The sequence below is a fragment of the Allobosea sp. NPDC003192 genome, assembly GCF_050275675.1.
Classification (GTDB): Bacteria; Pseudomonadota; Alphaproteobacteria; order Rhizobiales; family Beijerinckiaceae; genus Allobosea.
This window is the reverse complement of sequence record NZ_JBNNPK010000017.1, coordinates 56,908-114,578: the sequence shown is the minus strand read 5'-3', so window position 1 is coordinate 114,578 and position 57,671 is coordinate 56,908. Positions and strand designations below refer to the sequence as shown.

Genomic DNA, 57,671 nt, shown 5'->3' with positions numbered 1-57,671 from the left:
GCCTCCATGCCGACGACAATGTCGTCATCGCGCGTACGGCGTTGCTGGTTGGTACGCCCGTTGCCGAGGGGGCTGTGACCTCCGTTCGCATTCCTGCAGGGCACAAGGTTGCTATCCGACCAATTGCCCGCGGTGAGCCTGTGCGCCGCTATAACCAAATCATTGGCTTCGCGACCACCGACATTGCCCCAGGGGAACACGTTCATGTTCACAATCTGGGGATGGGCGACTTTGCGAAGGACTATGCCTACGGCAACGACGCAAAGCCTACCGACTACGTCGAAGTTCCCGCCACATTCGAGGGCATTCGCCGTCCCGACGGGCGAGTCGCCACCCGCAACTATATCGGCATCCTCACCTCGGTGAATTGCAGCGCCCATGTGGCGGGCCTCGTAGCCGACGCCTACAAGCGGCATCCACTGATGGGAATCGAGCCCCTCGCTGACTATCCGAACGTCGATGGCGTTGTAGCGCTCACGCACAAGACCGGCTGCGGCATGGCGGATGGAGAGCCTCTTCAACTCTTGCGGCGCACGCTTGCAGGTTACGCGCGGCACCCGAATTTCTCCCACATCGTCGTTCTGGGACTGGGTTGCGAGGTGAATCAGATCAGCGCGATGCTGAAGGAGCACAATCTGACCGACCGTATCCGCAACATGGACATTCAGGCCATGGGCGGCACCCGTAAGACGGTGGAGGCAGGCATGGATTTTGTGCGCGAGGTTTTGACGGACGCGAACCGTGTGCGGCGAGAGACAGTTCCGGCTTGCGAGTTGAAGGTCGCACTGCAGTGCGGCGGCTCGGACGGTTACTCAGGCGTCTCGGCCAATCCTGCTCTCGGCGTCGCAAGCGACCTCGTCGTGCGCAATGGCGGCACGGTGATTCTGTCGGAAACGACGGAAACATACGGCGCCGAGCATCTCTTCACACGACGAGCGGTCAGCCAGGAAGTTGGCGAGAAGCTGGTGAACCTCATGACCTGGTGGGAAGAGTATACCCGCAAGCATGGCGCGGAGATCAACGCGAACCCGTCTCCCGGCAATAAGGCTGGCGGCCTGACGACAATTCTCGAAAAGTCGCTCGGCGCGATGGCCAAGGCTGGCAGCACCAACCTCGTAGACGTGATCAAGTACGCTGAGCCCGTGACCGCGAAGGGATTCGTGTTCATGGACACCCCGGGCTTCGATCCGGTTGCAGCGACCGGGCAGGTTGCCGGTGGCGCAAACGTGGTGTGCTTCACCACCGGGCGAGGCAGCGTATTTGGCTGCAAGCCCGCGCCGTCGATCAAAATCGCCACCAACACTCCTCTCTACAGACGCATGGAGGAGGACATGGACGTAAACTGCGGCACAATCCTTGACGGTGAGGAGAGCGTTGCAGAGTCCGGACAGCGGATATTCGAGCGCATCCTAAAGGTCGCTTCCGGCGAGCGCACGAAAAGCGAGCTCTTCGATTTTGGATCGGCCGAGTTCGCTCCGTGGCCGCTCGGCGTCACTGTCTGACTGGCAGCATCATAGATGTCGAAAGAGATCGCCATGACGCAATCGGGACCCTGCGCCCAACGCCAGAAACCTGGGACCGAATGGCTTCGCGGCTACGAAATCTAATTCCAACAGGAGGGACAATCCGATGAGAGCCTTGGTAAGCGGCGGAAGCCGCGGGATCGGAGCGGCGGTCTGCTTGCGTATAGCTGAAGCCGCGCTTGCGAGAGGCGAGCGCCCGAAGATCGTAGTCTGCGGTCGAGAAGATTCTGAACCGCAGGAGGAAGTTGCCCGTGCGGTGCGGGAGATGGGGGGCGAAGCTATCGCCTTGTCCGGGGACATCAGCAACGTCGACGTAGCAGCCCAGCTTGTGGATGCAACTGTGGCGGCATTCGGAGGCCTCGACGCTCTCGTTTGCAATGCCGGCGTCGCTAGCCCCGGCAAAATTTGCGATCTGTCGGTTGCCGAATGGGACGCGATGTTCGACATCAACCTTCGGGGCGCCTGGCTGCTCGCCAAGAATGCCTACCCTCACCTCAAGGAAAGTCGTGGCGCAGCTTGCTTCACGTCTTCGATGTCGGGACAAATCCCGCACGCGGGATCGGGCGCGTATAGTCCTACGAAAGCCGCGCTTAGGATGCTTGCACAAACACTTGCCTTGGAGTGGGCACCAGACGGAATTCGCTCCAACATCGTCTCTCCGGGCATGACGCACACTCCGATGTCCGCGAAGATGTACGCTGATCCGGAGATTAAAAAAGCGAGAGAAGCGCTGATCCCTCTTTCCCGGATCGGCGATCCGAAAGATATCGCCAACGCGATTGAGTTTATGATCAGCCCGCTATCGAGCTACATCACTGGACAGGACCTGTGCGTCGACGGCGGGTTTAGCAAGTCTATTCTCAGTCATATTCCTGGACGCCCTAGCTCGAAGACCTAGGATGCTCGGCGAAAGGCTTTGTGGCCTTAATCGCCTTGAGAAGCTGAGATCAACGGTACTCCACGGCCTCTTAAGGCCGGCGGGGTTCCGCACGTCCTTGCCACGTAAAGAAATGTCTAGGGAGTGTGATTGAAATGATCATCAATACGTTCTCGTACATCTGGTCCGCGACGGCGGTGGATGCGATGTGTGAACTTACCAAGCACGGTTACCGTGTGTTTGAGGTGCCTATCTGTTCGCCGCATTGTTGGCCCGATGAGATGACGCGGGCCGTTCGTTCGGACGGAAAAAAGCGTTTGCAGGATTGCGGTGCAAGCGTGAGGTGTCTCAACGCCGGTGGGTTCGATATCAATCTGGCGAGTCCAGCAGCAAATATGAGGCGCAAGAGTACAGATCACATCAAGAGTGCGATCGAGCTGGCTTACGATTGGGGGGCGACCGAGATGGTGATTTCACCGGGAATTAGGCGCCCGATGATTTCCCCGTCGCTTCCGAAGACCTTCGGCTGGTTGTACGAAAGTCTGGACGTTTTGTTGCCACGGGCCGAGCAGGCTGGGGTCCGACTTCTATTTGAAAACACGCCATTTTGCTTCAGACCTACATTCGATGAAATGCTCGGGCTCGTGAAGGAAGTTAACAGCGAGAATCTGAAGATCGTTTATGACGTCGCGAACGCCGCCTACATCAAAGAGGATCCCGTCTCGACCCTGCTGTCTGGGCAGGAAGCAATTGGGCTCGTTCATATCTCTGACACGGGCGTCGAGGAATGGGGCCATGACCCAATTGGCACCGGGGTCATCGATTGGGTAGAGCTGGCAAAAGCGGTCGAATCTACCTGCAAAGTCGAAAACGTGGTCCTCGAAATCATCCGCGAGGACGAGCCATTGGGATCCATCAACACCGGCATTGCGGAGCTGAAGAAGAGGGGTTGGAACCTGCAATCCCTCGGCCCACAGCAATGAGTAGCGATCCAGCTGTGGTGTTGGCGGAAGCTCCCTAACCGCGAATTTGCCAGGGCGTTGAGGCCAAAATGCCTCTTCGCCGTGGTGCGCTATTAACCTCTTCCCGATCGTGTTGCGCGAACACGGCAAGCAGCTCGCTAGCCTAGACCAACCACATGACACGTGCCGGCGACGGCGCTTCTTCGATTAGTTGCTCTGCTCCCCTTATCGCAGCAGCGAGATTTGAACGACGGCCCAGCGGTGTCCGGCAGCAGTCGGATTTCGCACCATTGTAGGCGCGCCCGCGCCGCCTCTGCTTCAAAAATGTGAACGGAAGACAGGCCATGAACTCACTGGCATCGCCCTTCAGCAACCCCCGTCAAACTCTGCCCGTCGACGGCTTCGACGGGGCGCTTGCTGGAAGGGTCTGGCGACCAGGCATCGGTCCTTCGGTCGTGGCAATCCGTCAGGAGGGTGTCTTCGACATATCTTCTGCCGCCCCTACCATGAGCCAGCTCGCGGCCAAGGATGACCCAGCGGGCTTTCTGAGGGGGGCTACGGGCGATCTTGTGGGGTCTCTTGATGAGATCATTGCGAACACGATGCCGGAAGGCAGGGACCCGTCGCGTCCTTGGCTGCTTGCTCCCATCGATCTTCAGGTCGTCAAAGCCGCCGGCGTGACCTTTGCCGTGTCCATGCTTGAGCGCGTTATCGAAGAGCGGGCGAGAGGCGATGCCAGCGCGGCGGCAACCATTCGAGCCGAGGTATTGCGCCTCGTGGGTAACGATTTGAGACAGCTCAAGCCAGGCTCGCCCGAAGCCGCCAAGCTAAAGGACGTCCTGGTCGCGCAAGGGGCCTGGAGTCAGTACCTCGAGGTTGGAATTGGCCCCGATGCCGAAGTGTTCACCAAGGCACCCACTCTTTCCGCCGTTGGCACGTTCATGGATGCAGGGCTTCATCCCCGGTCGACCTGGAACAACCCTGAACCCGAAGTCGTGGTTGTGGTCACTGCCGACGGCCGGATCGTTGGCGCGACCTTGGGCAATGACGTGAATCTGCGGGATTTCGAAGGCCGCTCTGCTTTGCTGCTCTCCAAGGCAAAGGACAACAATGCATCGTGTGCCGTTGGACCCTTCATCCGGTTTTTCGACGAGACGTTTTCTCTCGACGACATCCGCAAGACGACCGTTACGCTGACGGTGGAGGGAGAAGACGGCTTCACGATGGAAGGGGCGTCGTCCATCGCTGAAATCAGTCGCGATCCCGAAGATCTCGTGGCCCAGACACTCGGTCCGCACCATCAGTATCCCGACGGCTTCGTCCTGTTCCTCGGCACGATGTTCGCGCCGACGCAGGATCGCGACGTGCCCGGGATGGGTTTCACGCACAAGACCGGCGACATCGTCACCATCGCGGCTTCCGGTTTGGGAGCGCTGACAAATCGTATGAAGCCGAGCTCCTCCTGCGAGCCTTGGACCTACGGCTTGGGCGAGCTGATGGTGAATCTCGCGCAGCGCGGCCTGCTCAGCGGAAGCCCGCGAACACCCTAGCATACGGTTGCAGGGCAAAGGCATCGCCGCATCAGCACGTTTGAGCGCACCGCCGCGGCGAGGCTTTGATTTCGGCCGGTATGCGGACCGCAGGTGCGACAAAACATCGGCGGCGACAAGGTCGCCGCCGCTACAAGCGGGGCCTCACATTTGCGCGGGATCAACGGGCTGTCCCGTTGCCGCAGCACGGAGGATGGCGCTGGCTAGCTGCAGGCTTCGCAAGCCGTCCTCCCCGCTCACGATCGGTTCCTCTTCCCCGCGTATCACGCGGCAGAAGTGCTGGAGCTGCTGGCGATACGCGTCGGCAGTTTGCGCCACGCGGCTTTCGCGGCTGATTGGGCGAGTCCATCCGGGCTCCCCTTCAACTCGATACCGCCAGAGGTGAAGGTCGGGAAACTCAAGTGAGCCTTCGGTGCCCAGGAAGCGGTAGGAGTTTTCTCTGCTGACGGGAAAGCTCGGGTTCTCGCCAGAGTTGGCATCCCACGACCAAGGGGATGGGCTTGCATCGCAACCAACGACTGTACCCAACGCGCCGCTTTCGAAACGCAGCAGGATGCCCACGGTGTCTTCAACGCTGTGCGGTCGCGCCAATGCTGCGGCATCAGCCATGACGCTCGTCACCTCTCCGCAAACGTGTCGAAGCAGATCGACATCATGGACCAAATTCGTCAGGACGGGTCCCGCGCCGGCACGCCGTCGCCATTCAGGCTCGAAGTAGCTGTCGGGCTTTAGCACTGCCCAAATGACATTAACCGCCAATAACCGCCCGATGTCGTGCTTCACGATCTCCCGCGCTCGCGCAACGATCGGGTTGTGGCGCCGGTGATGGCCAACTAGTATTTTCGCGCCGGTCGAATGGGCGCTCGCGATCAATTCTGCCGCTTCACTCGGCTCAGCTGTGATCGGCTTCTCAATCAAGACATGAGTGCCGCGCCCGACGACAGACAAAGCTACGTCCCGATGAAGCTGCGTCGGGACCGCTATAATGACACCATCGACCTCCTCAGTATCCAGCAATTTCTCGACGGACGCGTAATGGCGCACGCCGAGTTCGTTAGCGAATGCCGCGGCACTGGGGTCGGGATCCACGATCCCGGCCAAAAACGTGGAAGTCTCGTCAACGCAGTGCCACACGTGCCGGCGCCCAATTGCTCCGGTCCCAGCCACGGCTATGCGGAGGGGTGCGTTGCCGGCGGATTCTGACGACCTAGCCACGGACTTCCCCCTCCAGCAGGCTGCTTTCCTTGCGCCGTGCTATTCCGGGGATGCGATCCAAAACGGAAAGCGTGAGGCCTCCATCGACGACGATATTTTCGCCCGTGATGTACTGGTTCTCTGGGTCGATCAGGAAGTCGACGGTGCGCGCCACATCATGAGGAGCGCCGATCTGCTGCAACGGTACGATGGCCTCACGCTGCCGGGCGACTGCGGCATCTTCATAAATGGCTTGGGTCAGTGGCGTTCTGATCATCCCTGGCGAAACGCAGTTTACCCGGATGCCGTGCTGACCCCATTCGAGGGCCATATGTTTGCAGAGCATTATCAGAGCCGCCTTCGCTGAACTGTAAGCTCCTGTTTGCCTGTGGGGATGAATGCCTGATTGCGACGAGATCGCCACAACCGCTCCGCGACTGGCCTTCAAATGCGGAAAGCCGGCCTTCGCGAGTAGCCAAGTTGCGCGGCATGTGAGGGCGTACATGTTGTCCCATGCCTCAAGCGACATGTTCTCCAACTGGACCGGGTCCACGGCACCGGCGTTCGATACGATCGCGTCCAGTCCGCCGAATTGATCCGCTGCTGATCGAACAAAATGATCGGGGGTCGCTGCATCGCGCAGATCGCCTTCGAGAATGAGCACCTCACAGCCTTGGCGTCTCAGCTCTCCCTCCAGCTGCTCCGTCTCTGCGCGCCGCTGGCGCACGCACATCGCGATCGCAGAATTCGGCGTGCGAGCGATCTGGCGACAGATCGCGCCGCCGATCCCTTGGCTGACACCGGTCACAACGGCTCGCATCAAATTCATCCTTTCAGCGCGGTAACAGCGGGATTTGGACCAGAGATTTGCCCGGCAGCGGCTGCAAATCGACAAACGGCTGGCCAAGCAACAGTTGATGTTGGTGATCATCCGCCGGCCATGGCCCTCGCCGCAAGGTCGATGGGGCGCAGGCGTTGACAGCCGCCATCGACGTTGATAGAACGCTATTCCATTAGCGAAGTCAACGCTAATCCGAGTAAGGATGGGTGGCTCTCGACGGGTCGAGCTCACGATTTGGTGTAAGACTTGGAGAAAATGACCATCTTGAAAGCTGATTCGGCTGTAAAATAGGAGATATATCGCGCAGTGAGGCGCGGTATTCCAGTTATAGGCCTCTGATTGCCGTCCAGCGCAGTCTCGCATACGGCGAATTGACAGGTAGAGGCGATCTCATTCTACGAGAATCGGGATCTATAATTCGAAAGATCGGATCCCAGAGAAGGAACTGCGTTCCAATTAGTCCGCGCGGTGGCCTCGTGGACAGGCCTTTTGGTGGCGCTTCGGAGCTTATGCCGCCTGTGCCGCAAACGAAAAACAACTGAAAAGGGGGATCTTATGAGCTTGAGAGACGGCAAGACGGGGCCTTCGCGGCGGTCGGTCATTGGCGGCCTTGCCGCATCGACTGTCACTGGCGCGGGGCTCGGCAGAGGAGCGGCCCAATCAGGCGCCATCACTGAGATCAGCTACAACGGCTTTTTGGATCCCGCGAACCTCAATGATCCGCGCTCGGCCGCGCAAAACCGCATGATCGAGGCGTTCGAACAATCGCATCCGTCAATCAAGGTAAGGGTCATTGTTGATCCTACCGGGGCAAACGGGGCACGCGCTGCGAGAGCCAAGTCGAATTCGCCGGACGTAATCCGTGTCGCGAATTTCCAGCAGCCAGAGTATGCGGCAACCGGATCGATTCTACCCCTCGATGATCTCGTAAGGCGCGATGGTATCGATCTGAATGACTGGCTGATTCCGCTGGAGCAAACCAAAGTCAACGGTCGACTCTGGGGGTTGCAGCAGGATTTCAGAATCCCGATCCTCTTTTACCGAAAGAGCCGCTTCCTTGAGGGTCAGGTCACCGCGCCGCCTCGAACCTACGCAGCAGTTGGCGACTTGGGTCCCAAGCTGACGAAAGGCTCGACGATCGCGTATGCCATTCCTTTGGGGGTCACCGGCGGGATTGGCGGCGCGCAGGCATTCAACGAATTCATCATCAGTTCGATCCTCGCAGGGAATACCGGCGCGCTGTTTGCTCCCGATGGCCGAGGCATCGCATTTACAGATGAGCGGCTCCTTTTGGCGGCAGAAACCATCCGCACTCTGTTCGCGAAGAAGGCATCAACCAATATTTCCCTGCAGTACGGTTACAACGAGTTGCAGGATGCGCTGCGTTCCGGAACCGTGGCTTCTGCGACATTCGGCCTCTTCCGCTTTAGAACGATGGATCGCTCGATCGCCAACAATGATCTTGCCTGGGCGGTGGCTCCATCCATTGAGGAAAACGACAAGCAGGCAGCTTATGGATTTCAGCTGAGCATCAACGCAAACTCGCCGCGAAAAGATGCCGCCTGGGAGTTCATAAAATACATGACCAGCCCGGCAGCGCAGACCATTGCCGCGAGTGGGGGTGAAGTCGTTGCCCGGGCCAGCGTGTACAAGGCCCCCTCCCTCCTGGCGCCTGAGGCAGCTGACCTTCAGGGCTGGAAGAAGCTCGTACAAGAGCGTGGCCGCCTTGTAACGTATTCGGTGATCCAATCAACGTTCAATCAGATCGTTGGCGAGGCTTTTCAGCGAATGATTTTGCGCGATAGCCGGCCAGAGGCTGTCCTTTCGGAAGTAAAATCACGCTACGAGGAAGCGCTCGCGAAAGCGTGACGCAAAACGGCAGCTTCGTCCATGTAGTCGAAGCTGCCTTTAAATCTCCAACGATGCTGCACAGTCGTTCATGGCGAACATGAACGCGCCCGAGTTCCTGTGAGCTCCGTGCAGGCGCAGCCTAGGTCACAGTTGCCGTAACTCAAACGCCGGTGAGGACGAATTTGTCATGAGGTATCGCTTTCTGGGTCGAACCGGGCTTCAAGTTAGTGAGTACATGCTCGGAACGATGAGCTACGGGTCGGACGGAAACACCGACGAGAATGAGTGCATCAGTATCGTGCACGCCGCCCTCGATCGGGGGATCAATTTCATCGACACAGCAGACACCTATTCCCACGGTGAGGCCGAGGAGATTGTTGGAAAGGCTCTCGCGGGTCGACGCGACAAAGTCGTTCTTGCCACCAAGTTCAGGTTACCAGCGAGCAGTGAGCGGAACGACCAAGGAGGGTCTCGCTACTGGATCATGAAGCAGGTCGAAAACAGTCTCCGCCGGCTGAAGACTGATCACATCGACCTCTACCAAATGCACCGCCCGGACCCACACACGGACCTGGACGAGACGCTGGGAGCCCTCACCGACCTGGTCTCTCAAGGCAAGGTCCGATATCTCGGTTGCTCCACATTTCCCGCCTGGTATCTCGCCGAAGCACAGGCTGTGAGCCGCCTGCAAAAGCTGTCGCGGTTCGTGAACGAAAGTTCTCCTTACTCGCTATTTCAGCGAACGGTCGAGAGGGAAACAATGCCGGCCGTCCAGCACTACAGGATGGGGTTCACGGCATGGAGCCCCCTCAACGGAGGCTGGTTGACGGGGAAGTACCGGTCCGACGGAGCGGTTCCTGTCGGTTCAAGGGCCGAGCGAGTTCAGGGGCAATGGGGAGAGCACTATCCGATTTTGCAGACGCGTTTTGATATGACGCGTCCTGGCAACCAGAAGAAATTCGAGATCCTATCCAAGCTTGAGGCAATCGCCAAAGGGGTCGATCTCCGCCTCATGTCCATGGCGATGGCCTTCCCACTTGCGAATCCTGCGGTTACCTCGGTCATCCTCGGCCCCCGCAAGCTTGAGCAATACAAGGACATGGAAACAGGCTTTGATACGCAACTCAACGCGTCAACGCTTGATCAGATAGATATGCTTCTTCCTCCAGGTAATCTCATCGAAGAAGCGGATCGCGGCTACGTTTCGCCCTGGATGACGCCAGAGGTGCGCCGAGAAGGGGTGTCAAAGATTAGAGCATATTGAACCGAGATCATTGCTCGGCCCGCCCGAAGCTGGAGTTTCCGGCGTTCTGATCCGATGGATCGCCGGAAGGTAGCGTTTCCGGCCTTCGATCACGGCGGTGAGCTGGGCATGCCGCCGGGATTTTGCAGCAGGATCGGAGGCTTGTTGCCAATGGGCCCGTTCGGCCGATGATCGTTGTAGTGTCTCAGCCAAGCCTCCACCTTTTCGGCCGCATCCGAAAGCGTCAGGAATCAATGCGTGTTCAGAGATCGCTGCGGAAGCGGCCGTTGAACGCCTCGATGCAGGCATTGTCGGTGGGCTTGCCTGACCGTGAGAAGTCGAGGGCGACGCCCTTGGCATAGGCCCAGAAGTAGAGGTCGCGGCTGACGAACTCGGATATCTGATCGTCTTCGGCTAGCGCGGTTTCGCGCAGACCCTCTCCAGCGTGACGACGACGCTTCCATTGGAATCCGCTCGACAAGAGCGCGCTTGCACACGGATTGGCGAGGAAATTACTTGGCGTCCAAACGATAGACCCTGTCGCCCAGGACATCTTTTACGAAGTCTAGTATCGGCGTGGCTGTGGTCATATCGTCCGTATTCAGGTTCAAGACCTCCGATATGTGGTTCTGACGCGGCAGTTGCGTGTATCGCGGACAGCCCTTTCGCTTCTCGCACAGAACGGAAATATGCGTGTACGTGCCCCATTCGATATCCGCTGGATCGAGCTCGGCGCCGATCACCAGGGTTGGTATCAGTTTTCCCTCATATCTGGCTAAGCTCTCCTTATTCGAGTTCGTCGTCCAGTTCTGCTGGTCTGCGCCATAATATGCCGACGCTACGGCGGGAATGCCTATGTTAATAGACGACGACAGGAATATCGCGCCTACCATTGCGGGCCCCTCTTTCGGTTGAACGGAGGCATTGTAGAGATACTCGCCCAGCACCATGCCTCCAGCTGATTGGCCAGCGAAAAAAACCTTGCGTGGATCGCCGCCAAATTCAGCTATATGCTTCTGAATCCATTGTTCTACTGCTGCAACATCCTGTCCTGCGCTTGGGAACCGGGCGTCAGGTACGAGGCGATAGTTCATCGTGATGCCGATCATGCCGCGATTGGCGGCGAAGTAACCGACGTTTGCGAAGGCCAGACCTCCGGTCTCCGATTGACGCTTGTCTCCGATGCGCATACCGCCGCCATGAATGAACACCAGAACCGGCAAGTCCTTTGCCCCCTCAGGAACAAACACATCTAATTTATTCCGTTCGTGGCTGCCATAAGGGATATCGTGCGATACTTTGACACCGCTGGTCTTCTGTTTGGCGAGGATGGGCGTATAGATGGCGAATGTCTTCTGGGCCACATCTCCACTCCACGCCTTTCCGATTTCTCGGACCTGATCGAGAGCCTTGATAGCTGCCCCTTCCTGTGCTTCGAGCGGAGAATTTGTCACAAAACATGCAAACAAAGCGGCCGCGATCATTTCCGTTTTGCGCGCAAGTATTGCCTTTAGAGGGAAATATAACACTGCATTTTCTCCCGTTTTGTAATTTATACTTGGTCGTTCATCTTCACCAAGGATTTTGCTGAAATGGCCGCAGTCCATACGGGACGGGCCGGTCGATGTTGGTGGTCGTCTGGCAGAGCCCGGCCCAGATCGACCGTCCCGTGCATAGCTAGGTTCGACACCGCGGGTCGCTCGCTCGTCACGCTTCGCTGTCGGGCTGCACGGCCGGGCGCGCATCGGCGAAAGCGGGAAGCGACGCGCAGGCTTCCGCGATCGCCTTGAGGCGCGGAAATCGGGTCTGGTCCACACCGAAGCGCTCGGCGGCGAACAGTTGTGGTACAAGGCAGATATCGGCGAGCCCGGGAGCGTCGCCGAAGCAGAAGTCGCCGCGCCGCTCACCCCGGACAAGCAGGCTCTCGCAGGCTGCTAGGCCATCCCCGATCCAGCGCCGGCACCAGGCGTCGAGGGCCGTCTGGTCCTGTCCAAACTCGGTTCTGAGATAGTCGAGGACCCGCAGATTCTGCAGAGGGTGAATATCGCAGGCCACCGCCAGCGCGAACGCGCGCACCCTCGCCCGCAAACCAGCCTCTCTCGGCAGAAGCGGAGGCGTCGGCACGGTCTCGTCGAGCCACTCGATGATCGCCAGCGACTGGGTTAGCACCGACTCCCCCGTATCGAGCGCCGGGACCAGCGCTTGGGGGTTGAGCTCGCGGTAGGCATCCTGCTTTTGCTCGCCGCCGCCCCGGCGCAGATGCACCGGGACGAAATCCGGGGAAACGCCCTTGAGATTGAAAGCGATCCGGCAACGATAAGCGGAGGAGGATCGAAAGTAGCCGTAGAAGATCATTCTGCAGCTCCGATCACGAGCTCGACCGGCGCCAGGCCGTCGATCTCGCCACGGATAACGTCGCCCGCGGCGACAGCACCGACCCCAGCCGGCGTCCCGGTATAGATCAGGTCACCAGGCGCGAGATGATAGAAGCGTGACAAGTGGACCACGATCTCAACTGGCGACCAGACCAGATCGGACAGGTGAGCGTCCTGCCTCACATCGCCATTCACCAAAAGCGAGATGCGCTGCGGGCCGATTTTCACAACCTCGGATGCCGGGGTAATCAGCGCCATTACAGCAGAGGCCTCGAAGTTTTTGCCGAGATCCCACGGACGCTGCTTAGCGCGCGCGTCGAGCTGCAGGTCGCGGCGCGTCATGTCCAGTCCCGCGGCATAGCCAAAGATCGCCCTCTCGGCCTCCTCGGCTGTCGCCCGAAAGACCGACCGGCCGAGTGCGATCACGAGTTCCATCTCGTAGTGGTAGTTCGCGGTGCCCGGCGGGTAGGCGATGGTCGAGCCGGAGTCCACGATCGCTTGAGCATCCTTCAGGAAGTAGAAGGGCGCCTCGCGATCGACTTCAACACCCATCTCGGCAGCGTGATCGGCGTAGTTGCGGCCCACGCAGAAGACCCGGTGGATGGGATAAAGCGCGTCTTCACCCGATACGGCGACCGCGGGGTAGCGTGGCGAGGGAAACAACCGGGGGGTCTCGGAAAGACTGGGCACGGTGCCGGCGTGTTGCATGGCTTTCGACATCGGGTTTCCTATGCTTGTTCGTTCAGGTCGGATGGACCCGTCGCCGCCGGGATGGTGGCACTCGAAGACAGGCGCCGGGGCGGCCCGCCAACGAGCCAGCTTGCCAGATCGGCTGCGGTCCCTTCGATCACCTGCGGGGAGGTGGAATGACCGAGTGAGACGGGGTTTGGTCGGTCAGTCGGCAGCAACACGAAGACGCCCGTTCCGGACCATGCGGAGGCCGCCTCTTGGAGAAGCGCGTCGACCACTGCTGGAGGAATATCGAGGAAGCCCCCGTCGGCGTGCAGACAAGCCGCATGCCGCCAGATCGAAAGGGCGCGGGTCCGGGGCGTGTCCCGCACTCGAACTGCCGACCCGTCTGGTAATCGGATCTCGGCATCCCACGCGACAGAGTTGAGATCGCGCCACTCGACGTTCAGGTGCACCTCTGAATGGCGGAAAAGGTTGCGCAGCGCTTCGGCTGGAAGTGTGGTCGCGAATTCGACGTCGTGCAGGATGCGCACGAACGGGTCGCTTTCCGGTTGGCAGACACCACTGCGCGCCCATTCGCAGATCTGCGCGAGTGCGCGGGCCTCGTAGCTGACGACCGCGACAATCGCGCTGGCAGATCGTCGACTGGTAAGCTCATCATTGGTCAAATCGTTGAGCTTTCGGGCGAAAGCGGCGGTGCCAAGTCGAGCCCAGCCCAGCTCGGTCGCTGGCGCGGCCGCATCGTCAAAACGTGCGCCCGGGCCGAGCCGTTGCGCCAGTTGAGCACGACGAGCTTCCGATCCGATCATCTCGCATCAGCCTCGACCTGCGAGCGCGCGAAGCAGAGCCTTTCCATGATGGGTGCATCCGAAAATCGGAAGAGATCGAATTCCGATTCTGCCTGCAATGACCAGCGAATCCAGGACGGGACAACGAAGAGGTCGCCTTTTTCCAGCGTTCGGGTCTCACCATCCAGAACGACGGCGCCGCGGCCATCGAACACCTGGAATACGCTTGAGCCGACCTCCCGCCGGACCGGCGTCTTCGTCCCGGCGCGTATGCGGTGGAATTCGGCGCGGATGGTCGGCATCACGTCGCCGCCCGTCGTCGGATTGACGTAGCGGATAGCCGCGTGTCCTTGTTCGACGGTTGCGGGCTGACCCTCCTCCTCGAGCAGCAATTGCTCCGCAAGGGCGCGGTCGGTGTTCTCCCAGCGATAGGCACCAATTGGCGAGGAGACCGTGTTCTCCAAACCAGAGAGCGGGCGGAGTCCTGGATGGCACCAGAGACGCTCGCTGCGCGAGAATGCGGGGGTCGCATAGTCCGTCACCCGCTCTGATCCGAACTCGAAGAAACCCACGTCGTTGTGCTGGCTGAAAGGGATGTCCAGCCCGTCGATCCACGCCATCGGATGGTCGGTCTCGTTGTGGTGCCCGTGGAAATTCCAGCCAGGCGTCAGCAGGAAGTCGCCTCGGCTCATGCGCACGGGATCTCCATTGACGACCGTCCACACACCTTCCCCTTCCACGACAAAGCGAAAGGCATTCTGGGAGTGGCGGTGCTCGGGCGCCGTCTCCTTCGGCCCCAGATACTGGATCGCAGCCCAGAGAGTCGGGCTGATATAGGCCCGCCCATCGAGGCCGGGATTGGCGAGGCCGATCGCTCGCCGCTCACCACCACGCCCGACGGGCACAAGATCGCCGGAGCGCTGCGCAAGCGGATAAAGCGTCGACCACTTCCAGACGTGTGGCACCGCCCGGGGTCGCGGATGGAACGGCATGAGGTCATTGGTCTGAGTCCATAGCGGCATCAGGTTGTTGGCCTCGAAGTTGGCGTAGAGCTCGCGCAATGCCGCCTCTTCTTCAGCCGTGGGGGCCGCGACAACCGAGGCGTCCGATATCGTTCCCTGCATGTGCGGTCCTCCTTAGGTCCGAGTGCTCGGCGGCTCCCCAGCCGCCAGAACAGTGGGACGATCCGCGTTCAGTTAAGAATGGTGTGATCCGGACTCACTCGCGCCTGGACCGAGATTTCCTGTCAGTGCCCGACATCAGGCGGGTTGATTTCTCGTGGTCGCCGCTGACTGCCTGATGAAGCCGCTTACGGCCGCGCCGAAGGCAGAAGGCTGGTCGATTTGCATCAGGTGGCCGGCGCCATCGAGAATAGTGAGGCGTGCATTGCCGATGAGGCCTGCGATAGCCTCGCCATAGGGACGCGGCAGTACCGCATCGTCCTCTGCCCAGATGATGTGGGCGGGCACGCTGATGCGGTGCAGCCACTTGTGCAGGTGGGGGTCGAACAGTCGAGGCTCAGACGCGAGCAACATGAAGGTTTCGCGGTTGCGCGCCGCGATACGCTCCTGCTCCGGCGTCATTGTCCGCGCCAGATAGGCCTGTGCCGCCGCCGGCGTGCGGAACATGTTGCGCGCGAAGTCATCACGCGACCACAGGAAGATGTCGCCCTTGGGCACGCCCAGGACATCGACGCCTGCAGCCCCCGCGACGGTGAGAGACGCGAGATGTTCCGTGTTTCGTACCGCCAGTTCCAGCGCCAGCCAACCGCCTAGGGAATGTCCGACTAGGTGGACATTGCGGAGGCTCCGCGCCTGTAGGTAGTCGAGATAGAAGTAGGCGAGATCGTGCATAGTGGCGAGCCAGGCCGGCCGCTCGTTGGCGCCGAAGCCTGGATGCTCCGTCACCAGAACCCGGAAGCTTTGGGCCAATTCTGCGAGAAATGGCGCAGGCTGACCGTCCACGAAGAAGTCGGCGGCCCCTCCCGCACCGTGCAGAAAAAGAAGCGTCGGCCCTTCTCCGCCCTCCCATGTCCTGAGTGGGACATCGTTCAGCAGGGCGACGCTCGACGTGAAGCCATTCATATCGTTCATGCCTTTTGAGACGGGTTTGGATCGCAACGACGGCTCGTATGCGTGGGCCACGCGCATCATGCGGCACTGCTGATCTGCGCCACGGGCTCGCGAGCCTCCTCGGCGACGCGATGATGGCCGATTAATCCTTCGAGCTTGGCCTTGATCAACAGCGCTGTGTAGCGGGAGAACGAGCGGCACATCGTGATCGTCCCGCCGACGACGTGGAAGTTTTCCTGTCCAGTAGCGCGGAACATGTTGCGAAGCTCGCCATCCGGACCGATGCCCCAGATCGGCCCGACACGATCGGCCACGTCATCGCCGATCAACACGCGAACCGCTTCCTGAAGGGGCTTCCAGCCCGTCGCGAGAACGAGCAGGTCCACCTTGAGGCGTGATCCATCCGAGAAGACGGCCTGCGTGCCCTCCAGGCGATCGATTCCAACGCCCGACTTCAACTTGATTTGGCCATTGGCGATGAGATCGGATGCGCCAACGTTCAGGTAATAGCCGCTGAGACGTCGCAGCAACTTCATGAAGAAGCCCGTATCGTCTTCTCCATTGTCGAGCGCAAAGCCTACAGCACGAAGGCGCTCGTGCAGGTCGCGGTCTTCATATGCCATCTGGCGGCTGAGCGGCCCATGGAGGCGGCGCACGAGATCATAGGGCATCGAGGCGCTGATGATGTCGACGTCGTCGATCGCGCGGACACCCTCATTGCGACGATAAATCTCCGTTGCCTTGGCTGCGCTCGGCACGATGCTGACCACCGTCGTCGAGGAGCGCTGCAGCATCGTCACGTCAGCGCCCCGCATATAGAGATCCTGCGCGATGTCATGGGCGCTCGTACCGGCGCCGATGACGAGCACAGACCGGCCCCTAGTCGACACGTCGTCGGTCCGCCCGCTCGAATGGATAACCGTGCCCTCGAAGGCCTCGAGTCCCTTGATGTGCGGGATGTTCGGAAGGCCGCTCACACCGATGGCCAGTACGAGGTGGCTTGGCCGCATTGTCCTCTCGCCGCCGTCGGACGTGCGCAGCCGCACCGTCCACCGGCCGTCCGATTCATCAAAGTCCGCGCCGAGGAATTCTGTCCGTGTCCAGACGTTGAGTTCCATCGCCTCAGCGTAGAACTCCATCCAATTCGCAAGCTTGTCCTTGGGCAGGTAAACGGGCCAGCTTTCGGGATAGGCCATGTAGGGAAAGTGGTTGCTTGCGATCTCGTTATGCAGCGTGAGCGAGTGATACCGCTTGCGCCAGACATCGCCGACCCTTTCGTCGCGATCCACAACCAGCGCGTCGACATCTAGGTGACGCAGGCGTGCGGCGAGCATGAGCCCGGCCTGCCCCGCTCCGACAATGAGAACCTGCGGGTGCCGGTCGTCATACGCCTGCGCCGCGACCCGGCGATCGAGCCAGTTCTTGGTCCCGTCTTCCACCGGCCGCAAGAACGTGCCGTCGCGGTTGGAGCGCCCGTGTTCGGGAAAGCCCTTCAGTGCAACCATGGCCGTGAGAAACGTCGCGGCCTTCAGACCTTCGCCGCCCGGCTCGGCGCCCTGCACGAGCCGGAGGTATCCGCGGGCGGAAGCGAAATCTGTCTCGAACGTGAAGAAGCCCTCGATCGTCGGGCCGAACTCGCCGAGGACGCCGGCAATGGCCTCACCCTCCAGGCGCAGGTTGCGCGGACGCATGGCGGATTCGGTCACCATCAGCCCGGTCTCCACCTCGGAGAACCCGTGACACGTCTGCAGATCCCAGGTGAGCGCGAGAAGATCTCTCCAGTATCCGTCTGGGTGGAAGAGGTCCCTGACACGTGACCCGGCTTGACCGGCCATATGCTCTTCGAAATCGGCAAGCCACCTCGTCAGGGCTTTACTGCGGCTCTCCGCCGTCATTTCCGGATTGTTCATCGAAAGATCCCTCAATTGCTCATCTCGACCGGGGGCTGCCCGAAGTCCGAGACCTGGTCTCGACCGATAGGGGCGTTTGGCCAGCCTCATCCAAATCGCGTTTCATCGCAGGTCGCTGAGCCTGCAGCCCGTTCGACGGCACCGCGCCGGCCTCCACCGAGGCAAGACAAGCGACCGCGCGCGCGCGAGCCATGGCCTTTTCAGACCGCGTCACCAATCTTCACCCCACGGGGTTCGCCGCGCGCCGCCAACTGAACGCCGGGTGCATCATCCTGGAATCCTGTCCCGAACAGTCGGGCAATGGCGGCACTGGCCACGGCGCCGCCAACCAGCGGGATGAGTACGATCAAGAAAATCTGGTAGAGGGGCAAATTCAACGAGATCAGGATGCCGCCGACGATCGGGCCACTCACCGCACCGAGCCTCCCGACGGCGAAGGCCCAACCGGATCCATTGGTGCGGAAAGCGGTCGGATAGATCAGCGCCGATGCGGCGTTGAGCCCAAGTTGGATGCCCAGCAGGCAGAAGCCCGCGAAGAAGAGGGCGACCATAAGCAGCGGCGCGATGCCGATCAGGAAGCCTAGCGAACCAACGATCGGCAGCGACAAGACGAACAGCAGCGTCACCGGCGTGAAGCCGTATTTGTCCAGGGGGCGGGCGATCGCGAGACCGCCAACAGTGCCGCCGATCTGGAACAGCGAAGTGGCAAGTGCCGCTTGCGATGACTGGATGCCCGCGCTGGCCAGGACCGTCGGCAGCCAGCTGTTGGTGAAGTAGAACGCCGTTTGGCAGCAGATGAACATCATCCACAGAAGCGGGGTCAAATAAGCCAGCCGACCCGTGAACAGAAGCTTCGGCGTAAAGCCTGAGTAGGCCGTCTCGCCTTTCACAACGAAACGCGTCTCTGGCCCGATTGGCATAGCGGGCGCGAGCTTTCTCACAACGCGAGCGATCTTTTCGCGCCGGCGGTTGTTCAGGACCATGAACTTCAAGGATTCGGGCAGGATAGCGATTGAAAGGATCGCGATGGCAATTGGCGCGGCGCCGCCGATCAGGAAGAGGACCTGCCACCCGTATAGGGGCACGAGCGTCGCGGAAACGAGGCCCGGGAGTGCTCCGCCAAGAGTAACGCCCGTGAACATAATGATGATCATGGTCGCACGGGTCCGCCGAGGTGCGAACTCGCCATTCAAGGCGGCAATATTCGGGAGCAGACCGCCGATCCCTATCCCGGCCAGAAACCGCAGATAGATAAGATCCGTTACCGAGCCCGCCCTCGTGCAGGCGAGGGTGAACAGGCCGAAGGTGAAGCAGGAGCCGATGATTGCGATCTTTCGGCCGAACCTGTCACCGACGTACCCATAGAGCGGTGCCCCGAAGAGAATGCCGAGAAGGCTCGCGCTAAAAGCAGAGCCCAGCGCGGCCATGCTCGTAATTCCCCATTCCCGCACCAGGAATGGTCCCGCGAAGGCGACGGCGGTGATGTCGTAGCCATCGAGAAGCGTGATCAAAAGCGACAGCAGCAGCAGTCGGATATTGAAGGCGTCGACGCGACGCTCGTCGATCAGGCGTGAAACGTCGACGACCTGCGGATCGGACATAACTTTCCTCCCTTGGCGCAACCGCAGCACACCATGGTGCTGTCGTTGCTTAGTTCTGTATTTCAGAACCGTTGTTCTATTTCTGGCATGCTAGCCGTATTGTCGCGCCGGAGTCAAGGGTACAGCCGAGTGCCTTCGGCTGCCTCGAATCTCGAAATGGGATGTGCGTGAAGGAAGGGCGCTCTGCCCGCTGATCGTCTGCGCCATCGCGCAAGGTCGCCACCGTCCTGCACACGTCGCAGCTGAGGCATGCGCACAGGCCGGATCGGTAAGGAGACAGCTTTTCAAAAAGCTGCCCTGGACCAAAAGCTCTGCGTTCAGCCGGAAGAGCGGCCTAGATTGTATGGCTTGGCTTGGCGGCTGCCCTGGCCGGAATAGCAGCGAAAGCCGATCGTTCAGCCTGAGGTGCTATGAAATTAGCGGCGGCGGTCGACGCAGTATTGCTGGTCGAGCCAAGGCCGATCCCACCGCTTCAAATCTACCTGTCAGCTCAGCCTATCCGTCAATACGGAGAGGTCCATCGTTAGCCAGCCTTTCGGCGAGACGCGCCGCCATACCGGAGGTCAGGTCCCGAACCCGGTTGAGATCGCGCCCCGTCAATCGCTGCTCAGGGCCGAAGCTGATGACGATTCCGATTAGCTTGCCAGCCTCGCCTTTGACGGCAGCACCGACAGCATTGACTCCCTCCATCCACTCGCCCCGCACGATGGCGTATCCGTCGCGTCGAACGGCTTCGATCCGAGCGAGCTGCTCGTCAACGAACGCCAGTGGGCGGCCGAGTTCCCCGCGAATTTTCTCCAACGCGGAGCGAGCCCAGACTTCGGGGCGAAATGCGAAGGCAATCTGCTGGATGGCGCTGATACCGCGCCCGCCCCGCATCACCTGGTCAAGGCGTTGGGAATCACCGACCCTGTAGTACACGCGGACCGTATGCGGCGTTTCAACCTGGTCCATGGTAATGACATTGTTGCCTTCGATGATCACGAAGGTGGCGGTTTCCCCGGTCTCGGCAACGAGCTGGCCGAGAAGCGGATGGACGAGCGCCAGCAGAGCATCGTACGAGCGCGGCTCGCGCGATAGCCGCCATAGCTTCGACGTCAGCTCGTACCGGTCTCCGTCGGCTTCCTTCGCTACGAAACCGGCTGTGATCAGGGTTTGAAGGAGCCGATGGACATTGCTCTTCGTGAGTGAAAGCTCGCTCGCGAGATCCGAGACGCCGCGCGATGCACTGCTCCGGCACATGGTCTCGATCAGCATCAAGCCCTTCATCAAAGTCTTATCGCCGCCTGGCACCGCGATCTTGCCAGGGGGCTCCGAATCCACTTCGGCACGATCCTTCATCGAAACAGGCACCCATTTCTCTGCGCAAACCATCAGCCACCGGAACGCATTTCCGGCGGCCAACAGCCCCTGCCCCGCTCACAGCCCCAAACTTGGCGGAGGTACAACTATCAAGGCTGCCCGATGCGTTCGAGCCTCCGCTCAGGCGACCGACTCGGCCAGGTCTTTTGCAACCTTAAACTTCACGATAGTCTTTGCCCGGACCTCGATCATAGCTCCGGTCGAGGGGTTGCGGGCTTGGCGCGCCTCGCGCTTGGCCGAAGACAGTTTGCCAACGCCGCCGAGGGTGATGTCCCGGCCCGACTTCAAGGTCTTCGAGGTTATGGCCGCAAGTGAGGCGAGCACAGCCGAAACGTCGGACTTGGACTTCCCCGAATCTTCAGCGATCGCAGCGATGAGTTCGTTCTTGGTCATATTTCGCTCCAGCTCGTGAATTCGTACGCGATTAGCTCGCCTTAGTGGTCTTGCCGCCAACAGGTGTCTTACGCCTCTGCTGGCCCAGGCCCATCTTCTTGGCCAAGGACGAGCGGGCCTCGGCGTAGGCCGGAGCCACCATCGGATAGTCCGTCGGCAGACCCCAGCGCGAACGATATTCTTCGGGCGACATGTTGTAGGCCGTCCGCAGATGCCGCTTCAATGACTTGAACTTCTTGCCGTCCTCAAGGCAGATCAAGAATTCCGGCGTAATCGACCTTTTGACGGAAATTGCCGGTGTTGGTCGCTCTTCGGCGACAGGTGCGGGCTCGGTGCCGAGGCCCGAAATCGCAGCATAAGTAGTGGCAATCAGACCGGGAAGATCAGCAACCGGCACGCTATTGTTGGAAACGTATGCTGATACGATATCGGTGACGAGCCCAATCAGGTTTTGGTTCTGGTCGGCCATTACTCTCTCCAATTCGGTGGAAAATCGACGCGTCAGGACAATAGGAAATCAACTGCTTCACGCACCGATTATGCCGTTTGAATCTAAGCTGCAACCCTTCTATTATTCGCGATCCGGTATCCAAACCGAACCACTATTCGATGCCCATCAGTTAAGACCTTTTGCCTACGCTAAAGCTCGTTCTTGCCGCGGCCGCGTCGGGAACAGGCCTCAAAAATCCGTGGCGTCGCGCAGGAACGAAGCCGACACCGGGAATGACTGCCCCGCTTGCTTGGCGAGGACTGTGGTGGTCCCGAATTCGCGACGATAAGCGGCCGGAGCCAGTCCCGTCCTCTGCCGAAACACCCGCGCAAAATGACTGGGGCTGACGAAACCCACCTTGAAGGCGATCACCTCGATGCCGAAGCGCGTCATCGTCAGACGCCGGCACGCGGTCTCGACTCGGATCCGCGTGACGTATTCGAGCGGCGTCTGGCCGGCCGCGGCACGGAAGGCCCGGTGGAAATGCCCGTCGGAAAGATCACAAAGCCGAGCCAGATCGGATATGCGCAACTCCGCCGAAAGCTGCGCTTCAACATAGCCAGCGACACGCTGCAACTGCCGGGATGGCAGCGGGGCGACCTTGGGTTCTGACGCGCCCGGGGTGGCGCCTCGACGCTCCAGATAGGCGCCCAAGGCGCCCAGCATCTGATCGCACCAGAGCTGATCGAGACCTCCGTCCAGCGCGCTCAGCCGATCGAATTCCGCCAGCATGCCGAGAATGAAATAATCCGACGGCGCGGCAAAGCTCGCGACACGCTCGAAGGCGCGCCCGGCCGCCGTCTGCGGTTCAATTGCCAGCGCCGCCCAGCGCCACTCCACGTCCCTGAGGCTGAGACGGCGACCGCAACCCGCGGGCAGGAACGAGATTGAGCCCGGCCGGTCGGGCCCGTCCAAATCCCGTCCGTCATCGGTGCGGAAGACATGGCGTTTCGCTCCCCCGTTCAAGGTCGCCATGACGAGGTGCTTAGCTCGACGCTGAGATTGACAATACGCGTTGCGCCGGCCCCCCGCTCAACACGACGTGCACTGGCTTGCCGACGCCGCCACGCCTCGGCGACGGCATCACGCAATTCGCTGCCGCAGTTCCGGCACGTCCAATCGGTGAAGGCGCGCCGTCGGACAGACGCGCCGGACGATCTCACAGAGATGCTGGTGGTGGGTAAGGTAGATCACCTGTCCGCTGCGCGCCATGTCCGCGAACAGGCGAAACGCTTCTTCGGCGCGAGAATCGTCGAAGGTCTCCATGATATCGTCGGCCACGAACGGCACAGGGCGGCGCGCCTTGGCGAATTCATGGTATCCGGCGACGCGCAGCGCCAGATAGAGCTGGAAGCGCGTGCCCTTCGAAAGTTCGTCCGCCGCCTTCGAGCCGCCACCGGCGGCAAGCGCGATCAGCGTCTCGCCATCCTTGCCGGGCTGCGCCGCGAGGCCCGAATAGGCACCCCGGCTGATCGTTCGGAACGCGGCCGAGGCCTGCTCCATCATCGAGCTCCGATGACGCTCCCGATAGATCGACAGGGCCTGCTCCGCCGCGGCGATGCCGGCGCGCAATTGCAGATAGCGCAGTACCCCCTCCTCGATCTCCAGCAAGGTCGTGCGGCGGCGTTCCTCGATCTCGGCGACCCTGGCATCGCCGCCGATGGCCTCGACCTGGTCAAGCGCAGTCGCCCGGACAGCGAAGAGCTCGTGGCAGTGCCGGTCCTGATCGTCGAAACGCACCTTCAGCTCGTTCCATTCGGCCTCCAGCGCCGGGCGAGCCGCGTTGTCGAGCGCCGCCTCGGCACCCGCGAGGTCGTCGCTGCGCATCGCCTCGCAGATGTCGCGCTCGGCTTCTCCCGCCCGCTCCTGCAGTGCCCGGCGCTGCGCTATCAGCTCCAGCGCCTTGGCGACATCGGCCAGCGAGCTCGCCTCGAAGAAGGCGATCATCCGCTCCGTTTGGCCGGCATGGATCCTGTGCTTTTCGGCCAGCCCGCGCTGCCGCTCCTCCGCGGTTTCCAGCTGGGCAGATAATTGCGCGCGGCGGTCCTCGCGGGCGCCCGCCTGCCGGACCCTGTCGACGATCTCCCGGACGCTATCGAGCACCGGCATCTCACGCGGGATGCCCAAGGCTTGTGCGAGAACCGCGACCTCATCGCGAAACGCAGCCTGGTCCTTCTCCATCTTGTCGATACGATCGACGAGCCCCGCACGCTTCTCCAGCGTCGGCGCGAGATCGGCCATCGCGATCAGCGTCTCGCGGACGACATCGAACGTCGGGACGGTGCCGTTCTCGCCAAGCCAGCAACCGCGGCAGGCTGCGGACCAGGCCTCGACCCAGTCCCGCTCATTCGCCGCCGCTTGTTCCGCCGAGCGTTCGCGCATCGCCAGCTCGCGCTGCCGCTCCGCCAGCTCGGCGTGGAGCCGCCTCATCTGCGCCTCGCTCTCCAGGCCGGCCTGGGCTTCCGCGAGCAGGGCGCCGACATCGGTCTCCTCTGCCGCGGCGACCCCCGCCCGCGCCAGCGCCGTCGAAAGGCGAGCCCGCGCCTCGCGGATGTCCGTCTGCGCCGCGTCCAGATCCTGTTCGGCGACCCGCACGGCCTCACGCGCCTCCAGCGCCCGGTCCCGACGCGGCAGCCAATCCTCGAGCTCCGGCAAGGACGGCACCGGCGACCAGGATGGCGCCATGACGCGCACGGCCTGCGCCACCTCGGCGTCGATACCGTCGAGCGCGGCCTCCGCCTTCGCGGCCAGTTCCTGCGAGCGGGCGAGATCGGCCTGCGCGACGGCCAGCGCCTGCCCGCTCTGATGCAGCCGCGCCAGCTCGGCCATATGCGAGAGGCGCCCTGCGCCGACCAGATCGTCCTGGCGCAGGGCGGCCTCGAAGACATCCGCCGACGCGGCGCCGAGGTCGCGGCGATGCGCGGCCCAGGCCTGTTCGCGGCGCGCGCGGATCTCGGCCGCCTCCCGATCGGTCACGATGCCGGTCGTCGCGGCCAGGCCAGCTCGCTCCGCCTCGACATGGCGCATCTGGGTCGTGAGCCGCTCGATCTCGTGGCGATGCTGGGCCAGCGCGACTTCGCTCTCGCGCCGCGACGCCTTCCACCGGTGCAACAGCTCAGGCCTGGGAACCGCCATATCGACGAGTTGCTCCAGCGTGCCCTGCCAGGGTCGCAGCGCCGACAAGCGCGCGTCCAGATCGTTCTGCGCCGATGCCCGCGCCCGCCCGGCGAGCCGCGCGCGCGGCTGATGGTCGGCCGATCGCAGAGCCTCGACCGTCGCCGCCAACGCCGCGACGGCGCGGGCCCGCTCTGGGGACTCCGGCTCGGCGCCCTCCGCCCGCGGCAGGCTGCCCGCGATCTCCGCGAGCCGGCGCTGCGCCTCGTCCCGTTCGTCGCCAGCGTTGCGCAGGGCGGCGTCGATGCCCGATCTGGCCTCGATCAGAGCGCGCAGCCGGCCCATCGTCGCGGCGGTCAGGACGAGGCGCTGCGGCTCGCCCTCCCCGTCGCGCTCGATCCGTTGCAGGATGCCGGAGACCTGCAGGTCGAGCTGGCGCAATTGCAGCCTGCGTTCGGGGATGTCCTTGTCCGCGGTGATGTAGCGTGCCCGCAGCTCGGTCAGCCGCTCCAGCCCCTCCGCCTGTCGAAGAGCGGCCTCGTCGATCACGGTCGCGGCGATCTCGGCACGCAGCCGCGCGATCTCCTCGCGGCTGGCCTGGCTCTGGACACCGAGTGCGATCTCGTCCTTCCGCAGCGCCGGCAATTCGGCCGTCCAGCCGGCCGGGGCTTCCGGCAGCCCGGCCAGGGGAGCCAGGCGCTCGCGGTCGGTCCGCAGCGCGGCAAGCCGGGGCAGCGCCGCGAGATGACGCTGGATCTCGTCCAGGCGCACCTGGAGGCGCGCACGCTCCGCGACCGCTTCGTCATATTGGCCGGTGGCACGGTCCCGCGTCTCGATGAGACGCGCATAGTCCGCCGCCAGCGTGTCGAACTGCTCGCGCTCGGCCTTCAACCCCGCGAGCCTTGTCTTGAGCTCCGCGAGCAAGCCACTGCGAGCCCGGAACTTGTAGAACCCCTCCGCCTCGGCCCGGAGATCGACGAGCTTGTGGCTGAGATGGGCGAGGCCGGCGCTGGCCGAAAACAGCAATTGCCCGAGATCGCCCTTGCTCGCCAGGATGCTCTCGCCGCCCTTCTCCAGGGTCTCGTCGTCGAGCGAGAACATGGTGCGATAGGCGTCGCGCTCGATCCCGCCGATCTCCGCGCGGATGGCAGCTTCGGGCAGCGGACGATCCTCGGCATCGAGCAGGCTGTTCTGCGGCCGCTTTATGCGGGCGAATTCGCGCGTCTCGCCGTCAAACTCCAGCGCCGCGCCGATCCGCATCGTGGCATAGGGATGCAGGAAACCGAACGCGCTCTGCGATCCGATTCCGAACAGGAGATCGAGCAAGGCCGAGAAGGTCGTCGACTTGCCGGCCTCGTTCGGTCCGTAGATCACATGCAGATCCGGCTCGCCTTCGCGCCGCGCGCCGAAATCGATGCTGTGATCGGTGAACTTGCCGTAGCGCGTCAGGTCGAGGCGGCGAAGGCGCATGCTCAGCCCTCCTCGCCCGCTGACTGAAGGCGCGCGACCACCGCCTCCGCGCCATCGCGGGCGAGGCGTGCGAGTTGCGCGCGGAAGGCCTCCTCGTCGGCGCCCAGCACGTCGCGGCATTCCTGCGGAAGCTGGGCCCGGATCTCCTCCGCCATGCTGGTCAGCGTCGCGGCGAAGGCGTCGGAGCCGAGGATCTGCTCCTCGATCAGGCGGTGGAGATCGGTAAGCGGGTCGCCGCTCGTCTCCCCCGGCAGCGCCGGCGGCTGGCAGGCGATCTCCAGCTTCTCCACCCAGCATGAGCCGATGACGGCGGCCCGGTCGTCAGCCTCGGCCTTCAGCAGATCCATGTCGCGGCGGATGCGCCAGGCCAGCGATGTCGCTCCCACGACCTGCAGCCGCGCGACCAGATGCGCGGAATCGACCGTGCTGCGTGTCGCCTCCAGGGCCCGCGCGACGCCCGAAACCAGCTGCCGCCAATCCTCCATGCCGGTCGCGTCGACCGTGACCCGCTCGAACTGCGCGACACTGGTCAGGCGCTCCTCGATCGTGATCGAGCGGTCGTCGCCGACCGTGACCAGCGAGACGGATTTCGGACCGGCCTCGTTGATGTCGCGGCCCTGCGGCATGCCCGGCATCGCAATGACGCAGGCATCCTCGATGATCGACCGCTTGTGGATATGGCCGAGCGCCCAATAGCGAAAGCCTGTCGCCCGGAGGTCGGCCACGCTGCAGGGCGCATAGAGATCGTGGCCCGAGGTGCCAGCCAGGCTGGTGTGCAGCATGCCGATATTGAACGCGCCCTCCACCGGCGGCCGATATTTGCCGAGCAAGCTTTCCGGGGCGTGGGGCTGCGCGAAGCTCAGCCCATGGATCACGATCGGGACCCGCCCGGCCGGGCCAGGAAGCTCCAACGCCTCGGCGCGGCCGCCGAAGACCTTGACCGTGTCCGGAAGCACCAGCTCCTTCGTGATCCGCGACATCGCGTCATGATTGCCGCGGATGACGAAGGTGCGGATGCCGGCCTGATCCAGCCGCCGCAGCTGCTCGGCCAGAAAGCGCGCCGTCTTCATCGAGCTCTGATCGCCGTCATAGAGATCGCCGGCGATCAGCAGCGCATCGACCTGCTCCGCGAGGCAGAGGTCGACGATCCGCACGAAGGCTTGTCGCGTGGCGTTACCGATCAGCTCGGCCAGCTCCGGATCGCGCAGCGCGAGGGAGCGCAGCGGTGAGTCGAGATGGATATCGGCGGCGTGGACAAAGCGGTACGTCACGGGCCCTCCTCACCCGAGGCTATTCTAGCAAGTTGTTGCTTATCTTGGCCTGGGTCGGCTGAACAGCGAGAAAAAGCTCACAACAAACCGCACTCCAGCTAACACCGCACTCCAGCTAAAGCTGCTCTGCCGCTGCCGCGCCAATACGATGCACCAAATGCCGTCACCCCGCCACCGTCCGAAAGCTGAGATTGCTGAGGTACCTCTCGCACTATTCCGGCGATAAGCATGGCGCGACCGGCACGCGTGTACTGTTACCCAAAAGGCGCTCCCGGCTTGTGAATCCGGGAAACGGCGCGAGCGAGGGACACTGAACGTTGGGGAATGCCGATTGCGCAGCGAGTGGGAAGCAAGCTAGTTTAGGAGCGCCATTCATTGGTGATCCAAAAATGCTCTGCGGAGGGGGCGCGGTGAGCAAGGTCTTTATATGTTACCGCCGTTCTGATGCTCCTGATGCCGTTGATCGGATTACTGATCGGCTTTCGAAATCTCTGTCTCGCGGCGAGCTGTTCAGGGACGTAAACTCAATTCCCTTTGGGTCCGATCTTCGAAGGCAAATTGAAAATTCCTTGAAGCAGTGCAAGATTTTCTTGTTGGTAATTGGCCCCGACTGGTTGAATGCTCTTAACAAGATTGGCGGCAGACGAATCGATGACCCCGCCGATTTCGTGAGAATTGAAATAGAAACAGCCATCAGTCTAAGACTCATAATCATTCCAATCCTTATAGGCGATGCCAATATGCCCGTCGAGACTGATCTTCCAGCTTCGATGAAGGAGATACCCTATCTTTTAGCGTTACGCATCCGACGCGATCCGGACTTTGATACCGATATCGAGAAGTTAAAGACAACAATCGGGCGCAATATTCCAAACAAAATAGGAATATTGAAAATTATTGTCACAATTTCTACTGTTATTATTGCCATATTATCAATGTACCTTGCATATTATTTCATACGAGACCAGGAACCGATCAAGCCACCCCCAGATCCAAATCGGATTTGCGATGATCAACGTAAAGTACCGTTTGTCGATACATCGAAGAATCCGCCTATTAGAACCATGATTTGCCCTTGAGGAGATCGCCGATGAATCAATGGTTTATGCCAGCTATTGGAATAATTTGGACCGTACTTTTCAGTTTCGCTGCCGCGAATGCTGCTGATACGGATGCCAATCGTAAGGAAGCCTTTACTGCAGCCAGGGAGATCATGGTAATTATTGGTGATAAGCAGTTTGAGAAATTATGGGACAAAAAGATAAGTGATTGGTTCAAATCCAAGAGTTCTGGCAAGCAATCGTTCGTTGCCAGCTTGACAATGGGCCGTGCAAACATGGGAGCTTTAAAGAAAGCAGAAATAATTGATGCTGGATATGCGGCCCAAGACTCCGGCTACACCGGCGATATATACTATGTAAACTTCTCGAATGAATATGATAATGCGAAATCCTACGAAAGAGTAGTTCTCATCAAGGAAGGGCAAGAATGGAAAGTTTCTGGCTTATTCGGAGTACCTCAGTAACAAGTCAAATAAGCTTTATTGAAACAATCAAAGAGATTTAAATTGATGAGAGCGTCACCTTATCGGTGCGATAGGAATATCGCGCCGAGCTACGATCGAAATCAAAAGGATCGCCAATAATCATATTGAAGTCATCACGAAATTCTTTGCTGAGCCAGGCGACAAGTAGGTCGCATTCATCCCTTTCGAACACCCGGTGTCCGCGGCCATTTTCATATCCGGCCGCTTCGAGGAGTTCGGCCGGAAGCTCAACGGCGGCGCGACCGAAATAAAGAAAGTGCTGCGACAGCAAGACTTTATTGGTCTTCGTGTCAGAGCGTGTGTTGTAGTCATCCTGCGAGCCGTCGGGCTGGCTATGGTGCGAGTCCTCCTGAAGCCAGGGATCCGTCTCACTCGCGCGATGATAAATGTTGTCGCCGACCGCGGTTTTCCGACTCCCGTTCCGGCTGGGCCTCTTTGCTCGATAAGCGGGATTTTCCCAATACTCGTCGTATGTGGCAGTTGCGGTTACCTTCATCGCGAAGACGCAGCGGCCAGTGGCTTTGAGGCGGACTCCGCCCATGCCGATGACCCAGTCGCCTACCTGGGCGGTGCTCCGCAGGTCGGCCTTGCAGGTCGCGAGGGTACAAGTCCCGTGAAACGGGTTAGGGGCGAATCCGAAATCGCGGGCGACGACGTAGATGTAAACCTTAGCCATACGCCATCAACAACGTGACGTCGCCATCTCGTGGACCTGACCACGCGAAGAGCCGTCGGGATTCTGGAACGGGCTGTCTGCACCTTCGATCGCATTCACGAGAGAATCCGATCTCCAGCTGACCAGGGCATCGCCGTACCGTTCAAATGCCTCGGGAATCTCGGCCTCGGTCCCACCGGCGTAGACGCCGACGATCCGCTTGTTGAGCCGGTTCGCCATCTCGATTTCCCAGTTCACCCACGGTCGAGAATGCGTTTTGGCCCCGATGAGCACGATAACGGTGGAGGCCCATCGCATCTTCATCCGAAGCAGCCGCTTGATGGTCGCTTCTTTGACGAGACCGGCATCGAGCCGCCGTTGGTTAGCGGGTTTGGCGCGGATTGAACTATTTCGAATGTCATGGCCGGCCCGAGACAGCATGCCTGAAAGACGATCCACATAACCATCATCGCGATGGTGATGACTGATGAAAACGTTCTTCCGGATCGGCATCTCTCCCCCCGTCTTGCGTGCAGAAACCATCTAAATGGTGTCTCCAACACCGCTTTGCTATGGGTTGAAAGGTGGGATTTATAGATCCTGCAATCCAACCGTCTTCGCCCGCTTTGACTAGCTGACTGCGAGACGGATCAGTCTCAGTGTTCCGCCGCAGTCACACAATAAGTGGCCTAACCGACATTACGTGTCAGCAGCGGCACCGGTGTCTGCGACAAATCGGCGGAGCGAGTGGCCTGAGCATTCGCACGATCGGCGGCCCACTGAGTCCACGCTTTACGCAGCAGCGCGTCCGTGCATGCCGCAGCGGCCTCGAACGCCGCCGACGCCCAACCCCTCCGCCGGGCACTGTCAGCGGCCGCGATCCGCAGGAGATCGGCATGACCTCGGGGAATGCCGTCGGCGAGTACGATTTTCTGCAGCTCAGGCAGCTTCAGCTTGGGTTCGGTGAGCGCGTCGAGCGCGGCACCGCACTCTCGTAAGGCTTCGGCGGCGCGGGCGCGGTCAAGTGCGATCGTGCAGTCGCTTCGCATCGGTGCAGAGGGTTCGATTGAAAACCTGTCGAGGTCCGCCTCATAGGCGTGGAGGCTGTCCGACATCAGAATGAAGTCGCCGAGCTCGACCCCGACGCAGCCTGCAATGTATTCCTGAATAATAGTAAACTGAATAATATTATAAGGCGTTCCTCTAAAAATATCATTGCTTCTCATTACCTGCAGCCATTCAAGGCGATTATTGCGGATCTTAAGTATCGAGCAGATGTTGCATGGGATATCCGGCGTGGCTGGGCTCCCGTCGATGCGTGGAGCGTCAATTCGGGGATCCCAGATCTGCAGAACCACCTGTCGTGAGGTCGGCGTTCCCGACAGAGCGTCTATCGCTCTTTCGATCTGGTCGAACCCGAAGCCGTCGCGAAGCCGTTTGCCATAAGCGCCGTGATAGGATGCTCCACCGCCGGCGTAGCGGGGAAGCGCCGGATTCCAGAAGTTCACGAACTGGGCGTCATCGCGACCGCCTAGTATCCAGAACGCTTCCGCGATCGCGAACGCCGGGTTGATGGCGGGGCGCCTGGAAAGAACCCAACGCTGGCGCGGGTCGGAGATTCGCAGCGTGGCATGAAGCACCTCAGCCGCATCGCCACCGCGACCGCTCTGCATATGGTCTCGCTCCGCCATGACAGCTTTGGCGGCCCCGATCCACGCTGCGTCTGCAGTTGGAGCGCGGAACGAGGGCAACGGTTGGGTTAGGTCCAGATGGTCTTGGCGACTATCAGTCATTCAACGACGCCTTCCGAACTTTATGCTCTCGCCATCTTTCGATGAACCATAGTCTCGACAGGGCCGACTGTCGGAGCGACCAGCGCGTATCCTACATGGACAGCGCCGATCGCGCACGGCGGCGGCGGTCGGCGGCCCGCCCAAGGCCGAGCTGTCCACATGTTCGTTCGGCGTCGGCTTGCGCGTCGCTCGCATCGCAATACCGCCCGGCATAGCTTGACGAGCCGTCATTTTTGAACCGTCGGGGCCACAGTCAGAGCATGTCGACAACCGCGAGGTTCCTGCACGTAACCGACACGCATCTCAGCGATGGCGTTCGAAGCGACATGATGGATGCGAAACTCGCGGTTCCCGACATCGAGGATCCGACGAAGATCGAAGCACTCAGAGTGACCGCCGAGCACCTGGCGGAGCGCCTCAAGATCCAGAATCGTCTTCTCGACGGCGTGCTGTTCACTGGTGACGCGCAAGACAAAGCCGCACCGCATGGTCACGACGAGTTGCGCAAGGTGCTCGAGGAGACGCTAAGCGACGTGATGCACCCTCACGCGCGCTTCGTCGCAACGCCCGGCAATCACGACGTGCCCAGGGGCAGCAGTCCGGGGGCCAAGGTGAGATATGCCGAGTTTACAAAGGCGTGGCGGGAGACCAAACCGGAGGCGGTCACGCCATGGCTCGATAAGATAGATGACCCCGACACTGACACCGACGAGGCTCGCCGCCTCCACAGTTTCGAGGATCCGAATGGGAACTGGGCGATCTATCCGATTAACAGCAGTAACTGGTCTCACACCCAGGTCGACATTCCCAGGGAAATCGAGAACGGGTTCGTAGCGCTACGCGAAGCGGTCGAGAAAGCCGGGGGCGACGCGTGGGCGAAAATCGAGCCGATAATCGAAGGACAGATTCGAGCGCCGCTCAAAAAACAGCTTCTGTTCGATATAGCGCACGTCTCTGAGCGGCAGCTTGAGGCGCTAAAGCCGATTATTCGTTCGGGAACAACGGCAGGAAAAACCCCTGTTCGGATCGTCGTGCTACATCATCATCTCATCGCGCCGACGTTGCGGGCGGAGATTCGTCCCTTTGCGGACATGATAAGTTTGAGTGGATTGCGAACGTATCTTCGACAAAATGAGATCGACATCGTCATCCACGGGCACAAGCACGTCGACGCGATCGCCTACGACTCGGTCTACGACCACGATCCGATCCAGACGAGCGACCCGCGCAGGATGCTGGTGCTGTCCGGCGGAACGTTCGACGGGCTCCATGGCGATAGCTCAATGAGCCTGATCGAGATCACCGGTCTTCCAGGCGCCCCGAACGTCGAAGTGGAGCGCATCCGCCTCGGACGACGGGGCCTCGACCTCAAGCAGGGCCCGCGCCGTTCGATGCGCCTATGGCGGACCAACGAGCAAATACCCGGCGGTCCTGTCGTCATTCATGGCGACAACATCGATGACGTCTACGCGCGGGCGGTTGACGCGGCGAGCAAAGAAGCCAATCAAGCTATGCTCATCGTCCACCTCGATCTTCCGGACCCGAAGGCAAACGGCGTCGATGACAGGGAGCGTTTGCCTTTCCCCTCGAGCTATCGCGTCCAGGGCGTCGGACCTCAAGAGGAAGAACGTCAGAGAGAGTGGGTCAAAGATCTTGCCGAATGGTGGCAGCTCTCGCGCTCCAACCTCGAAGCCCGGATCCCCTACATTCACGGCACGCGGCTGCGGCGCTTCGGCAATCAGTTCGATCAGATCAAGCGCATCGTCTCGCTGTTGAAGTCGGCAGGCGGCACCTCGCGAGCGGTCGCCGTGCTTGTCGATCCCCTGCGTGACTTCGAAGCCGCAGGATCGGGAGAGGAGTTTGCGTCTTTTTGCCTGGTTCAGTTCCGGCGGCGCGCTGGACAGCACGAGAGCGTCTACCTCGATTGCACCGCTTACTACCGCGCCCAGGAATTCAAACACTGGTGGCCGATAAACGTCGCCGAGCTGCGCCTTCTCCAGACCGAGGTCGCCAAAAAAGTGAACTGCGTCCCGGGGCGCATCACCACGATCGCTGCCGACGCGCGCGTGACGGCAACACGATCGCCTGGACAGGTCGCGATCCCCGTTATCGATCGCTGGCTCGATCGATCGCCGAAAAAGATCTTCGCTCTCGCGTGCTGTCTTTGCAGCGGTCTCCCTCCGACGGGCGACGTCAGCGTCCTCGAGGAATGGCGCCGATACCTGGAATCCCAGATCCAGGCGACGGAGTTGGCGCTCGTGAACGAAGAGGCTTCGCCGGTCGCCGTGAACTCGCTAGAGGTGCTAGCCACTTACATGGAGGCGCATCCGTCGCCTAAGGACGGGCTCGACGACGTCATCAAGACTCTCAAGAAGCTCGCGCGAGAGAACCGAATCTACGAGGCTTCAAGCAAGGATCTGCAGGCCTTCAACAACTGGGCGGAAGACGCGCGTTCGCTTTGCATGAGCCTGTTGAGCTCGAGCCCTCAGCTCCCAGCTCAGACCTCGGCCGTTGCCGGCAGCTATGACTAAGGCCGATTCGCCGAGGCGCACCCCGAAGAGCGGTCGATTGGTCGCGTTCGAGGGACCGAACGAAGTCGGCAAGACGACCGTTTCGCGTGAACTGGCGCACCAGCTCAGTGCGAGCGGCCGATCGTGCGAGTGGCATGCATTTCCAGGCCGGTCTCCGGGCACGCTCGGACAACATATCTATGACCTGCATCATAGACCGGCGTCGTTCGGTCTGGGTGAGGTCGCTCCTTCCGCGATCCAGGCGCTGCACATCGCAGCGCATCTCGATGCCATCGAGCGCACGATCCTGCCTAAGCTAGCGGCCGGCGTCGATATCGTGCTGGACCGCTATTGGTGGTCCACGATCGCCTATGGCGTTGCGACAGGCGTCCCATCGCGGCTATTGGACAGTCTCGTCGCGTCGGAGCTTATCGCATGGAACGGTTTGCAGCCGACGCTGGTTGTTGTTCTTGACCGCTCCTTCGCGAAGCCGCGATCGCAGGAACGATCCTGCGCCGATGTGCTCCAACGAGAATATCGGCGGCTCTTGGAAGCCGCCGGCGGTCGACATGCTGCCTGCTTCGTCGACAATAATGGAACGGTCGAGCAAACCGTCGCCGGGGTGGCCGATTTGCTCGGCAGGCTGAATACGCCCGTGGGGGACGTCGAGTGAGAGACCTTTTCGAGTTCGAGCGCGCGCCGAGCCCGTCCGGCGGACGAAGCTCGTCTAAGCCGACGCCAAGCGACGCTCCCATCCCCACCGAGGTTTTCGACACCTATTGGCGGTTCGCCGCGGAACGGCAGGCGACATATGAGCGCCGACTGCGTTCCGCTCGCCCCCCCTGGACCGAGGACATAATCCTGCGCCGGTTCCGATTCACGAACACGTACCGCGCGTCCGATCGGGTCAGCCAGTTTCTGATCAAGGAGGTGCAATACGCGCCGAACAGGTCCCAGGAGACGCGTGAGCTATTCTTCCGCACGATGCTGTTCAAGATCTTCAACAAGATTGAGACGTGGGAGCAGCTCGAGCAGCACTGTGGCACAATTGAAGCGAGCCGTCCCGACTACGACCGTATGGACGACGTGCTCGAGCGGATGCGTCAGGCCGGTCCGATCTACTCCGCCGCCTACATCATGCCGTCACCAAGGATGGGACGCGAGCGCAAGCACTCTAATCACCTTGCGCTGCTCCGAAAGATGATGGCCGACAATCTGCCGGACCGAATCCGGCAAGCGCAATCGCTGTCTGATGTCTACGAGCTTCTTTTGTCCTATCCGGGCGTCGGCCGGTTCCTGGCGTTCCAATACGCGATCGACCTGAATTACTCGACGATGCTCGACTTCGACGAGGCCGAGTTCGTCGTCGCCGGCCCGGGCGCGCTCGACGGCATCTCGAAATGTTTTTCGTCTACTGCCGGCTGGAGCCCCGAGCGGATCATCATGTGGGTGACCGAGCGCCAAGACCGCGAATTTGCCGCACGTGGGATCGAGTTTTCCGGCCTGGCGGGGCGCCCGCTCAAGCCTATCGACTGCCAGAATCTGTTCTGCGAGATTTCGAAGTACGCCCGGGTGGCTCATCCGTCGGTCGCCGGCGTATCAGGGCGCACGCGAATTAAGCAGTCGTACAGGCATTCGACAAGGCCGTTGCCTGAGCCGTTCTTTCCGCCGAGGTGGGGCATCAATACTTGACTGGCACCGTCCGCAACTTGTGCCAAGTCTCAGGTGCAATGCAGCCAGGCGCCTGTCGAGGCTTCCTCGATCTCAAGAAGCTGCCAATGCATCACAGCGAGCCCCGTTCTCCATCCGGAATTAGGAGAGGAAGTGCTTTTGAAAGACCCTTGGCGCCCTAGCAAGCGCGACAAGCTCGGTATATCGGACAAGACGGGGCTGGACTTCATCGAACACCACCTACCAAGAGATCAACTCCAGCAGGGTACCGGATTGATGCTATCGCTGGGCGACGAACTCTGCGGGAAAGTGGGTTCTCTAACAGTATCGATACATCCTTCCGGCGCAACGAAGCCCGCCCGGCGAATGCTGGAACATCCTAGCCGGCATTAAAGAAGGCAAAAGTCTGGACGACGCCTTGCTGCGCGAAATCGGCGACGAGATGGCCTTAACTTCCGGCGTTCAAGCCGTTGGTAAGGCGCCGCCTCTGGTAGCGGTATATCACTGCCACTAATCATTGTTACCAGCAGTCACAAAGAATGAATCTGGGATACGAATGATCGAATATCCTTCCAAATCGCTTCTTGAACGTTTCGCTCGCGAGATTCCCCTCACTGAGCAGGCCAGCGTACGAAAAAGAGCGGAGGACAGAAGTCCTAGCGGGGCTACGTTCTTGTCACATTCCAGCCAGGACGGAGAGTGGGTGGTCGGCGCAATCCGGTTGCTGGAAGGTCATGGCGCAACAGTGTATATAGACAAGAAAGATTCGAAACTACCGCCTTACACAAACAAAGAGACTGCGGCGGGACTAAAAAATCGGATCCACCAATCCCACAAATTCGTGTTACTGGCATCTAACAACAGCAAGGATAGCCGGTGGGTCCCCTGGGAGCTAGGCATCGCGGACGAACACAAGGGCCTCGGACGCATTGCTATTCTCCCAGCCGTAGATTCAACAAGCGAAACTTCATGGACAAGCTGGGAATACCTTGGTCTTTATAATCGAATAGTTTGGGGTGACTTGAGAGGGCATAAAGATAAAATATGGATGGTTATAGACGAACATAAAAATACTGCTGTCGAATTGGCAAGTTGGCTAAAAAAATAATAAATTATATATGCTATAAAATACGATTTTTGACATAAGAACGCGGCGCACTAAGCAATGACTGGAAACTTCTATTATCCCTCGCGACCCACACGTCGCAAGATATTCGTTAGCTACCATCACGGAGGCGACCAAGGGTACTATGACGATCTTTCCGTTACGATGCACGATCGATTATACCTACTCATGGACAATTCTCTAGAGCGTCAGATCGACAGTAGCAATCATGATTACATCATGCGGCGCATCCGTGAACACCACCTTCATGGCAGCTCTTGTACGGTCGTTCTCTGCGGCGCGAATACATGGCGACGTAAATACGTGGATTGGGAGATTCAAGCGTCGCTAGACCAGCAGATGGGCTTAGTCGGCGTTTGGCTTCCCACACTGCCACTGCTATCTAACAACGGGACAGAGAAGCCCGCGCGTCTTCAGGAAAATATCGATAGCGGGTACGCCGTCTGGATCTCGTGGCGCGACATTGTAGCCACCCCGATGGCACTTACTGATGCCATAGAAACGGCGAATGCCGTACCCAAAAGCTTGATCGTTAATCCTCAAGCCCGAATGGAACGCAACCGATGACTACGAGTGGAAGCGCACCTGCTTACCCTCATATACTCGACCTGCTTCGTATCCATGTCGTATGGGCCGAAGGCTCCGACGAGAGCGCTCGGATCGCAGAGCTCATTTCGAAACATTTTGATGGGATCGGCATGGAGCGGGACGGCGTTGCGTACCGGATACCCGTGCGCTTTGCGAGCACGCCATGGGACACGTCTTCGCCACTTCCTGCCAAATTGGACCTGGGCCGGGCCGTTCACAACGCGATCGTGCTACTCCACGATGACGTTATCCAGGAGAATGTCGGCGCTTGGGACGATTACATTAAAGCGACAAGAGCGGCGATCGCTGCCCGAGGCGCCGTAGACTTCATCATTCCATTCGGCAGTCCGTCTGGCGATCCGGCCCTGCCCTCTGACGCTACGGCCAATGTTCAGTATGCAAATCGACAGGCTTGGGCACGTACGATGATGCCCGCACCGGCCCGCGATAGTCGGTTGCTCCTGCACACTCTCTATCAAATCCGCCACCAATTGGCTCTCTCCGGAGGCGGCGACGGGCAGGAGAAGATATTCGTCAGCCACGCGAAAGCGGATGGCGACGCAACTGCCTCGGCAATCGTCGCTTTCGTGAACGACAAAAGTCAGGATGTCTCGCTCCACACGTTCTACGATGCGAAAGAGTTGAATCCGGGAGAGGATTTCAGCGGTCGCTTCGAAGAGGAAATTAGAGCAGGCACGCTTCTAGCCATCGTTTCTGATGTTTATGACTCAAGACCTTGGTGCGTATTTGAGCTCACAACTGCGAAACGAAAGAGGCGCCCGATTGTGCTCGCTGACGTTGGCCAAAAGCGAACCAGCCGCACCTATCCCTACGGCGCGAACCTTCCCAAGGTTCGGATCTCCCCAACATCCGAAAGTACAGAATGGATCGAGCCGCTTTTGGTTGAGACCCTTTCAGAAGGGTTGCGCTGTGACCTGTTTGAGAGGCAGGCTGCTCGTGTCGTTAGCAATCCCAGTGAAGCACTAATGCTACCCCGCCCTCCAGAACTGTTCGATTTGATCGACGCGGAGACGCTACCTGCACTCATCGTCTACCCGGATCCTCCTCTTGGACTCATTGAAGAGGGTCTGTTGGTCAAGACGCTCAATGCGCTGTCCCCTTCAACACGCTTAGCTACCGTGGGGGAGCTTTCATGACATCGCTCAAGGGCAGGTCGGTCGCACTATCAGTGAGTGATGCACCAGATCGGGCGCGGCTTGGCTTCCCTGCCCGTGAAGTCGATCGCGCGCTTTTCTCAATATGTACGGTATTAGTCCGCGTCGGCGCAAAGATTATCTACGCGGGAAATCTCGATCCCAACGGCTTTACCTTCAGCATATTCAGACATCTCAAGAGCGCTTACGCCTCAGCCCAGGAGACGCCGTTCATTCACATTGTGCCTGAGCCAATCCTGCGAGACGTATCGTTCGACGGGCTTGTCGCTGCTTTGCGCGAAGGAGCGGTAGTCGTTGAGACGCGAATCCACATCGAGGACAACCTGCTTCCCATCCGAGCGGTAGAAGACGGATTACGCATCGGAAACGGCGGGCAGAGAACGAGGCTTAGAAATGATGCTGAGTTCAAGAGCTGGCTCAATGCAAAGCATGAACTTGACAGCGTCACTGCGTACTCGGCGGTCCGGAAAGCTGTGACCGGAATTTCAGATGCGCGCGTGTTGCTCGGTGGCAAAATGGGCCTCCTTGATAACCCGAGCGACGCCTACAAGGGAACCATGCCGGGCATTATCGAGGAGGCAATTCTCGCCCTGCAAGCCGGCATACCGTGTATTCCTCTGGGCGCTTTTGGTGGCGCAGCCCGAGACGCGGCCATTGCGCTAAATATACTGAGCCTTTCGAAACACGTTCCACGCGGCGTTCAATCGCCAACCTATCCTTCGTCCCTCGACCAGATCGCCCTCCTGTGTGACAAAGTTCCCGATGCAATGCGGCCAGCATTGACGGCGCTTGCGGATGATGATCGTGGTGAGCCGATGGCCTACGGTGTTGCTGATGCATTGGAACGGTGGCTGAGCTTGAAGGCGGGCGCTTGCGCCTGGGAATAAGCGCTTGCGCTTGGCGATCGCCTTCCAAATGCGATTTCCGACGGGACCGGCCGGCTGATCCAATAATTAACCGGCCACAGTTCCGAGAATTAACCGGTCGGGATTCCGATCATTGTCCGGCCAGGGCGGGGGTTCGTTCTGGATCCTGTTTCTGGATGTCGTGATTGGTGCTTCTGGTCAAGCCGAAGTCGCTGCGAGCAGCTCCGGTTGGCGCTTTCTCAGGCTCTCTCCGGTGAGTTCGATGCGATAGGCATTGTGGGCGATGCGATCCATGATCGCGTCGGCGATGGTAGGATTGCCGATGATCTCATACCAGCGGTCCACGGGGATCTGGCTGGTGATGATGGTGGCGCGGCGCTCGTAGCGATCCTCGGTGAGTTCGAGGAGATCGCGGCGCTGGGTGTCGTCGAGCTTTTCCGGGCCCCAGTCGTCGATGATGAGGAGTTCGACCCTGGCGAGGGCCTTGAGCAGGCGGGCATACCGGCCCTGGTCACGGGCTTGGGCCAGGGTGGCGAAGAGTCTGGGCGCACGATGGTAGGCGACGGAGATATCGTCGCGGCAAGCCTTGTGCCCGAGGGCGCAGGCGAGCCAGCTCTTGCCGACGCCGGCCGGGCCGGTGATCAGCAAGCTGCGATGCTGGCGGATCCAGTCACCGCTGGCGAGCTTGAGGAAGAGCCCGCGGTCGAGGCCGCGCGCCGCCTTGAAGTAGACATCCTCGAGCTGGCATTGTGGCGCAGTGAGGCGGCGCGAGCGCGGTTCTCGAAGCGCTTCTGACGGCGCATCGTGCTCTCGCGTTCGAGCAGGAGGGCAAGCCAGTCGGCATGTTCGAGGGCGCGGGCTTCGGGCTGGGCCTGGAGCTCCTGGAAGCCCTTGGCCATGCCGTGCAGACCGAGTTCGGCGAGCAAGGTCATGGTGGGATGGATCAACACGCTGTCTCCTGGTCAGTGGAAGTAGCCCGGGCCGCGCAGATTGCTGTGCTCGATGATGGCGGCGGGTTCGGTGGCGGTCCGGGCCGCGGCCGACGATTGCCGGGCGACGATGGCAGCGACGGCGCGGTAGGCGAACGCGCCGATCTCGAGAGCGCGCGCGGAGACGGCCTCGGCCTGGGCCGGCCTGAGGTCGCGGAACAGGCGCAGCACGCCGAGGCAGGTCCGGAAGCCATGCTCGGGATGGGGGCGGTTGGCCAGGATGGCGATGACCAGACCCTCCGTGTTCGGGCCGACCGTCGCCGCCCAGCGCCGGAGCCGTTCCGGGCTCCAGTCGGCATAGCGCCGGTGCGAGCTCGGCATGTGGTCCGGGTTGGTGCCATGTCGGCGGCCGCCATAGCGACGCTGGTGGGCGGCGACGCGCTGGCCGCGATGGAAGACTTCGATCGTGCGGCTGGTGGCGCGCAGATCGACCTGCTCCCGGATCAGCCCATAGGGCACGGAGTAGAAGAAGCCGTCATACTCGACGTGGTAATCGACGCCGGTGCGGGCCAGGCGCCACTCGGCGAACTCGTAATCTTCGGGCAGCGCCGCCAGTGCCGGCCGCTAGACGGTGTCGAAAGAGATGACGACGGGTGACGCCGAGGCGACGGATGACATGATCGTTGATCCGGCCGACGGCCTCGCCGATCGCGGCATTGGCCTCGGTCAGCGAGAAGAAGGTCTGGTTGCGCAAGCGTCCCAGGATGGCGCTCTGCGCGAAGCGAACTCCGTTCTCAACCTTGGCCTTGTCGCGGGGCTTGCGCGGCCGGGCCGGCAGCACGCCGACGCCGTAGTGCGAAGCCATCATGCCGTAGCTGCGGTTGATCTGGGGATCGTAGAACGAGGCCTTGTTGACCCCGGCCTTGAGATTATCCGGCACGATCAAGCGCGGAACGCCGCCGAAAAACCGGAACATCCGCACATGCGAGCCGATCCAGTCCGGCAGGCCTTGTGTCCAGCTCGCCTCGGCGAAGGTGAAGTTCGAGGCGCCGAGCACGCCGACGAAAATCTCGGCCTCCCGGATGACGCCGGTCCGGGCATCGACAATGCCGAGCTTCTGGCCGGAATAGTCGACGAAGACCTTGTCGCCGGCGACATGCTCCTGCCGCATCGTCGGCGACAATCGCTGCTGGAAGCCCCAGCACCCGGCCGATCTCGCGGGCACTCACCCCGCCATGGGCAAGCCGCAGCATCTGCCGCAGTTCTCTCATCGTCAGCTTCCTCTTCTTCGGCATCGCAGGCTCCGTCTCGGATGAAACGGAAATCCTGATGCCCGAGTGGCTGACCCAGAGCGCTCATACCCCCGGCTGGTGGCCGGTTCTTAATCGGAATGGTGGCCGGAGAATTATCGGAATCCCGGCCGATCAATTATCGGAATGGTGGCCGGTCGAAATCGGAATCCGCATTCCAAAAGCTCAAGGCCCAATCCAAGCGGCGCCAAGGCTCTCGGTATCCCTCCGGCGAGGGCCGCCTGGTTTGATCTGAAGCCGCTGTCCAGCCTGCAGTCACACTGTTGGCAGCGATCCAGCTGTGGTGCTGGAGAACGGTCGTGGGCGACGAGACCAATGTACGACGTAGGCATTGGAACTGGGACGAGTAAGCGTTCCGTCGTCGAGGAGGGCGCAACCAGCGGTAACATCATCGCGACAGAGAATCTTCATGGCATTAGGCTGAACAGACCTATCGCTGGCGAGACCGGCTGCTTGGACGGCACGAGCTACCGGTGTTTGCGGTCGTCTCGATCGTTCCTGATCCGCCGGAGGCGCTTCCGGCACCAGTGCCGGATATCGAGCGTCCGGATGGTGACGTAGTCTTGGCCGCAGTGCCGGAGGACCATCGGATCGAGATCACGAGCGCAGGCGGACAGATGCTCGTCGCCATCGGCGGTGCTGATTTCCGGCTCATATAGCCCGACTGCCACTCCGAAATCGGTCAATGGCTTTGCTGATCGCGGCAGTCAGACCTATGGCAGCGATGTCCCCGCCCCTGAACAGCGAGGCTGTAATGTCCTGGGCACCGTCGGTGACCGTGAGACCGTCGTTTCCCTCGTGAATGACGATCGTGCGCGAGGATGCGTCGATCTCAAGCTTCTGCCAGTTCCATGCGACCAGGACGCCTTCGCTGGTGCGCATGACGCTCTCTGCGAGACGCGGCTCGGAGGCTGACCAGCCGGGGGGCAGCGCAACGGCTTCCAGAACTGTCTGAAAGACAATCGTGCAGCGGCTGCAGCCAACCCCGTCTACTAGATGCTTGATAAGTTGCTCCCTCGTCTTCTTTCGCCAGGGATCGTCGGGTCCGCCGATTTGGTCCTCGTCGAGCCAGGCCGTGTAACCGAGGCGCGCCAAGTCGTCGCGCAGGGTCCGCGCGGCAGGGAGATGCTTTCGGATTTTGTAACTGATGAACGCGTCGAATTTCCATTCCGTTCGCCAGCTCAGGGCTGGAAAGTCGCCCGGCCTGGCCGGGGCGCTAAGAAGAGGTGGACCCGATTCATAAATCGGCAGCGACACGCGTTCGGCCTGCGTCTCGCCCCCCTCGACGGCCAGCCAGCTTAAGCGCCCATCCACGTAATCAAGCAGCAGCGTCCTGCCTGTCGAGCGAAGCGATTCGACGAGCTGCTCGTCACGAAAGACGCGGGCGGCCTGAAGACTGAGTTCAAAATCGAGGTTTCGCGCGTTGTTCTGCGCGGCCAGGACCAAAGCCGCTGCGTCGCTCAAAGCAATGGCGATCCCGACGCGCTTGGCCAGGCCGTCAGCTCCTCGCCTGACTATTTCTGCACGGTCGTCGAGACTGAGTGGTTCGAGCTGTATCGCGGCGTCAAGCGCGGCGGCGACATTGGGAAATTTCGCCGCCAGCGTCCGGCTCCAGTCGCCGGGCGTGGCACGTTCTGCCTCCGCGAGTGTCGCGGAAAAAGCGTGTGACGCGCTGAGGATCACGAGCGAATCGGGAAACGCTCTCGAGTGTCCGTTACCAAGCATAATTCCGCCCGTGGCGAGCAGGAACTCGATCGCTTCCAAATTACCCTCAGCGAAATCGAACAGCTTGAGGAAGAGGAGGAGAGGCCCCGGACTCGCTGCTTCGAGATCGCGGTTTAAGCGCAGCGGACCATCGTATCCGGAACAGGAATGTTTAACGAACCGCGATGAGAACAGTGTCTTCGCGATGCTCGCGGCAAGGAGCTCCTTGCCTACGGACGTCGGCCCCGCGAACAGTAGACGCAACGGAAAGCGCGGTTCCGGTTCGTCCCGCCAAGCTGCTATGCACTGGGACGCCGCAGCAACGGCGGGCCGCTGTCCCGCAATTTCGCGCGAAAGGGACTCGGCAATCTCGAGCGCAACGCCTACCAACTTTGGCATCGAACCGCCTCCGACCATGCTAAGTCTGAAATGAAGTAGGATGGCGAATTATACTTGGGCGTCGGATGCCCGCAATTGTTGTCGCGTCGTTTTCCGATGTTCCTACCGCATCGCCATCGTCTCGCTCACAGGCTAGGTTAGCTGGAAGCGACGCCGCCCCCGTTGTGAGCGCGCGATTGGCCCGCCCTGCGGCTTATGCCGCAAGCGTGCCTTAGGATTGCGAGACCAACCGGTGATCTAGGAGGGAGACCCAGGACCGCGGCCTTTCCAAGCCCCCATCCGATGCGTGACCAATCACCTCGGCATGAGGTATTGAAGGGATCGGTTTCAACCTAATGTGGAGCGTGCTCGCGGGAGAAGGGACCGGCACGAGTTTTCGCGCTATTTTTGCCGCCGAGGATCATTTAGGGGCGTAGCGACGTGCGGATCGCCGAGAAGATTGCGCTCATTGACAAGATCGGCCGGGAGCTACAGAGCCGCTATGGGTACGATGGCATAGACGTCTTCCTGGGCGAGTTCCACATCGACCCGCCGGTCAACGTTACGGCCAACAGCAAATGGGTATATGTGAAATCCGCGCTGCGCGGAGTTTCGGATGACGTTGTCGTCCGGATCGCGCAGGAGCTTGATATGGTCGTGCCAGGCTCGCCGGGCCATCTGCTCGTGCCGCCCCGCAATTGGAAAGACACCAATCTATTCCGACTCTTCATCAGCCACATCTCCAAGGATAAGCTGAAGGCGACTAGGCTGAAAGAATGCCTGCTGCCCTATGCTATCATCGGGTTCGTCGCTCACGAGGATATTCACCCGACCCTTGAATGGCAGTTAGAGATCGAACGCGGTCTCCAGACCATGGACGCCTTCATCGCTGTCCATACGGTTGGCTTTTCGCAAAGCTACTGGACGCAGCAGGAAATCGGGTTCGCGATTGGGCGCGGCATTAAGGTGATCTCGTTCAAAATGGACGAGGACCCGACGGGCTTTATCTCCAAGCAACAAGCCTTGTCGCGGCGAGATCGAACGGCGGAGGAGATCGCCAAGGAAATCGATGCCTTGCTTTCTGAAGATGTCCGAACTGCGGAGCGCCTAGCCGAGGCAAAAGCATCACTTAAGCCGGCGAGTTCAGCGCTAGATGAGGACATCCCATTCTAACGGGCTTCGACCAGATCAAGTCCAATCAATGCGCCAGAAACTGCCCGTGCTTCGCCCCCGAACGAGCGGGCTGACCCAGTGCCCCCTATCGACTCTTTGACAATGTGAATTTGATCTATGCGATTTGGACACACTGGGCCACGACCACGAACGGTCGAGACGCCCAGATCTATCGCGCCAGCCTTTCAGGCAGATCGTCAGCGGCGCGCAGTGACGTCTCCCGAACTTGCCAGAGTCGTCTGCCCGGTGCCGCGATCGCGAGCGCTGTGAACGAGGCAGACTTAGCCGGTTTTCTCCCAGGATACTTTATGCTTGGCATCAGATGATCTTACGCTAGGGTATTAGCGAGCTTTTGGACTTTTTTGATCTCCGGCTGGGGACTCAGGTCAGTGTCAAAAAGATCAAGCGTCATTCGGACAGCCTCCTTTGCGGGCTTGCTGCTGCTGGGCTTTTGGGCTGGTGAGGCCACCCCGGCTTACTCGCAGACCACGGCTTCTATCGAGCTGCTATCCCAGAATGCGGAGTTCCCTTCCGCTGCCGTCATGCCCCTCTTCGATAAGCTCGCGCCTTTCATGGCGAAGGCCGAAGCCGCGAGCGCAGTGCCCGAGTTAAATTGCGGCCGTACAAGTGAAGGCTATTTCAGTTGTTTCAACCCCAAGTCGGTGCTTGAGCCAAACTCAGGCAAGGCTTCGGCCGCTTTGCAGACCCGCAAGCTCGCCCTGCGGACGGTCGAGCTTTACCTTGGCTTGGTAGCTGATCTCTCAGAAGGGCGCGACAAGGTCGCGGTCGAGAAGCGCAGTGTCGAACTGCGGGGCATTTTGAATGCAATAGGGAAGCTTGCCTCGTTGGGCGGTCCAGCGCCTGGTTTCATTGGCCAGCAGGCCAGCAAGGCGATCGGCGAGTTCGTGCTGATCCTCGACAAGAGTACGTCCGAAGCCGCTTTGCGAAAGGCTTTGGTCAACGGCCAGCCGCTCGTAACGCAAATCTTGGACCTGCTGGTGATTGATACCACCAATATGTACGATATCTACAAATCAGGCCGCAATATTGAAATCATCTCCATACAAAATGAAATGATATCAGCTGAGCGTCAAGGTATTTCAAGCAAGAGGGGCCAAAATGATATCGATTCGATTGTGGCTGATGTGAATGATTATTATCAGTCTCTATACTTATACGTAATTTTTTTGAATCAATCCCGCACAGCGGTCGGAGAAATAGGCGGCGCAATTGCCCCGACCGACGCTGAAGCGCGAAAACGCCTGCTAACAGCCGCGCGGCAGCAATCGGCAGCGCAATGGCTTTGGCGATTTCTTGCCGACACTGCGATTCGATCAAGACAATAAGCGTCGCTGACGCCGAAGCGAACAAAGGGGCGCTTGCATGGCAGACCAGATCTCGGCGAGCGACGGCTGGATCGATGACAAGACGTTGTTCGAGGCGCAGAAGCAGGCCGTGAGCCTGGAAGAGGCGGAGAGGATCGGTGCGATACGCCTCCAGTTCGCCAATCAAAGGCTTCAGGCGGCGGCCAAAAGTTTCATCGACGGGTCCCTTACGTATCTCGATCTGATCGGGCAGCTTGAAAAGGGGATCCGGCAGATCGGCCACGCTCCCGAACTCGCGATCCTCTTGCAAAAGGCGCGAGAGTTACAGATCGCGCTTCATCAGAGGGAGCATGCGCAGGGCTCTGATCAAGATGATAATGACGATGACGTGAAGCAGGATGAAGAGAGTAATCCGCCCGATGTCGGTGGGAAAAAGAAGGCTCCTGCGACACGAAGAATCCTGAGGCCTCCGGAGACGTTAACGACCACCGATTTCCATCCCGAATTGGCTCGTGAATATGAAAAACTGTTCCTCGGAAGTGTCATTCGGGAGGAGCGTCAGCACCTTGTGGCCCGCAGTGCCCTCGCAGCTCTCGAGAGCCGCAGTCGCTACGAGCATGTCGGGCGACTCACTGGAATTCCATGGTGGTTCATCGCCGGCATTCACATGCTGGAATCCCAATTCAATTTTGGCGCGCATCTTCACAATGGCGACAGCCTGAGTGCTCGGACCCGCCGAGTGCCGAAGGGACGGCCACAGACCGGGGCGCCACCATTTACCTGGGAAGAAAGCGCGCTGGATGCGCTCAACGCGAAGAAGTTGGCCAGTCTCGGGGACTGGTCGTTGGCTCGCGCGCTGTACCGGTGGGAACGGTATAACGGTGTCGGCTATCGCGCCCGCAAAATCCCATCGCCCTATCTGTGGAGTTTCTCGACGGTCTACGCCAAGGGGAAGTTCATTCGCGATCACACTTTCGATGAGAACGCGGTTTCCCAGCAATGCGGGGCAGCCGTATTGCTCAAATACCTACATGAACGGGGAGAATTGCAGCTCGACTTCGATGATCAGGAGGAAACATCAAGCTTCGACCCCAGCGAGGATATCGGGGGCGCCGTCCTCGATACGGATACCTCTACAGACCTGAGTCCTTTCGCTGCCTTCTGGCGCCAGAATTTGTCCGAGATCATGCACTTCAAGCCAAGAGAATTTCTGTACAAAGGTACCAAGCACGCTAGCAACGGCCTTAATACTGATCCGCCAGATCGGCTATGGCCCAATGTCATTTCTTTGGTGAGAGTCCTTGATCAGGTCCGCTCCTTGATCAATCAACCTGTCAAGCTCATCAGCGTCTATCGCAGTCCTGCTTATAACAAGTCCGTGGGTGGCGCATCGAAGAGTGAACATATGAATTTTACTGCGGCGGATTTTACCGTCAGCGGCGCCGGCTCCGGTCCCGAGGATTGGGCGAGGGTTGTGCATGGACTGAGGGCACGCAAACTCTTCTCCGGCGGCATCGGCGTCTACCCAGCACAGAATTTCGTTCATGTCGATGTTCGTGGATACAATGCAAACTGGTGATGCAACCCGCTTGATCAGTATGTTCAAGATCAGGCTCCAACGTCGAGCTTGCCAGTCTGTTAGTCTGAAATCTTATCACCTGAAACGGATGGGAGAATTCGAGGCTGAGAACGCCCGGTCCCTACAGGCCGTCTTGGGCTCTGATACTCGACGAGGTCGTCCGAAAGGGAGACCCATAACGAAGCGACTGAACCGCGCGCATCGGCCGCCTGCATCGAACAGGCCCGGTTCATTCTGAAAATATCAGAGTGGCGGGTTTTTGAAAAGCAAATGCGTCACAATGGTCTTGGAGGAGTAAGTATGGGCAATGTCGATGCGTGCAAAAGGACCCCTGACCAGAATGCCGCGCATGACTTTTTAGCCGAACTGAGGACACGCATCTCCGTCCAACCTCTGCCATATCAAGCCGGCATCGAGGCAAGCGCACTTGAAAGCCTCTGGCAATTGTTCGCCTACGCCCGGGAGGCCATACAGAAGTATCCTGGCTGCTCGTCCTTCGCACACGACGTGGCTGACATGCTGAACGTCAACGTCAGACCGGTCACCGCAAAGTGGCATCGGGCACACGCGGAGGGACGTCTAAACTCACGCGATGGAGCCGACGAGTTTCGCCAAGACTTGGCCGAGCTCCGCAAGGTGCTGCGGAAGTTTGCTGAACATCTGCACTATCTTGCCTACTCCAGCGAACTCGCGGACCAACCTACCCCACCCGTCATGTCGGAGCATGAGCTAGATCGATGCTTTGATCCGATGCCGTTCGGCATCGCCGCGGACCGATTTGTTCCGGCTTCCAAGACGGCGGCCATCAATGCCGATGAACGCGGCGAAGTGGATCGGCGTCGGGAACGCTTCGGCATCGATCGCGACGGCCAGGACGCCGTGGGCCTCGCCTTGTCCGGCGGCGGCATCCGCTCGGCAACCTTCTGCCTCGGCGGCGTGCAGGTACTGGCCCAGCGTGACCTGTTGAAGGGCGTCGATTTCCTGTCGACCGTTTCAGGCGGTGGATATACGGGCTCATTCCTTTCGAGCAGGCTCGGCAACGGCGAGGCATCCAGCGCCGTCGCCAACCCTGCCGGCCCGGACCCGGATGCCGTCCGTTACCTGCGTCAGAACGCCAAGTACCTGTCCGCCAGTGACCTCAAGAAGCGCTGGGCGATGGCAGTAAGCGTATTGGCAGGGATGCTCCTGAACTGGTGCGGGCTGTTGGCCTTGATTGCCGGGGCGGCGCTCGCCGCGCAGATCTTCGTCCACTATTTCGGGCGCCCACCGTGGCAAAGTCTCGTCATTGGATCGGCTGCCGCTACGGGGATTGCGCTTTGCTTCTATGGCTGGCGTCTGAGCTCGGGCAGCCGCGACGAGATCTGGCCGCCCAGGCTGCTCGGCGGTCTAGCCGCTTTGACGAGCGCACTCGTGGCGTGCTGGCTGATCCACGTCGGCTACGACCTCGCGACCCGTACGCTGCTGCCGCACTGGAAAAGCATAACGGTTGGGGGCTCCATCATCGCCGCGGCGCCGACGGTCCTGCGTATCGTGCCGGTTCTCCGCCGGCCCACCGTGAGGCGCATCGCACTGCGGGCTCTGTTGGTCCTGGCGGGAATCGTACTTCCCCTGATGGCGCTCACCGCCTTCTACATCATGCTCGGTCTGGCGTGGCAGCCTCTTCTCGCGATCGCCATCGTCGCATCCCTTACGGCCGCCACCCTAAACATCAACCTCACAGGGCCGCACCGACTCTATCGGGACCACCTTGGCAAGACCTTCGTCGATCGCAGTGAACTCGATCAAGGCAAACCAATTCCGCTCAAGGATCTCAATCCCGAAGGCCTAGCCCCTTACCATCTCATCAATACGACCGTGAACCTGCCGTCCAGCACGAGCGCCACCCTGCGGGACCGCAAAGGAGACTTCTTTCTATTCTCCAAACACTGGTGCGGCGCGCCGGCGATAGGCTACATGCGCACCGGCGACTGGCGGATGAATAGACATGAGCCGGATCTGGCGACGGCAATGGCCGTCTCCGGCGCCGCCTTCTCGTCCCATATGGGGCTAGCCTCGATGCCGACCCTGTCGGCACTCCTCGCATTTCTCAATGTCAGGTTGGGCTTCTGGATCCGTAACCCCGAGCAGCGCTCATATTTCGAGACACCGGGGCTAAATCACCTCCTTCGCGAGATGACGGGCGTCGGAATGTCCGAAAAGGAGCCATGGCTCAATCTGTCCGATGGCGGGCACATCGAGAACATGGCCGTGTACGAGCTGCTGAGACGGCGCTGCAAATTCATTATCTCGATAGACGGCGAGGCCGATCCGAAATGTTCGTTTCACGGCCATCTGACGTTGGTCCGACACGCGCAGATCGACCTCGGCATCCGCATCGATTCAACGCTGGAGGACCTTCGTCCCAGTCCCGCGTCGAAGTTCAGCAAGACCCACTACATGTTTTGCCGTATTAGATACCCCGACGAGGCGGGTAAACCCGGAACCCTAGGTCTCCTGCTTTACATCAAGCTGTCGGTTACCGGAAACGAAGCGGAGCTGATCAAACGATACCATCTGCTTCACCCGGACTTCCCGCATCAGTCCACGCTCGACCAGTTCTTCGACGAGGAACAATTCGAGGCATATCGTCAACTTGGCGCGCACGTGATGGAGAGCCTGTTCTCAAAGCCGCTGGTCGGCGACACCCAGCCCGCGACCGTTCGCGGCTGGTTTCGCGGACTGGCCTGCAGCCTGCTCCAGCCGGTCGAGCCGACATCGAAACGGACCGGCGAACAGCTGTCGGAGACGTCGGCGAGCGACGCCCGATGACCGAGACCGCACTAACCCTGTCGGTAGGCCCCGCATCTAGCGGCCAAGCCGCCGCAAAGCCGATCTTTCTGTGTCACAACAGCCTGGACAAAGACACGGTCAAGCAAATCGCCGATATGCTCGACCTTGAGTTCGGCTTGCCTTTCTTCATCGACTCCTACGCAATCCCGACAGGCGAAGCCTTCCTGCCGTGGATCGAGCGATCATTGGCCGAGGCGTCCGGCGTCGCCATCTTTCTCGGCGCGAACGGCTGGGGCCCGACCCATCTCTGGGAGGCCGAGAAGGCGCTGGTGCGGTACGGGACCGATCCCGGCTTCAAGCTGATTCCGGTAGCCCTGCCCGGGATCGCTCAGGCAGACATGAAGCAACTCGGCTCCGGTAGGATCTTCCAGGACATAAACTGGGCCGATTTTCGCAAGGGGCCGAATGACCGCGACAGCCTTGAAAAGCTGAAGGCTGCCCTGACCGGCGAAAAGCTACCGCAATATCGCGGGCCCGCTCGGCTAACCCCGCATCAGATCAGGCGCGACGCCCAACGGTGGGCCAACGAGAAGCACGATAGAAGCATCCTCTACAAGGGTGCACAACTTGACCAAGCGGACGCGATAGTTCGCGACAACCCCGACTTCGTCGTCGCCTCGGAGGTCATGCCCTTCTTGACGGCGGCGCACGAGAATCACCGGCGCTTTTGGAAGCGGGCGGCGATCGGAAGCGCAGGCGTAGGGGCCGTGCTATTGGGCTTGGCGATCTCAAGCTTCGTCGGCTATCGACTTGCCGAAGACAGGCGCGTGGCTTCCCTGTCGCGGCAATTGGCTATCGCTAGCCGTGAAGCGCCGGGCGCGGACCGACAGCTGCTGATTGCCAGCCAGGCGTTTCTCGCAGCCCCGACGACGGAGGCCCGAGGAGCCCTGCTCGAAAGAATCGAGGCCTTCCGGCACCTGCGCCGTCTCCTCCATCTCCCTTCGCCCCTCGAATCCGTGGCCGTCGATGCCGCCAGCGGCGACATCCTGGCAGGCACCAACCATGGTCGCCTCCTCACGGCTTCGCCTACCGGGACGGCGGTCCTTGACCTGACCTCGCCGACGGATGCCGATCACGCCGCGACCGCGATCATAAAGGTTGGCGACGCCGTCTGGCTCGGAAGGGCCGACGGCCGCATCGAGACCATGTCGAAGTCAGGGGCCAAAAAGTTGCTCCTCGAGCCCGCCAAGAACACACCGGACCACCGAGACGCCGCCATCAGGACGTTGGCGTTCCAGCGGGATGGCCGATTGATCGCCGCGGGCTCGGGCTCGGGGCGTCTCACGATTCTCGATCGGGACGGCGCGATCTGCCTGGACCACGACGAAGGATCGGAAAATCGCGTCACTGCGCTGGACTTTGACCCTCGCGGCCGCTGGCTGGCGGCCGGCGTGAGCAACGCCGTGATGTTCATCGACCTGAGAACCTGCACCGAGGGGCCGCGCTATCCACGGCTCGAAGGTGATGCACTCGCGCTTCGCTTCGCGGAGGATGGCGACCTCTTAATTGTGAGCAATCGCGGTCAGCTTCTGCGATTGCACCAAAGCGGCAATGACTTCGAACGAACTGGAGACATGCGCGATCTGGCCGGACTATGGGTCAGTGCAGCCATCGATGCGCGCGGCCGACACCTCGCTCTTGGCAACGCATCGGGAGCCGTTTTCCTTTACGACAACATCGGCAGCCCCGCTGGTTTCAACTCCGTGCCGATGCACGGCAATGCCGTCACTGCGCTCGCTTTCTCCATCGATGGCGACACCCTGGTCTCGGCATCGAGAGATGGGATGGTGGCCTTGTGGGATCTCTCCGGCCAATCCGGACTCTCTCGCGAGCTTCCGGCCGCCCTCCCTGACTCCTCCGAGATGCGCATCGCGGCCGATGGCGGTTTGACCTCCGCCACGACGATGCTCGGAAATGCAGGCGCGTGGCAACTCAAGTCGGAGCAGTGGGAAAGGAGGATCGACTTTGAGGCAGCCACCCGAGAAGCTCTGGGGCCCGATTCCCTGAAGGATGCCGAGGATGCCAGACCGCCGGCGCCGGGCTTCACGGACGTCGACAGTGCAATCCCCGCAGTGGCGATGGATCGTTCGGGACATAGAATCGCTTGGTCGACCAGGCGTGGCGCCCTTCTCTGGACCACGCTCGACGGCAGCGCCGGGCCCGCGCGGATCCTTGATCGGGGTAGTGGAGGGGACCGCGGATCGATCGCAATGTCTCCAGACGGCAGGTGGCTGGCCAGCTTCGCCCCCGACAAGGGCGCCGTTTTCTTAATGGATTTGTCGGGGTCCTCCGCGCCCACGCGAATCAAGCTTCCCGGTCCAGGACGTTCGGCCGTTTTCGACGAATTGGGCCAGCGTCTCGCGATTGGGCTCGAAGGAGGCAAAGTCGCGCTCTTCAAAGGCAATACCGGTTGGGGAGCCGCCAGTCGTCTAGTTCAGATTCACGACGCCGACGTAGCCGGGCTACTGTTCGCACCGGACGGCGAGCATCTCCTTTCCTTTGGCTCCGGCGGTGGCGGTGGCGACCGGACGGTGGCCATCACGAATTTGCCCGACCTCGCAACTGTACGGCGCCTCCAGAGCCGACAAGCGAGCGGCAGCGTAGCGGCGCTGGCAAGCGGAGCGGGACTTCTGGCGGCCGGCGATCACGATGGCCGTGTCTTGATCTGGAGCCTCACGGATTTCCGCTTCCTCGGCGCTCTGCCGGCCGGATCGAGCGTAGCCTCCGCGCTCGCTGTCGATACGCCTGGAAAACGCATGGTCACTTATAGTGCAGACGGCTCGCTTCTATCCTGGGATCTTGACGTTTCGCAATGGCTGCGGATGGCCTGCGAGAAAGCCAACCGGACCCTACGCCAGGAAGAATGGCAAGAACTGCTCCCCGATGAGCCCTACGTGCCAGCCTGCCGATAGTGGGCCGTAAACTTCGGAATGTACCCGCGCGGGTGGCGTATGCGTTGCAATCGACGGATCCTATCCTGCGAGGTTCAGAGTAAGTCGCCATTTTCGCGCGGGGTGGAGGAGAACCTCGGTGCGGTCGATCTCGATCTGACGGCCGGCAAGTTTGCCAACATTAATGCCGAGGCCTCCAATATCGAAGTGCACGGCGAACACCTGCCGGAATCCATGTTGAAGATGATGGGACACTAGTCAGGTTGTCGTTCGGTTGGAGATGGTGGTCTGTTCCAAATCGACCTTTCATCTCGTCAATGCGAAGCGCCGTCACCCGATCTGGCATTTAGGTGGTGCTCGAGGGCCTCAATGCTGGCCAGCATTTCAGCGAATTCGACTGGTGTACCGAAGATCATGGCCGACATCCGTTCATAATCGGCAGCGAGTTTGGTGCGCATCGCCGCTGTCGGGACGAGACGATAGCTACCGGGAACAGCGCGGTCATATCGGTGGTCGGGAGCTCGAAACATCAGTTCCTTGTGTTGCCGGCAGGCTTCGGCGAGATTCACCATCGCGGCTGTCGCGATGCCATAGTCGGGATGCGTCCAGATCTGATGGACGTCGTAATAGTGGCGCGAGTAGCGATTGAGGTCCGGAACTGGACGATCCGGCTTGGCCTCCTCTCGGCGCTTCTCGCTCATCTCGGTCATCGCGTGCAGGATGAGCACCTTTTCCCAGAAAGTCCGCTCCGGCCTCACGGTCATGACGTTGCGAACCGTCAGGTCGAGATCATCCGGGAGCTCTTGCGCGACATACGGAACGACCTCGCGTGGCTCGGCCGGCTCAGGATCGGGACGTGCCCCGCCCTCGATGCGAACCGCCGCCTGCACATAGCCGCTGACGGTATTGAAATCACTCTTGTAGCCAACCACCAGGATGTCGAGTGCATCCTTGTTACGATAGGCGTCGAACCCGAATTCGACAGAGAAATGCCCCGCCAGCCTGGCGGCATTCTCGACGAGAGAGATTTCCCGAACGAGCTCATCCCTCAGCGGGCCTGAGATAAATTGGCGCGCCGCCTCGTCGACTTTCTCTGAAAGCGCCCGCTGTTGCTGATTCACGGAGGGAAGCGCGGCGATATCGGCTTCCACGGGAACGTGCAGATCAGCTTTATAGATGCCGATGTCGATGTCTTCCGAGAACCTGTTGATCAGGCGATAGGCTTTGCTGAGACTGGTGCCGCCCTTGAAATAGAGTCCGACCGGATCGCCGACCCGGCGGTTGAAGAGGAAGTCGAGCACCCAGCAGACATAGAGATCCTTCTCGACGTTCTGCGCCTGGGTGCCCAGCCGGGCCGCAGCCGATTCAAAAATCGCCCGTCGCTCATCGGCGCTCGACCGGAGGATATCTATGAACGCCTTCTGCATGCTTGTCCTTCGCGGGATTGCCGCCTGACATGCTGTCGCCCGCCAGGTCGGCGAGCCTCTTGGTGATCGCCTCGACCGGCGCGTACATCCATGCCGGCATGGCCTGAAGGTTCTCGCGCAGATCGGTCACAACCGTCTGCCGGTCCGGATCGCGCGATAGATGTCGGACGATACCGTTGATTGCAGCATCGAGGCTCGGCCGATCATCGCGAAACCAGCTCAGTGCCTGAACCACGCGCATCGCCGGCCGGCCGGCCCAGAAGGCCGTCTTGGCGGAGATGCGCTTGAAGTCGAGCTTGTAGACGACGGGCTTCGTTTCCTTGGGATCGCCGGCGCTCGCCTCGATCTCGATCGTCCGCGGATAGGTGTCGGCGTAAATCGTGGAGCGTGCGGGAACGGCCGTCGTCAGACCGAGATCGTTCGCAGCGGTCATGCCGTCGACCAGCACGCGCAGCTTGTCCCTGCGGGCGATCGCGTTGATGAAGGAGGAACGTGGCGGGAAAAGGACCTTGCCGGTCAACTTGCTGGTGTCGGGCTTGTCGTAGAGGCCGCGATATGGCCGGCGGATGTCGCCTCTGTGGGTGAGCCTCTGCAGCGCCTTCTCGACGGCGTTCGGCGTTCCGATATCGAGGAAGTCGGCGCGCGACCAGACGCCGGCGGGTGCCCCGCGGGCGATCCGGTCGTGAATGCGATCGAGCGTATCCGACGTCGGGTCTGGCATGAGACCTCAGAGTTTGCCCGAAGATTATATATAAATTTTGGCCAGTAGCAATCCTATGGGCCATACTGACCATTTTTTATATTCAAATTTTGGTCAGCATCGGCGACGACCGAACGAGCGGAACTTCGCTGAACTACGAGCAAAAAGCTGGGTCGCGATCGTCGCGGCCTATGTACTCGTGCTTCACGCCGTATTCACAGATTTCCTGACAGGCGCTCACGCCAATATGCTCGCGCTCGATCGGATGCTGGCCCTGACGCATTGTGCGCCCAGTGGTGACGCTCCGATCGGAGCCCAGTATGACAAGTCTCCGACGCATGCGGATATGAGCTGCCGCACGGCTCTGCCATGCTGGTCGGCTCCTCTCCGACCCAACCCGGTTTCGAGCTCCTGGTCCAGCGGCCGGCTGATCAGATTGCGTTCATCCGGCGTCTCGATCGGCCTGTCGGATTCCTCTCCGATTACTCTCCCGGCACTCCGCGCGCCCACACGCGTTAATCTGAGCCGCCGTCCGGCCCTGTGGCGTCCGCGACGGCTGTCTTCAGCCTTCCGCCGGCCGTCGCGATGATGCTTGCGCCGCATCCGATGCCGTCACGGCGCGGATCACGGTGCCATGCCCCTCCCGTCTTCTGACACGCCTCGCGAAATGCTGCGCACCGGCACTCGGCTGCGCATGATCGGCGATCGCGCAGCCCTGAGACGAACGCACTGAGCGGATCGGCACGGGTTAGACGATCCCCCAGGCGCGATAGCGCTTTCGGCCGGTGAGCTCGCGTGGAAGGCTGGCACCGAGCTGCTTCAGCATCGCCTCAACCGCCTGCGGCGAGACCTGCAATCGCGCAGCGGCCAATTGCACCGTGACCAGCGGCGAGGCCACGAACAAATCGACCAGCTCGGCCAGTTTCGAATTCCCCCGTCTCCCCTCACACCTCCGCAGCATCAGGGTTCTGGCCAACCCCAACCGATCAAGCTCCCCCTGCCCGAAGGCCGCCGCTTCGACGAAAGCGCCGAGCAGCCCGGCGACCCGGACGCCCAGTGCCTGATGCGGGCTCCAGCGAAACCGTCCCCGCCTTAAGCCCAGCCCGAGCGTCGGCAGATGCACCTGCGCCAACCCGCGCTGGCGCAACACGGTCGCGGCCAACGCAAAGCCGAGTTCGCCGGCCCGTTCCGACGGTTCGAACACCAGCCAGGCGTCGAGCGCGAGCGCGGCGGCGAGCGTCGCCGGTAGCCCCCTCCCCTCTTCGAGAACGGCAAGCCAGCGCTCGCAGCGTCCGGCGGCGTCATAGCCGGGATCGCGCAGGATCAGGTTCTTGCGGCCGGCGTCGGAGGACAAATCGTTCCAGGCGTCGAGCTTTTTGCGGGTGCGCGCCAGCAAGGCGTCGAGCTCGGCGAAGGCTGGATCGGTGGCGTGATCGGGCTCGTCGTCGACGCCGGCATCGTCCTCGTCGACCGGATCGTCATCATCGTCTCTATCGAGGTGGCCCCGCTCCCATGGTGCCGAGGCCCAGTTGGTGGCGACCGGCGCGGCCCCGCGCCCTTCCGGTTGCTGCGGTTGCGTAAGCCCGAGCCGCTGCCGCAGGGCACTTGGGCTCAGCATCTCGCCCGCATCGCGTCGCGCCAGGCGCCGGCGCTCGTCGAGGATGGCGGCGGCGCGGGCGATCTCGTGGCTCGGGCTGCGTACATCCATGCCGGCATCGTGCAGGACGAGGTCCTCGAGCGGGCAGAGGCCCCCAGTGAGCCCGATCAGGGCCTGGGCCTCGAACCCGTGGCCGCGCTGGCGCACGCCTTCGGCGAGTTCGGGGACGGCGCGGGCCAGGCGCTCGTCGCAGCGGGCAAGCGTGATCGCCGCGGCCTCGGCGGCCATGGCGCAGTCCGAAACCAGGGCGTTTCGGTGGGCT

Annotated in this window: 45 protein-coding genes and 3 pseudogenes (1 of these 48 running past the window's edge); 22 read left to right on the top strand and 26 right to left on the bottom strand. The window is 60.8% G+C overall.

All coding sequences use genetic code 11. The annotated features are described in order from the left end of the window. The 4 genes from ACQKLX_RS21485 to ACQKLX_RS21470 all read left to right on the top strand — a co-directional run. Positions 1-1,502 carry the 3' portion of a UxaA family hydrolase gene (locus ACQKLX_RS21485; protein ID WP_427363593.1) on the top strand. Its footprint begins 16 nt before the window's first position, so only the last 1,502 of its 1,518 coding nucleotides appear in the window; its start codon lies off the left edge, out of view; the stop codon is at positions 1,500-1,502. Positions 1,503-1,629: 127 nt separating this feature from the next. Continuing rightward, positions 1,630-2,421, top strand: a complete 792-nt coding sequence (locus ACQKLX_RS21480) for an SDR family NAD(P)-dependent oxidoreductase (RefSeq protein WP_427363592.1) — start codon at positions 1,630-1,632, stop codon at positions 2,419-2,421. A 134-nt stretch (positions 2,422-2,555) separates the two neighbouring features. Then, positions 2,556-3,383: a sugar phosphate isomerase/epimerase family protein gene (locus ACQKLX_RS21475; RefSeq protein ID WP_427363591.1), complete on the top strand. Its 828-nt coding sequence runs from the start codon at positions 2,556-2,558 to the stop codon at positions 3,381-3,383. Between the two features lie 323 nt (positions 3,384-3,706). Beyond that, positions 3,707-4,912, top strand: coding sequence for a fumarylacetoacetate hydrolase family protein (locus tag ACQKLX_RS21470; RefSeq protein ID WP_427363590.1), 1,206 nt, complete (start codon positions 3,707-3,709; stop codon positions 4,910-4,912). A gap of 144 nt (positions 4,913-5,056) precedes the next feature. Here the strand turns inward: ACQKLX_RS21470 and ACQKLX_RS21465 are convergent, their stop codons facing one another. Both ACQKLX_RS21465 and ACQKLX_RS21460 read right to left on the bottom strand, forming a co-directional pair. Continuing rightward, complete coding sequence (locus tag ACQKLX_RS21465; protein ID WP_427363589.1) at positions 5,057-6,079, bottom strand: Gfo/Idh/MocA family protein; 1,023 nt, start codon at positions 6,077-6,079, stop codon at positions 5,057-5,059. Between the two features lie 40 nt (positions 6,080-6,119). Then, positions 6,120-7,037 carry an SDR family NAD(P)-dependent oxidoreductase gene (locus ACQKLX_RS21460; RefSeq protein ID WP_427363588.1) on the bottom strand — a complete coding sequence of 306 codons (918 nt, stop codon included), beginning with the start codon at positions 7,035-7,037 and terminating at the stop codon, positions 6,120-6,122. Between the two features lie 465 nt (positions 7,038-7,502). Between ACQKLX_RS21460 and ACQKLX_RS21455 the strand changes: the two genes are divergently transcribed. Both ACQKLX_RS21455 and ACQKLX_RS21450 read left to right on the top strand, forming a co-directional pair. Further along, positions 7,503-8,816: an extracellular solute-binding protein gene (locus ACQKLX_RS21455; RefSeq protein ID WP_427363587.1), complete on the top strand. Its 1,314-nt coding sequence runs from the start codon at positions 7,503-7,505 to the stop codon at positions 8,814-8,816. 229 nt (positions 8,817-9,045) lie between these two features. After that, positions 9,046-10,062: an aldo/keto reductase gene (locus ACQKLX_RS21450; RefSeq protein WP_427363586.1), complete on the top strand. Its 1,017-nt coding sequence runs from the start codon at positions 9,046-9,048 to the stop codon at positions 10,060-10,062. A gap of 89 nt (positions 10,063-10,151) precedes the next feature. Here the strand turns inward: ACQKLX_RS21450 and ACQKLX_RS21445 are convergent. The 15 genes and pseudogenes from ACQKLX_RS21445 to ACQKLX_RS21375 form a co-directional block, all read right to left on the bottom strand. After that, positions 10,152-10,497 (bottom strand): annotated as a pseudogene (locus tag ACQKLX_RS21445) (integrase core domain-containing protein); the annotation flags it as partial. A 56-nt stretch (positions 10,498-10,553) separates the two neighbouring features. Continuing rightward, positions 10,554-11,570, bottom strand: a complete 1,017-nt coding sequence (locus ACQKLX_RS21440) for an alpha/beta hydrolase (RefSeq protein WP_427363585.1) — start codon at positions 11,568-11,570, stop codon at positions 10,554-10,556. Between the two features lie 178 nt (positions 11,571-11,748). Next, entirely contained in the window at positions 11,749-12,396 is a 648-nt protein-coding gene (gene maiA, locus ACQKLX_RS21435; RefSeq protein ID WP_427363584.1) for a maleylacetoacetate isomerase, read from the bottom strand. Further along, positions 12,393-13,136: a fumarylacetoacetate hydrolase family protein gene (locus ACQKLX_RS21430; protein WP_427363583.1), complete on the bottom strand. Its 744-nt coding sequence runs from the start codon at positions 13,134-13,136 to the stop codon at positions 12,393-12,395. Before ACQKLX_RS21430 ends, maiA begins: the two co-directional genes overlap by 4 nt. An 8-nt stretch (positions 13,137-13,144) precedes the next feature. Next, positions 13,145-13,915, bottom strand: a complete 771-nt coding sequence (locus tag ACQKLX_RS21425) for a DinB family protein (RefSeq protein WP_427363582.1) — start codon at positions 13,913-13,915, stop codon at positions 13,145-13,147. Beyond that, positions 13,912-15,018 (bottom strand): cupin domain-containing protein, encoded by a 1,107-nt coding sequence (locus ACQKLX_RS21420; RefSeq protein ID WP_427363581.1) that lies wholly within the window; start codon positions 15,016-15,018, stop codon positions 13,912-13,914. Before ACQKLX_RS21420 ends, ACQKLX_RS21425 begins: the two co-directional genes overlap by 4 nt. Positions 15,019-15,153: 135 nt before the next feature. After that, entirely contained in the window at positions 15,154-16,047 is an 894-nt protein-coding gene (locus ACQKLX_RS21415) for an alpha/beta fold hydrolase (protein WP_427363580.1), read from the bottom strand. Further along, on the bottom strand, positions 16,044-17,876 hold the full coding sequence (locus ACQKLX_RS21410; RefSeq protein WP_427363579.1) for an FAD-dependent oxidoreductase: 1,833 nt from the start codon (positions 17,874-17,876) through the stop codon (positions 16,044-16,046). Before ACQKLX_RS21410 ends, ACQKLX_RS21415 begins: the two co-directional genes overlap by 4 nt. Positions 17,877-18,076: 200 nt before the next feature. Then, positions 18,077-19,477: an MFS transporter gene (locus ACQKLX_RS21405; protein WP_427363578.1), complete on the bottom strand. Its 1,401-nt coding sequence runs from the start codon at positions 19,475-19,477 to the stop codon at positions 18,077-18,079. A gap of 495 nt (positions 19,478-19,972) precedes the next feature. Beyond that, on the bottom strand, positions 19,973-20,881 hold the full coding sequence (locus tag ACQKLX_RS21400) for an IclR family transcriptional regulator (protein WP_427363577.1): 909 nt from the start codon (positions 20,879-20,881) through the stop codon (positions 19,973-19,975). A 78-nt stretch (positions 20,882-20,959) separates the two neighbouring features. Beyond that, positions 20,960-21,232: an HU family DNA-binding protein gene (locus ACQKLX_RS21395; protein ID WP_427363576.1), complete on the bottom strand. Its 273-nt coding sequence runs from the start codon at positions 21,230-21,232 to the stop codon at positions 20,960-20,962. Positions 21,233-21,263: 31 nt separating this feature from the next. Continuing rightward, entirely contained in the window at positions 21,264-21,701 is a 438-nt protein-coding gene (locus ACQKLX_RS21390) for a Ros/MucR family transcriptional regulator (protein ID WP_427363575.1), read from the bottom strand. A 210-nt stretch (positions 21,702-21,911) separates the two neighbouring features. Next, positions 21,912-22,697 carry a helix-turn-helix domain-containing protein gene (locus ACQKLX_RS21385; protein WP_427363574.1) on the bottom strand — a complete coding sequence of 262 codons (786 nt, stop codon included), beginning with the start codon at positions 22,695-22,697 and terminating at the stop codon, positions 21,912-21,914. A 108-nt stretch (positions 22,698-22,805) separates the two neighbouring features. Beyond that, positions 22,806-26,306, bottom strand: coding sequence for an ATP-binding protein (locus ACQKLX_RS21380; protein WP_427363573.1), 3,501 nt, complete (start codon positions 26,304-26,306; stop codon positions 22,806-22,808). Between the two features lie 2 nt (positions 26,307-26,308). Beyond that, positions 26,309-27,577 (bottom strand): metallophosphoesterase family protein, encoded by a 1,269-nt coding sequence (locus ACQKLX_RS21375; RefSeq protein WP_427363572.1) that lies wholly within the window; start codon positions 27,575-27,577, stop codon positions 26,309-26,311. Between the two features lie 410 nt (positions 27,578-27,987). Here ACQKLX_RS21375 and ACQKLX_RS21370 point away from each other — a divergent pair, with 410 nt between their 5' ends. After that, complete coding sequence (locus ACQKLX_RS21370; protein ID WP_427363571.1) at positions 27,988-28,656, top strand: toll/interleukin-1 receptor domain-containing protein; 669 nt, start codon at positions 27,988-27,990, stop codon at positions 28,654-28,656. Between the two features lie 11 nt (positions 28,657-28,667). Next, positions 28,668-29,102: a DUF4019 domain-containing protein gene (locus tag ACQKLX_RS21365; RefSeq protein WP_427363570.1), complete on the top strand. Its 435-nt coding sequence runs from the start codon at positions 28,668-28,670 to the stop codon at positions 29,100-29,102. Between the two features lie 37 nt (positions 29,103-29,139). Here the strand turns inward: ACQKLX_RS21365 and ACQKLX_RS21360 are convergent, their stop codons facing one another. The 3 genes from ACQKLX_RS21360 to ACQKLX_RS21350 all read right to left on the bottom strand — a co-directional run bounded on the left by ACQKLX_RS21360 (position 29,140) and on the right by ACQKLX_RS21350 (position 31,451). Next, positions 29,140-29,799 (bottom strand): Nmad2 family putative nucleotide modification protein, encoded by a 660-nt coding sequence (locus ACQKLX_RS21360; RefSeq protein ID WP_427363569.1) that lies wholly within the window; start codon positions 29,797-29,799, stop codon positions 29,140-29,142. A gap of 6 nt (positions 29,800-29,805) precedes the next feature. Beyond that, on the bottom strand, positions 29,806-30,321 hold the full coding sequence (locus ACQKLX_RS21355; RefSeq protein ID WP_427363568.1) for a TIR domain-containing protein: 516 nt from the start codon (positions 30,319-30,321) through the stop codon (positions 29,806-29,808). 146 nt (positions 30,322-30,467) lie between these two features. Next, positions 30,468-31,451 (bottom strand): thymidylate synthase, encoded by a 984-nt coding sequence (locus tag ACQKLX_RS21350; RefSeq protein ID WP_427363567.1) that lies wholly within the window; start codon positions 31,449-31,451, stop codon positions 30,468-30,470. 380 nt (positions 31,452-31,831) lie between these two features. Between ACQKLX_RS21350 and ACQKLX_RS21345 the strand changes: the two genes are divergently transcribed. The 7 genes from ACQKLX_RS21345 to ACQKLX_RS21315 all read left to right on the top strand — a co-directional run bounded on the left by ACQKLX_RS21345 (position 31,832) and on the right by ACQKLX_RS21315 (position 39,528). Then, complete coding sequence (locus ACQKLX_RS21345) at positions 31,832-34,102, top strand: metallophosphoesterase (protein WP_427363566.1); 2,271 nt, start codon at positions 31,832-31,834, stop codon at positions 34,100-34,102. Between the two features lie 37 nt (positions 34,103-34,139). Continuing rightward, positions 34,140-34,754, top strand: a complete 615-nt coding sequence (locus ACQKLX_RS21340) for a dTMP kinase (protein ID WP_427363565.1) — start codon at positions 34,140-34,142, stop codon at positions 34,752-34,754. Continuing rightward, on the top strand, positions 34,751-35,773 hold the full coding sequence (locus ACQKLX_RS21335) for a nucleotide kinase domain-containing protein (RefSeq protein WP_427363564.1): 1,023 nt from the start codon (positions 34,751-34,753) through the stop codon (positions 35,771-35,773). Before ACQKLX_RS21340 ends, ACQKLX_RS21335 begins: the two co-directional genes overlap by 4 nt. A 535-nt stretch (positions 35,774-36,308) precedes the next feature. After that, positions 36,309-36,860, top strand: a complete 552-nt coding sequence (locus ACQKLX_RS21330) for a toll/interleukin-1 receptor domain-containing protein (protein ID WP_427363563.1) — start codon at positions 36,309-36,311, stop codon at positions 36,858-36,860. Between the two features lie 57 nt (positions 36,861-36,917). Further along, on the top strand, positions 36,918-37,445 hold the full coding sequence (locus tag ACQKLX_RS21325; protein WP_427363562.1) for a TIR domain-containing protein: 528 nt from the start codon (positions 36,918-36,920) through the stop codon (positions 37,443-37,445). Then, complete coding sequence (locus ACQKLX_RS21320; RefSeq protein WP_427363561.1) at positions 37,442-38,623, top strand: toll/interleukin-1 receptor domain-containing protein; 1,182 nt, start codon at positions 37,442-37,444, stop codon at positions 38,621-38,623. Before ACQKLX_RS21325 ends, ACQKLX_RS21320 begins: the two co-directional genes overlap by 4 nt. Beyond that, positions 38,620-39,528, top strand: a complete 909-nt coding sequence (locus tag ACQKLX_RS21315; protein ID WP_427363560.1) for a hypothetical protein — start codon at positions 38,620-38,622, stop codon at positions 39,526-39,528. Before ACQKLX_RS21320 ends, ACQKLX_RS21315 begins: the two co-directional genes overlap by 4 nt. Positions 39,529-39,705: 177 nt before the next feature. On the opposite strand, the pseudogene istB reads toward ACQKLX_RS21315, so the two are convergent. Further along, positions 39,706-40,457: pseudogene (istB, locus tag ACQKLX_RS21310) on the bottom strand (IS21-like element helper ATPase IstB). A 12-nt stretch (positions 40,458-40,469) separates the two neighbouring features. Beyond that, a pseudogene (gene istA, locus ACQKLX_RS21305) lies at positions 40,470-41,610 on the bottom strand (IS21 family transposase); the annotation flags it as partial. A 609-nt stretch (positions 41,611-42,219) separates the two neighbouring features. Here istA and ACQKLX_RS21300 point away from each other — a divergent pair. Further along, a complete protein-coding gene (locus ACQKLX_RS21300; protein WP_427363559.1) occupies positions 42,220-42,405 on the top strand; it encodes a hypothetical protein in 186 nt (61 codons plus the stop codon). Here ACQKLX_RS21300 and ACQKLX_RS21295 read toward each other — a convergent pair. Continuing rightward, positions 42,398-43,714: a hypothetical protein gene (locus ACQKLX_RS21295; protein WP_427363558.1), complete on the bottom strand. Its 1,317-nt coding sequence runs from the start codon at positions 43,712-43,714 to the stop codon at positions 42,398-42,400. The genes ACQKLX_RS21300 and ACQKLX_RS21295 overlap by 8 nt on opposite strands. A gap of 555 nt (positions 43,715-44,269) precedes the next feature. On the opposite strand from ACQKLX_RS21295, the gene ACQKLX_RS21290 reads away from it, so the two are divergent. The 6 genes from ACQKLX_RS21290 (at position 44,270) to ACQKLX_RS21265 (ending at position 53,883) form a co-directional block, all read left to right on the top strand. Then, the gene (locus ACQKLX_RS21290; RefSeq protein WP_427363557.1) at positions 44,270-45,001 is read left to right on the top strand and encodes a toll/interleukin-1 receptor domain-containing protein; all 732 of its coding nucleotides are present in this window, start codon (positions 44,270-44,272) and stop codon (positions 44,999-45,001) included. A 434-nt stretch (positions 45,002-45,435) separates the two neighbouring features. Then, positions 45,436-46,347 carry a hypothetical protein gene (locus tag ACQKLX_RS21285; protein ID WP_427363556.1) on the top strand — a complete coding sequence of 304 codons (912 nt, stop codon included), beginning with the start codon at positions 45,436-45,438 and terminating at the stop codon, positions 46,345-46,347. Positions 46,348-46,384: 37 nt separating this feature from the next. Next, positions 46,385-47,905 carry a D-Ala-D-Ala carboxypeptidase family metallohydrolase gene (locus ACQKLX_RS21280; RefSeq protein WP_427363555.1) on the top strand — a complete coding sequence of 507 codons (1,521 nt, stop codon included), beginning with the start codon at positions 46,385-46,387 and terminating at the stop codon, positions 47,903-47,905. A gap of 300 nt (positions 47,906-48,205) precedes the next feature. Continuing rightward, entirely contained in the window at positions 48,206-50,713 is a 2,508-nt protein-coding gene (locus ACQKLX_RS21275) for a patatin-like phospholipase domain-containing protein (protein ID WP_427363554.1), read from the top strand. Further along, positions 50,710-53,646 carry a toll/interleukin-1 receptor domain-containing protein gene (locus tag ACQKLX_RS21270; protein WP_427363553.1) on the top strand — a complete coding sequence of 979 codons (2,937 nt, stop codon included), beginning with the start codon at positions 50,710-50,712 and terminating at the stop codon, positions 53,644-53,646. Before ACQKLX_RS21275 ends, ACQKLX_RS21270 begins: the two co-directional genes overlap by 4 nt. Before the next feature lie 102 nt (positions 53,647-53,748). After that, a complete protein-coding gene (locus ACQKLX_RS21265; RefSeq protein WP_427363552.1) occupies positions 53,749-53,883 on the top strand; it encodes a hypothetical protein in 135 nt (44 codons plus the stop codon). Positions 53,884-53,939: 56 nt separating this feature from the next. Here the strand turns inward: ACQKLX_RS21265 and ACQKLX_RS21260 are convergent, their stop codons facing one another. The 3 genes from ACQKLX_RS21260 to ACQKLX_RS21250 form a co-directional block, all read right to left on the bottom strand. Then, complete coding sequence (locus ACQKLX_RS21260) at positions 53,940-55,052, bottom strand: nucleotidyl transferase AbiEii/AbiGii toxin family protein (RefSeq protein ID WP_427363551.1); 1,113 nt, start codon at positions 55,050-55,052, stop codon at positions 53,940-53,942. Continuing rightward, positions 55,009-55,773, bottom strand: coding sequence for a DUF6088 family protein (locus tag ACQKLX_RS21255; protein ID WP_427363550.1), 765 nt, complete (start codon positions 55,771-55,773; stop codon positions 55,009-55,011). Before ACQKLX_RS21255 ends, ACQKLX_RS21260 begins: the two co-directional genes overlap by 44 nt. 727 nt (positions 55,774-56,500) lie before the next feature. After that, positions 56,501-57,637, bottom strand: coding sequence for an RHE_PE00001 family protein (locus tag ACQKLX_RS21250; RefSeq protein ID WP_427363549.1), 1,137 nt, complete (start codon positions 57,635-57,637; stop codon positions 56,501-56,503). Between the last annotated feature and the right edge of the window lie 34 nt (positions 57,638-57,671).

Bases quoted from the DNA above. Each gene is read 5' to 3' on its own strand.
- ACQKLX_RS21480 (WP_427363592.1), top strand. From the start codon at position 1,630: ATGAGAGCCTTGGTAAGCGGCGGAAGCCGCGGGATCGGAGCGGCGGTC.
- ACQKLX_RS21475 (WP_427363591.1), top strand. From the start codon at position 2,556: ATGATCATCAATACGTTCTCGTACATCTGGTCCGCGACGGCGGTGGAT.
- ACQKLX_RS21470 (WP_427363590.1), top strand. From the start codon at position 3,707: ATGAACTCACTGGCATCGCCCTTCAGCAACCCCCGTCAAACTCTGCCC.
- ACQKLX_RS21460 (WP_427363588.1), bottom strand. From the start codon at position 7,037: ATGATCACCAACATCAACTGTTGCTTGGCCAGCCGTTTGTCGATTTGC.
- ACQKLX_RS21455 (WP_427363587.1), top strand. From the start codon at position 7,503: ATGAGCTTGAGAGACGGCAAGACGGGGCCTTCGCGGCGGTCGGTCATT.
- ACQKLX_RS21450 (WP_427363586.1), top strand. From the start codon at position 9,046: ATGAGCTACGGGTCGGACGGAAACACCGACGAGAATGAGTGCATCAGT.
- maiA (WP_427363584.1), bottom strand. From the start codon at position 12,396: ATGATCTTCTACGGCTACTTTCGATCCTCCTCCGCTTATCGTTGCCGG.
- ACQKLX_RS21430 (WP_427363583.1), bottom strand. From the start codon at position 13,136: ATGTCGAAAGCCATGCAACACGCCGGCACCGTGCCCAGTCTTTCCGAG.
- ACQKLX_RS21425 (WP_427363582.1), bottom strand. From the start codon at position 13,915: ATGATCGGATCGGAAGCTCGTCGTGCTCAACTGGCGCAACGGCTCGGC.
- ACQKLX_RS21420 (WP_427363581.1), bottom strand. From the start codon at position 15,018: ATGCAGGGAACGATATCGGACGCCTCGGTTGTCGCGGCCCCCACGGCT.
- ACQKLX_RS21415 (WP_427363580.1), bottom strand. From the start codon at position 16,047: ATGATGCGCGTGGCCCACGCATACGAGCCGTCGTTGCGATCCAAACCC.
- ACQKLX_RS21410 (WP_427363579.1), bottom strand. From the start codon at position 17,876: ATGAACAATCCGGAAATGACGGCGGAGAGCCGCAGTAAAGCCCTGACG.
- ACQKLX_RS21405 (WP_427363578.1), bottom strand. From the start codon at position 19,477: ATGTCCGATCCGCAGGTCGTCGACGTTTCACGCCTGATCGACGAGCGT.
- ACQKLX_RS21395 (WP_427363576.1), bottom strand. From the start codon at position 21,232: ATGACCAAGAACGAACTCATCGCTGCGATCGCTGAAGATTCGGGGAAG.
- ACQKLX_RS21390 (WP_427363575.1), bottom strand. From the start codon at position 21,701: ATGGCCGACCAGAACCAAAACCTGATTGGGCTCGTCACCGATATCGTA.
- ACQKLX_RS21385 (WP_427363574.1), bottom strand. From the start codon at position 22,697: ATGGCGACCTTGAACGGGGGAGCGAAACGCCATGTCTTCCGCACCGAT.
- ACQKLX_RS21380 (WP_427363573.1), bottom strand. From the start codon at position 26,306: ATGCGCCTTCGCCGCCTCGACCTGACGCGCTACGGCAAGTTCACCGAT.
- ACQKLX_RS21365 (WP_427363570.1), top strand. From the start codon at position 28,668: ATGAATCAATGGTTTATGCCAGCTATTGGAATAATTTGGACCGTACTT.
- ACQKLX_RS21360 (WP_427363569.1), bottom strand. From the start codon at position 29,799: ATGGCTAAGGTTTACATCTACGTCGTCGCCCGCGATTTCGGATTCGCC.
- ACQKLX_RS21355 (WP_427363568.1), bottom strand. From the start codon at position 30,321: ATGGTTTCTGCACGCAAGACGGGGGGAGAGATGCCGATCCGGAAGAAC.
- ACQKLX_RS21350 (WP_427363567.1), bottom strand. From the start codon at position 31,451: ATGCAGAGCGGTCGCGGTGGCGATGCGGCTGAGGTGCTTCATGCCACG.
- ACQKLX_RS21345 (WP_427363566.1), top strand. From the start codon at position 31,832: ATGTCGACAACCGCGAGGTTCCTGCACGTAACCGACACGCATCTCAGC.
- ACQKLX_RS21330 (WP_427363563.1), top strand. From the start codon at position 36,309: ATGATCGAATATCCTTCCAAATCGCTTCTTGAACGTTTCGCTCGCGAG.
- ACQKLX_RS21325 (WP_427363562.1), top strand. From the start codon at position 36,918: ATGACTGGAAACTTCTATTATCCCTCGCGACCCACACGTCGCAAGATA.
- ACQKLX_RS21320 (WP_427363561.1), top strand. From the start codon at position 37,442: ATGACTACGAGTGGAAGCGCACCTGCTTACCCTCATATACTCGACCTG.
- ACQKLX_RS21315 (WP_427363560.1), top strand. From the start codon at position 38,620: ATGACATCGCTCAAGGGCAGGTCGGTCGCACTATCAGTGAGTGATGCA.
- ACQKLX_RS21280 (WP_427363555.1), top strand. From the start codon at position 46,385: ATGGCAGACCAGATCTCGGCGAGCGACGGCTGGATCGATGACAAGACG.
- ACQKLX_RS21275 (WP_427363554.1), top strand. From the start codon at position 48,206: ATGGGCAATGTCGATGCGTGCAAAAGGACCCCTGACCAGAATGCCGCG.
- ACQKLX_RS21270 (WP_427363553.1), top strand. From the start codon at position 50,710: ATGACCGAGACCGCACTAACCCTGTCGGTAGGCCCCGCATCTAGCGGC.
- ACQKLX_RS21260 (WP_427363551.1), bottom strand. From the start codon at position 55,052: ATGCAGAAGGCGTTCATAGATATCCTCCGGTCGAGCGCCGATGAGCGA.
- ACQKLX_RS21255 (WP_427363550.1), bottom strand. From the start codon at position 55,773: ATGCCAGACCCGACGTCGGATACGCTCGATCGCATTCACGACCGGATC.
- ACQKLX_RS21250 (WP_427363549.1), bottom strand. From the start codon at position 57,637: ATGGCCGCCGAGGCCGCGGCGATCACGCTTGCCCGCTGCGACGAGCGC.